At 70.9% G+C, this 56,215-nt stretch carries 52 protein-coding genes and 1 pseudogene; 16 read left to right on the top strand and 37 right to left on the bottom strand.

The annotated features are described in order from the left end of the window. Positions 1-51: 51 nt before the first annotated feature. The gene (locus tag ACFVDI_RS08835) at positions 52-1,344 is read right to left on the bottom strand and encodes an ABC transporter substrate-binding protein (protein ID WP_378903060.1); all 1,293 of its coding nucleotides are present in this window, start codon (positions 1,342-1,344) and stop codon (positions 52-54) included. 256 nt (positions 1,345-1,600) lie between these two features. After that, complete coding sequence (locus ACFVDI_RS08830; protein WP_378903057.1) at positions 1,601-2,560, bottom strand: helix-turn-helix domain-containing protein; 960 nt, start codon at positions 2,558-2,560, stop codon at positions 1,601-1,603. A gap of 138 nt (positions 2,561-2,698) precedes the next feature. Here ACFVDI_RS08830 and ACFVDI_RS08825 point away from each other — a divergent pair, with 138 nt between their 5' ends. Further along, a complete protein-coding gene (locus ACFVDI_RS08825; protein WP_008355758.1) occupies positions 2,699-3,229 on the top strand; it encodes a Dps family protein in 531 nt (176 codons plus the stop codon). 162 nt (positions 3,230-3,391) lie between these two features. Here ACFVDI_RS08825 and ACFVDI_RS08820 read toward each other — a convergent pair whose 3' ends face one another. The 4 genes from ACFVDI_RS08820 to ACFVDI_RS08805 all read right to left on the bottom strand — a co-directional run bounded on the left by ACFVDI_RS08820 (position 3,392) and on the right by ACFVDI_RS08805 (position 7,314). Further along, positions 3,392-4,651: an NAD(P)/FAD-dependent oxidoreductase gene (locus ACFVDI_RS08820; protein WP_378903052.1), complete on the bottom strand. Its 1,260-nt coding sequence runs from the start codon at positions 4,649-4,651 to the stop codon at positions 3,392-3,394. Then, positions 4,648-5,010 (bottom strand): non-heme iron oxygenase ferredoxin subunit, encoded by a 363-nt coding sequence (locus ACFVDI_RS08815; protein ID WP_378903049.1) that lies wholly within the window; start codon positions 5,008-5,010, stop codon positions 4,648-4,650. Before ACFVDI_RS08815 ends, ACFVDI_RS08820 begins: the two co-directional genes overlap by 4 nt. A 78-nt stretch (positions 5,011-5,088) precedes the next feature. Continuing rightward, positions 5,089-5,952, bottom strand: a complete 864-nt coding sequence (locus ACFVDI_RS08810; protein ID WP_378903046.1) for an alpha/beta hydrolase family protein — start codon at positions 5,950-5,952, stop codon at positions 5,089-5,091. Between the two features lie 192 nt (positions 5,953-6,144). Next, positions 6,145-7,314: a glycoside hydrolase family 19 protein gene (locus tag ACFVDI_RS08805; protein ID WP_378903043.1), complete on the bottom strand. Its 1,170-nt coding sequence runs from the start codon at positions 7,312-7,314 to the stop codon at positions 6,145-6,147. 167 nt (positions 7,315-7,481) lie between these two features. On the opposite strand from ACFVDI_RS08805, the gene ACFVDI_RS08800 reads away from it, so the two are divergent. Then, positions 7,482-8,639, top strand: a complete 1,158-nt coding sequence (locus tag ACFVDI_RS08800; protein WP_378903040.1) for an ROK family protein — start codon at positions 7,482-7,484, stop codon at positions 8,637-8,639. 32 nt (positions 8,640-8,671) lie between these two features. Here the strand turns inward: ACFVDI_RS08800 and ACFVDI_RS08795 are convergent, their stop codons facing one another. Beyond that, positions 8,672-9,226 (bottom strand): hypothetical protein, encoded by a 555-nt coding sequence (locus ACFVDI_RS08795; RefSeq protein WP_378903037.1) that lies wholly within the window; start codon positions 9,224-9,226, stop codon positions 8,672-8,674. Positions 9,227-9,419: 193 nt separating this feature from the next. Between ACFVDI_RS08795 and ACFVDI_RS08790 the strand changes: the two genes are divergently transcribed. Next, on the top strand, positions 9,420-9,848 hold the full coding sequence (locus ACFVDI_RS08790) for a hypothetical protein (protein ID WP_378903034.1): 429 nt from the start codon (positions 9,420-9,422) through the stop codon (positions 9,846-9,848). Then, complete coding sequence (locus ACFVDI_RS08785) at positions 9,845-11,446, top strand: multicopper oxidase family protein (protein WP_378903032.1); 1,602 nt, start codon at positions 9,845-9,847, stop codon at positions 11,444-11,446. The genes ACFVDI_RS08790 and ACFVDI_RS08785 overlap by 4 nt, the downstream gene beginning before the upstream one ends. A gap of 31 nt (positions 11,447-11,477) precedes the next feature. On the opposite strand, the gene ACFVDI_RS08780 is transcribed toward ACFVDI_RS08785, so the two are convergent. The 7 genes from ACFVDI_RS08780 to ACFVDI_RS08750 form a co-directional block, all read right to left on the bottom strand. Next, positions 11,478-11,864: a DoxX family protein gene (locus tag ACFVDI_RS08780; protein WP_378903029.1), complete on the bottom strand. Its 387-nt coding sequence runs from the start codon at positions 11,862-11,864 to the stop codon at positions 11,478-11,480. A gap of 89 nt (positions 11,865-11,953) precedes the next feature. Continuing rightward, entirely contained in the window at positions 11,954-12,424 is a 471-nt protein-coding gene (locus tag ACFVDI_RS08775; RefSeq protein ID WP_378903026.1) for a carboxymuconolactone decarboxylase family protein, read from the bottom strand. 85 nt (positions 12,425-12,509) lie between these two features. Further along, positions 12,510-13,391, bottom strand: coding sequence for a sigma-70 family RNA polymerase sigma factor (locus ACFVDI_RS08770; protein WP_378903023.1), 882 nt, complete (start codon positions 13,389-13,391; stop codon positions 12,510-12,512). 102 nt (positions 13,392-13,493) lie between these two features. Next, positions 13,494-15,200 (bottom strand): cation:proton antiporter, encoded by a 1,707-nt coding sequence (locus ACFVDI_RS08765; protein WP_378903020.1) that lies wholly within the window; start codon positions 15,198-15,200, stop codon positions 13,494-13,496. Between the two features lie 51 nt (positions 15,201-15,251). Beyond that, complete coding sequence (locus ACFVDI_RS08760) at positions 15,252-17,534, bottom strand: heavy metal translocating P-type ATPase (RefSeq protein ID WP_378903017.1); 2,283 nt, start codon at positions 17,532-17,534, stop codon at positions 15,252-15,254. 76 nt (positions 17,535-17,610) lie between these two features. After that, positions 17,611-17,817: a heavy-metal-associated domain-containing protein gene (locus ACFVDI_RS08755; protein ID WP_378903014.1), complete on the bottom strand. Its 207-nt coding sequence runs from the start codon at positions 17,815-17,817 to the stop codon at positions 17,611-17,613. Between the two features lie 43 nt (positions 17,818-17,860). Beyond that, complete coding sequence (locus ACFVDI_RS08750; RefSeq protein ID WP_378903011.1) at positions 17,861-18,766, bottom strand: hypothetical protein; 906 nt, start codon at positions 18,764-18,766, stop codon at positions 17,861-17,863. Between the two features lie 147 nt (positions 18,767-18,913). On the opposite strand from ACFVDI_RS08750, the gene ACFVDI_RS08745 reads away from it, so the two are divergent. The 3 genes from ACFVDI_RS08745 to ACFVDI_RS08735 all read left to right on the top strand — a co-directional run bounded on the left by ACFVDI_RS08745 (position 18,914) and on the right by ACFVDI_RS08735 (position 23,816). Next, on the top strand, positions 18,914-22,027 hold the full coding sequence (locus ACFVDI_RS08745; protein WP_378903008.1) for a BTAD domain-containing putative transcriptional regulator: 3,114 nt from the start codon (positions 18,914-18,916) through the stop codon (positions 22,025-22,027). Positions 22,028-22,085: 58 nt separating this feature from the next. Further along, positions 22,086-23,528, top strand: coding sequence for an MFS transporter (locus tag ACFVDI_RS08740; protein ID WP_378903005.1), 1,443 nt, complete (start codon positions 22,086-22,088; stop codon positions 23,526-23,528). A 75-nt stretch (positions 23,529-23,603) separates the two neighbouring features. Then, the gene (locus tag ACFVDI_RS08735) at positions 23,604-23,816 is read left to right on the top strand and encodes a heavy-metal-associated domain-containing protein (protein WP_378903002.1); all 213 of its coding nucleotides are present in this window, start codon (positions 23,604-23,606) and stop codon (positions 23,814-23,816) included. Between the two features lie 151 nt (positions 23,817-23,967). Here the strand turns inward: ACFVDI_RS08735 and ACFVDI_RS08730 are convergent, their stop codons facing one another. The 5 genes from ACFVDI_RS08730 to ACFVDI_RS08710 are packed head-to-tail and all read right to left on the bottom strand — an operon-like array spanning position 23,968 to position 28,327. After that, positions 23,968-24,090 (bottom strand): hypothetical protein, encoded by a 123-nt coding sequence (locus ACFVDI_RS08730; RefSeq protein ID WP_378902999.1) that lies wholly within the window; start codon positions 24,088-24,090, stop codon positions 23,968-23,970. A 23-nt stretch (positions 24,091-24,113) separates the two neighbouring features. Further along, positions 24,114-24,392 carry a hypothetical protein gene (locus ACFVDI_RS08725; protein ID WP_378902996.1) on the bottom strand — a complete coding sequence of 93 codons (279 nt, stop codon included), beginning with the start codon at positions 24,390-24,392 and terminating at the stop codon, positions 24,114-24,116. Between the two features lies 1 nt (position 24,393). Next, the gene (acs, locus tag ACFVDI_RS08720; RefSeq protein ID WP_378902993.1) at positions 24,394-26,364 is read right to left on the bottom strand and encodes an acetate--CoA ligase; all 1,971 of its coding nucleotides are present in this window, start codon (positions 26,362-26,364) and stop codon (positions 24,394-24,396) included. A gap of 47 nt (positions 26,365-26,411) precedes the next feature. Next, positions 26,412-26,804 carry a DUF779 domain-containing protein gene (locus ACFVDI_RS08715; protein ID WP_378902990.1) on the bottom strand — a complete coding sequence of 131 codons (393 nt, stop codon included), beginning with the start codon at positions 26,802-26,804 and terminating at the stop codon, positions 26,412-26,414. After that, entirely contained in the window at positions 26,804-28,327 is a 1,524-nt protein-coding gene (locus tag ACFVDI_RS08710; RefSeq protein ID WP_378902987.1) for an aldehyde dehydrogenase family protein, read from the bottom strand. Before ACFVDI_RS08710 ends, ACFVDI_RS08715 begins: the two co-directional genes overlap by 1 nt. Before the next feature lie 146 nt (positions 28,328-28,473). Between ACFVDI_RS08710 and ACFVDI_RS08705 the strand changes: the two genes are divergently transcribed. From ACFVDI_RS08705 to ACFVDI_RS08680, 6 genes and pseudogenes are all read left to right on the top strand, one after another. Next, the gene (locus ACFVDI_RS08705; RefSeq protein ID WP_378902984.1) at positions 28,474-29,685 is read left to right on the top strand and encodes a GAF domain-containing protein; all 1,212 of its coding nucleotides are present in this window, start codon (positions 28,474-28,476) and stop codon (positions 29,683-29,685) included. 1 nt (position 29,686) lies between these two features. Further along, positions 29,687-30,931 carry an iron-containing alcohol dehydrogenase gene (locus ACFVDI_RS08700; RefSeq protein ID WP_378902981.1) on the top strand — a complete coding sequence of 415 codons (1,245 nt, stop codon included), beginning with the start codon at positions 29,687-29,689 and terminating at the stop codon, positions 30,929-30,931. Between the two features lie 10 nt (positions 30,932-30,941). Then, the gene (locus tag ACFVDI_RS08695) at positions 30,942-32,309 is read left to right on the top strand and encodes a sensor histidine kinase (protein WP_378902978.1); all 1,368 of its coding nucleotides are present in this window, start codon (positions 30,942-30,944) and stop codon (positions 32,307-32,309) included. Between the two features lie 18 nt (positions 32,310-32,327). Next, positions 32,328-33,011, top strand: a complete 684-nt coding sequence (locus ACFVDI_RS08690; RefSeq protein ID WP_378902975.1) for a response regulator — start codon at positions 32,328-32,330, stop codon at positions 33,009-33,011. Between the two features lie 687 nt (positions 33,012-33,698). After that, positions 33,699-34,292, top strand: a pseudogene (locus tag ACFVDI_RS08685) (DUF222 domain-containing protein); the annotation flags it as partial. 37 nt (positions 34,293-34,329) lie between these two features. Then, a complete protein-coding gene (locus ACFVDI_RS08680) occupies positions 34,330-34,587 on the top strand; it encodes an HNH endonuclease signature motif containing protein (protein ID WP_378902972.1) in 258 nt (85 codons plus the stop codon). A gap of 483 nt (positions 34,588-35,070) precedes the next feature. Here ACFVDI_RS08680 and ACFVDI_RS08675 read toward each other — a convergent pair whose 3' ends face one another. From ACFVDI_RS08675 to ACFVDI_RS08615, 13 genes are all read right to left on the bottom strand, one after another. Then, on the bottom strand, positions 35,071-35,676 hold the full coding sequence (locus ACFVDI_RS08675) for an acetate uptake transporter (RefSeq protein WP_378902969.1): 606 nt from the start codon (positions 35,674-35,676) through the stop codon (positions 35,071-35,073). A 243-nt stretch (positions 35,677-35,919) separates the two neighbouring features. Next, complete coding sequence (gene mftM, locus ACFVDI_RS08670; protein ID WP_378902966.1) at positions 35,920-36,840, bottom strand: mycofactocin oligosaccharide methyltransferase MftM; 921 nt, start codon at positions 36,838-36,840, stop codon at positions 35,920-35,922. Then, the gene (locus ACFVDI_RS08665) at positions 36,837-38,357 is read right to left on the bottom strand and encodes a VWA domain-containing protein (RefSeq protein ID WP_378902963.1); all 1,521 of its coding nucleotides are present in this window, start codon (positions 38,355-38,357) and stop codon (positions 36,837-36,839) included. The genes mftM and ACFVDI_RS08665 overlap by 4 nt, the downstream gene beginning before the upstream one ends. A gap of 19 nt (positions 38,358-38,376) precedes the next feature. Continuing rightward, positions 38,377-39,564: an AAA family ATPase gene (locus tag ACFVDI_RS08660; RefSeq protein WP_378902961.1), complete on the bottom strand. Its 1,188-nt coding sequence runs from the start codon at positions 39,562-39,564 to the stop codon at positions 38,377-38,379. 71 nt (positions 39,565-39,635) lie between these two features. After that, positions 39,636-40,928, bottom strand: a complete 1,293-nt coding sequence (gene mdo, locus ACFVDI_RS08655; protein ID WP_378902958.1) for an NDMA-dependent methanol dehydrogenase — start codon at positions 40,926-40,928, stop codon at positions 39,636-39,638. Positions 40,929-41,029: 101 nt separating this feature from the next. Then, entirely contained in the window at positions 41,030-42,436 is a 1,407-nt protein-coding gene (gene mftF, locus ACFVDI_RS08650) for a mycofactocin biosynthesis glycosyltransferase MftF (protein ID WP_378902955.1), read from the bottom strand. Beyond that, positions 42,433-43,221, bottom strand: a complete 789-nt coding sequence (locus ACFVDI_RS08645) for a mycofactocin-coupled SDR family oxidoreductase (RefSeq protein ID WP_378902952.1) — start codon at positions 43,219-43,221, stop codon at positions 42,433-42,435. Before ACFVDI_RS08645 ends, mftF begins: the two co-directional genes overlap by 4 nt. Next, positions 43,218-43,913, bottom strand: coding sequence for a mycofactocin biosynthesis peptidyl-dipeptidase MftE (gene mftE / locus ACFVDI_RS08640; RefSeq protein WP_378902949.1), 696 nt, complete (start codon positions 43,911-43,913; stop codon positions 43,218-43,220). The genes ACFVDI_RS08645 and mftE overlap by 4 nt, the downstream gene beginning before the upstream one ends. After that, complete coding sequence (mftD, locus tag ACFVDI_RS08635; RefSeq protein WP_378902946.1) at positions 43,897-45,093, bottom strand: pre-mycofactocin synthase MftD; 1,197 nt, start codon at positions 45,091-45,093, stop codon at positions 43,897-43,899. Before mftD ends, mftE begins: the two co-directional genes overlap by 17 nt. Continuing rightward, complete coding sequence (gene mftC, locus ACFVDI_RS08630) at positions 45,090-46,322, bottom strand: mycofactocin radical SAM maturase (protein WP_378902943.1); 1,233 nt, start codon at positions 46,320-46,322, stop codon at positions 45,090-45,092. The genes mftD and mftC overlap by 4 nt, the downstream gene beginning before the upstream one ends. After that, entirely contained in the window at positions 46,319-46,603 is a 285-nt protein-coding gene (gene mftB, locus ACFVDI_RS08625; protein ID WP_378902940.1) for a mycofactocin biosynthesis chaperone MftB, read from the bottom strand. Before mftB ends, mftC begins: the two co-directional genes overlap by 4 nt. Beyond that, the gene (mftA, locus tag ACFVDI_RS08620; protein ID WP_141802062.1) at positions 46,603-46,695 is read right to left on the bottom strand and encodes a mycofactocin precursor MftA; all 93 of its coding nucleotides are present in this window, start codon (positions 46,693-46,695) and stop codon (positions 46,603-46,605) included. The genes mftB and mftA overlap by 1 nt, the downstream gene beginning before the upstream one ends. Before the next feature lie 113 nt (positions 46,696-46,808). Then, positions 46,809-47,612, bottom strand: a complete 804-nt coding sequence (locus tag ACFVDI_RS08615) for an alpha/beta hydrolase (protein ID WP_378902936.1) — start codon at positions 47,610-47,612, stop codon at positions 46,809-46,811. Positions 47,613-47,643: 31 nt separating this feature from the next. Between ACFVDI_RS08615 and ACFVDI_RS08610 the strand changes: the two genes are divergently transcribed. Further along, on the top strand, positions 47,644-48,207 hold the full coding sequence (locus tag ACFVDI_RS08610; protein ID WP_378902933.1) for a PadR family transcriptional regulator: 564 nt from the start codon (positions 47,644-47,646) through the stop codon (positions 48,205-48,207). On the opposite strand, the gene ACFVDI_RS08605 is transcribed toward ACFVDI_RS08610, so the two are convergent. Together ACFVDI_RS08605 and ACFVDI_RS08600 are read right to left on the bottom strand one after the other, a co-directional pair. Continuing rightward, a complete protein-coding gene (locus ACFVDI_RS08605) occupies positions 48,208-48,750 on the bottom strand; it encodes a TetR/AcrR family transcriptional regulator (protein WP_378902930.1) in 543 nt (180 codons plus the stop codon). It lies immediately after the preceding gene. Then, complete coding sequence (locus ACFVDI_RS08600) at positions 48,747-49,910, bottom strand: cytochrome P450 (protein WP_378902927.1); 1,164 nt, start codon at positions 49,908-49,910, stop codon at positions 48,747-48,749. The genes ACFVDI_RS08605 and ACFVDI_RS08600 overlap by 4 nt, the downstream gene beginning before the upstream one ends. A 215-nt stretch (positions 49,911-50,125) precedes the next feature. Here ACFVDI_RS08600 and ACFVDI_RS08595 point away from each other — a divergent pair, with 215 nt between their 5' ends. Both ACFVDI_RS08595 and ACFVDI_RS08590 read left to right on the top strand, forming a co-directional pair. Continuing rightward, positions 50,126-51,679, top strand: a complete 1,554-nt coding sequence (locus ACFVDI_RS08595; RefSeq protein WP_378902924.1) for a sodium-dependent transporter — start codon at positions 50,126-50,128, stop codon at positions 51,677-51,679. Further along, positions 51,676-51,807 (top strand): methionine/alanine import family NSS transporter small subunit, encoded by a 132-nt coding sequence (locus tag ACFVDI_RS08590; RefSeq protein WP_328528062.1) that lies wholly within the window; start codon positions 51,676-51,678, stop codon positions 51,805-51,807. The genes ACFVDI_RS08595 and ACFVDI_RS08590 overlap by 4 nt, the downstream gene beginning before the upstream one ends. Positions 51,808-51,894: 87 nt before the next feature. On the opposite strand, the gene ACFVDI_RS08585 is transcribed toward ACFVDI_RS08590, so the two are convergent. The 3 genes from ACFVDI_RS08585 to ACFVDI_RS08575 all read right to left on the bottom strand — a co-directional run bounded on the left by ACFVDI_RS08585 (position 51,895) and on the right by ACFVDI_RS08575 (position 56,185). Then, entirely contained in the window at positions 51,895-52,341 is a 447-nt protein-coding gene (locus tag ACFVDI_RS08585) for a cupin domain-containing protein (protein WP_378902921.1), read from the bottom strand. Positions 52,342-52,406: 65 nt separating this feature from the next. Further along, positions 52,407-54,959, bottom strand: coding sequence for a LuxR C-terminal-related transcriptional regulator (locus ACFVDI_RS08580; RefSeq protein ID WP_378902918.1), 2,553 nt, complete (start codon positions 54,957-54,959; stop codon positions 52,407-52,409). Positions 54,960-55,081: 122 nt separating this feature from the next. Next, positions 55,082-56,185 (bottom strand): oxygenase MpaB family protein, encoded by a 1,104-nt coding sequence (locus ACFVDI_RS08575; protein ID WP_378902916.1) that lies wholly within the window; start codon positions 56,183-56,185, stop codon positions 55,082-55,084. Between the last annotated feature and the right edge of the window lie 30 nt (positions 56,186-56,215).

Raw genomic sequence — 56,215 nt, 5'->3', positions numbered from 1 at the left:
GCGCGCCGCCGGGCGCGCTGCTGGAGGCCTCGACCGACAGTGGGGCAGAGGTCACTTGAGGGCCTCGGGCTCGCCCCCGAGAGGTACGTCGGGAGCCAGCGAGTTCTGCACGACGACCAGCTCGAACGGGTGCTCCCCGCCCTCGACCTGGCGCCACTGACCACCCGCGAGCGAGGTCTTGGCGACGTACGGCGGGACGTTCGCGTCCGTGCCCCAGGCGACGTCACCGACGACCGTGGAGACCTCGAGACCGGACAGCGCCTTGGTGATCGCGTCGGCGTCGGTCGAGCCGGCCTCGGTCACCGCCGCGGTCGCGACCTCGAAGAGCGCGTGCGCGAAGCCCAGCGGCTGGGTCCACTGCTTGCCGGTCTTCTTCTCGTACGCGTCCGCCAGCTCCTGCGCGGACTGACCGGTCAGCGAGGACTTGTAGGGCGCGGTCGGGGTCCACCAGACCTCGGTGGAGAGGTTGTGGGCGATCGGGCCCAGCGCCTCGACGCTGCTCGGGAAGAGGAGCGCCTTGCCGATGGTGGCGACCTTCGGGTTGTAGCCCTGCTGCTTCGCCTGCTGCCAGAACGTGGTGAAGTCCGGCGGGATCGGGACGCCGACGAGCACGTCGTGGCCCTTGTAGGCGCTGATCTGGGCGGAGAAGTCCTTGGTGCCGTTGGGGTAGTTGCCCGGGTTGTCGATCTTCACGCCGGACGCCTCGGTGAGCGCCGGGAAGTTGGCGCCCCAGGCCTCGCCGTCGGGGTCCTTCGGGAACAGGCCACCGGCCTTCTTGTTGTTGGGGACCTTGCCCCAGATGTCGGCGTAGACCGTCGCGACGTCCTCGAGACCCCAGAAGAAGTGGTAGCTGTACTTCAGCTCGGCCGGCTTGTCGCCGCTGCGGATCGCGAACGGCTGCCACGGGGCGACCGTCGTGACGCACGGGATCGAGTTGGCCTCGCACTGCTCCGAGACCGGGTTGACGATGTCGGGCGTCGAGGAGGCGACGATGATGTCGGCGCCGTCCTTGTTGATCAGGTCGCCGGCCACCGCCCCGGCCTTCGTGGTGTCGCTCTGCGCGTCGCGCACCACGATCTCGACGTCGAGCTCCCTGTCGCCGACCTTGACCGGGTGGTCCTTGAAGTAGGCCTCCATCTCGTCGACGACGAAGCTGTTCGCCTCACCGAACGGCGCCGAGGAGCCCGTCTCGGTCGAGACGAACCCGATGGTGAGCGTGTCCTCTCCGCCACCGCCTTCGTCGTCGATGCCGCCCGACCCGCAGGCCGTCAAGGTCAGCGCCATCGCTGCGACACCGGCGGCGGCCAAGCTCAGGCCGCGTCCGGTGGTGAGTCCGTTGCGCACGTACGTCTCCTTAGAGAGTGTGGGGTGAACGAGAGTGTCGTCCGCCAGCGCCCCTACGGGTGGGAAGCAGGGTTCGGTTGGCGGAAAATCGCATGGAAGACCTATCGGATCTTTGGTGGACTTGTCACCCTTTCGCGCCGAGAAGTGACGTACGTCGGCCGAGAAGTCACTCACGTCGGCCGAGCTGGCACTCGGCTGACCACTCGGCCGACGCGCCTGACGCCTCGGCCGACGGGGGTGACGCCTCGGCTGGAGGTCAGGCGCGGGCGGCGCGGCGTACGTCTCCGGCGGCGACGCCGAAACGCTTGCGGAAGGCCTGGGAGAAGTGGGAGGCGGAGGTGAAGCCGCACTTCTCGGCGACGTCGACGGTGCGGATCGCCGGGTCCGAGCCGGTGGCGAGCATGGCGTAGGCGAGCTCGAGGCGGCGGGCGAGGATGTGGCGCGGGACGCTGGTGCCGGCGTCTGCGAAGAGCCGGGAGAGGTGACGCTCGGAGATGCCGGCGCCTGCGGCGACCGCGCCGGCGGAGAGGCCGGGGTCGGCGAGGTGGTCCTCGATGAACGCCTTCGCCGCAGCCCGGTGGGCGGTGGCCAGGGACACCTTTCCGCCGGTGGCGATCACCGAGATCAGGTCGAGTACGGCGCCCTCGTCGGCAGGCACCGGGTCGTTGGGCCGGAGCGCGCGGCCGACCATCTGCACCAGCGCGCGCCCGTGTGGGTCCTGGCCGCGCCCGGCGTCGAGGACTAGCGGCGAGGGCATCGACGCGATCCCGGTGCGGGCCGCGAAGGCTTCCACCGGCACCTTGACCGCGAGCTCCTCGAGACCGTGGCCGAAGCCGCGCAGGAAGGGCGCGTCGACGTCGCAGACGATCAGCTGTCCGGGCCGGATGACCTGGCGACGGCCGGCGTACTCGAGGATCGCCTCACCGCGGAGACTGGCATAGACGGCGATCGATCGGGCGGGGATCTCCTTGACGAGACTGGCCGGTCGCTCGACGACGTGGCGGGTGGCCCGCACCCGCGCCAGATGGACCTCGTCGAGCTGCAGGTTGACCTCCTGCGCGTCGAACCCCTGGCCGTCGATGGGCCGGCAGGAGAGCGCGACCAGCGCACAGGCGTTGTGGCGTTCCCATGCCTCGACCTGCGCATCCGCGCTCAGCCGGCTGGTCTCGAAGACCTCTGGGCGACGTACCTGTGCAACGAGGGGAGATTGCGGCACGCCACGACTCTACGGCGTGCCATGACCCCGAGGCGATGACTTAGGGAAGACTTACCTTTCTGGAATCGTTCAGGAAAAGGTGGCACAGTGGGTGCCACCACGAAAGACCGACTCTTCAATCTGGGGGACCCACCGAACATGGCCACGAAGACCGACACGAGCAGCGCCACGCACACCTCGCACCCCGCGTTCATCCCGAGCCCGGCGTTCGCGACCCAGATGCAGCGCCTGCTCGTCGATCTGACCGAGCTCAGCCTGCAGGGCAAGCAGCTGCACTGGAACGTCGTGGGCAAGAACTTCCGCGACATGCACCTCGTCCTCGACGAGGTCGTCGACGCCGCCCGTGACTTCACCGACGAGGTCGCCGAGCGCATGCGCGCGCTCTACATCCTCCCCGACGGCCGCACCGGCACCGTCGCCGAGGACACCACCCTCGCGCCGCTCCCGGCGACCGAGGTCGACACCGCGACCGCCGCCGACCTCGCCGCTGCCGCGCTCTACGCCACCTCGAAGACCGCTCGCGAGATCCACGACGACATCGACGCCGAGGACCCGACCACCGCCGACCTGCTCCACGCGATCATCACCCGCGTCGAGCAGCTCGCCTGGTTCATCGACTCCGAGAACCGCGTCGCCAACCAGTCCAAGCCTGCCCAGCTGACCGTCTGATCTTTCCCCTAGGACGGCGTCCCGCGACTTCCGCGGGGCGCCGTCCTTCGCTGTTCCGGTGCCTGTCGGGGCGGCACTTTCCCGCCATGGCGGGGAAATGCGCGGGTGTTGGCGCGGATCGCCCGGCAAATTCCCGCCATGGCGGGAATTTGCGGCCGAGAGCTACCTGGCCCCGCGCAACAGCTTGCGCAGGTCGGTCCCGGGATCGGCGAGATCAGAGGCCCGTACGTCGACCCCTCGGTCGATCATCCGGCGCGCTGCGCGCACGGCGTTCGGGTCGTCCACCGCGACTGCGCCGATGACGTGCTCACCGCGGATGGTGAACACGGAGAAGGGCGGCTCGCCGACCGTGCCGCGTACGACTGTCTGGTGAGCTCCGTCGGGCGAGCGCATCTCCCCGACGGCCTCGACATGCAGGTCGTAGCGGTCGGTCCAGAACCACGGCGCGGTTCGTGCGGGGGCGTCGATGCCGAGGATCGTCGCGGCCGCCCGCTGGCCGTCGTGCACCGCGGCCTCCCAGTGCTCCGCGCGCCGATGGCCTCGTCGACGGGCGCAGTCACCGACGGCGAGAAGCGTCGGGAGCGACGTGACCTGATCGTCGTCGACCACGACACCGTTGTCGACGTCCAGCCCGGCGGCCTTCGCCAAGGCGGTGTCAGGCACCATACCCACGGCGAGCAGGACGGCATCGAACGTACGTGGCTCCGGCTCGCCTGCGATGTGTGCGACCACTCCGGCGCTCGTCGACTCGAGCGTCTCGACCGTCGCGGTCACGGTCTCCACGCCATGGGCCGCATGCAGGGAGTGCAGCCACGCAGCCACCTGGGCACCGACCGCCGCTGCGATCGGCGGGTCGACAGGATCCACGAGCACGACCTCGCACCCGAGCTTCCGGGCGGTCGAGGCGACCTCGGCCCCGATCAGCCCGGCCCCGACGACCAGCAGCCGCGTGTCAGGGAGCAGCACCTGTCGCAGCGCATCGGCGTCCTCGGCACTTCGCAGCGTGTGGATCCCGGTGGTCGAGACCGAGGTTCCACTGCCGGCTGATGGACGGTCTCGGACGACGCGCTCGATGTCCGGCCACAACGGCCGACCGCCCGTCGCCAGGACGATCCTGTCGGCCGAGAGCTGTCGACCGTCCGCCAGCGTCACCGTGCCGGCGTCCGGGTCCAGCGCCTCCACCAACGCACCCTCGATCAACGAGATCTGCTGCTCGGCGTACCACTCCGGAGCCTGCAGCGCGATGGAGTCGAGATCGCGGCCGCCGGCGAGGTACTCCTTGGACAGCGGCGGGCGGTCGTAGGGGAACGGGTCGACGCTGATGAGCGTCAGCTCACCGGCGTACCCGTTCTTCCGCAGCTCCGCGACGGTCGAGACACCGGCGATGCCGCCACCGACGACGACAACCGAGGAGACCGTCACGGCCTCTCGCCGGGGAAGAGGTAGATCTCCCCGTCACGCACCTCGACCCGATGCGGCACGGTGTCGCGGGTGGCGGGGAGGCCGTCGACCTTGCCGGTCTTGAGGTTGAACCGCGAGGAGTGCAGCGGGCACTCGACGTCGCCGTCCTCGACCCAGCCCTCGGCCAGGGATGCGGTCTCGTGGGTGCAAGTGTCGTTGAGAGCCCAGCAGGTGCCGTCGTCGTCGCGCAGGATGGCGATGTCGTCCTCGGTGCCGGTGATCTTCGAGGAGATCGCGATGCCCTCGCCCTCCGGGATGTCGTCGACGGAGGCGACGCGGATGCCTGAGCTGGTTCCGCCATTTCCAGTATTTCCGGTCATGCACCCATCTTCCAACGTGGACCACGAAGAACCGGCCACCTCCCCCGGGGTGGCCGGTTCTGGGGTCAGGACCGAGGCTCAGTCCGGGCAGGTGTTGCGGTAGTCGGACAGGTAGATCGAGGACGGTGCCGGGCAGAGGAACTGCGAGTAGCGGGTGTCGTCGTCGACGTACCTCTTCAGCCAGGTGACGAACAGGCGCCCTTGCCAGTCGTCGTCGGTGTTGGCGATGAAGTGGTCGCCGTTGTTGATCTCGCCGTACGCCTTCTCCCGCGCCCCGGTCATCGAGGTGTAGAACGGGATGGAGTGCGTGCTGACCGGCGCCACGCTGTCGTTCTCCGCGCCGATGATCATGGTCGGGATCTGGATGCCGGGCCAGGTCTTGTCGGTGTGCCAGGGCTGCAGCGCGACCGCGGCCTTGATCGAGGAGTCCTGGTTGGCCGCCGCGAGCGTGCCGCCGCCGCCCATGGAGTGACCGGAGACCGCGATCCGGGTCTCGTCCAGGCGCGAGGCGACCGTCGAGGAGGCGCTGTTCTTCAGGTAGGAGACGGCCGCCAGGATCTGCGAGCCGCGACTGTCGGGCTGGTCGTAGCGGGTGTTCGTGTCGATCGCGAAGACCACGAACCCGTGCGAGGCCACCCGGCGCGCGACCGAGGAGTAGGACGACGAGGAGGCCGTGTAGCCGGGGGCGAGGACGACACCGCCGAACGTCCCGGCAGTGGTGGAGGTGGGGTAGTAGATCGTCCCGCCGCCGAAGCCGGTGACCAGCGAGGACACCGACGTCGAGGAGAGCGAGAAGGTGCCGTTGTCGAGGACGCTGGCGGACGTCGGGTCCGGCCCGCGCTCGTAGGGGCTCTCCGCTTCGGCCGGCGCGACCAGGCCTAAGAGGGGGAGCGTGACGGCCGCGGTGACCGCGGCGATTCGGAGAGAAAGTGATCTGAGCACCGAGCATGCTCCTTCGTCCATCCGGCCCCGGGCTGTCCGGGGTTCCGGTTGCTACTCGAAGGTAGGGGCGTCGGCGGGCACCCGGCACCGGCACAGAGGCAGAACCTTTTTGGGCGGCTGTCACAAAACAGAGACAAGCGGCGTACGCAGGTGGGGCTGCGTACGCCGCCGGTTTCTGTGCAGGGTGTGGCGTCAGCAGTACAGATTTCCGCCCGGGTCCACCCCGAGCAGGGAGGTGACCTCGCGGTAGTTGTCGACGCGGCTCTGCACCTGGGCCGGGTTGCCGCCGTTGCACTCGATGGATCCATTGATGGACCGGATGGTCTCGCCGAAGCCGGCGCCGTTGACCATGGCCGCGTGGGCGGTCATGGTGCCGGGGCCGTTCTGAGTGTTCCAGTACCAGAGCCCGGTCTTCCAGGCGACCGCCGGATCGGTGGCGACCAGGTTGGGGTTGTTCAGCAGGTCGATGCCGAGCGCGTCCCCGGCGGCCTTGTAATTGAAGTTCCAGCTCAGCTGGACCGGCCCGCGGCCGTAGTACTGGTCGTTGCCGGCCGGGCAACCGTAGGGCTGGGACGTGTCGCAGTAGTGCGGGTAGTTGGCCTGGTTCTGCTCCACGACGTACTGCAGGTCACCGGTCTCGTGGGCGACGTTGGCGATGAACGCGGCGGCCTCGCGCTTCTGGGTGGCCTCGTCCCCAGCATTGGTGAACTCCGGATAGGCGCCGAGCGCCTCGACGAGCCCTGCGTACGTGTAGAAGGGGTTGCGGTTGGGGAAGAGCTGGTTGAACTGCGCCTCGCTGACCGGGAACTCCCCGGCCACCGGCGCCGGCGACTCCGGGTCGGTGGCGGTGCCGCCGATGTTCACGTCGATGCAGGCGTAGAAGGCGTTCGCGGTGTCGGCGACGTTCCAGACCGCGAGCACCTTCTGCCGGCCGGTGAAGGACCCGAAGTCGACCTGGTGCTCGACGGTGGCCGGCGGCTGCGCGCCGCCGTCGTCGAACTCGGCGATCTTGGTGCCGCCGATGAAGTACTGCCAGGTGCTGGTGCTGTGTCGGGCGCTGAGCGACCAGCTGAAGGTCTGGGTCTTGCCCACGGGCGTGACCTGCCAGTTCTTCGAGTCGTCGTCGAGCTCGGCGAATCGGGCGTTGCCGCCGGAGCAGCTGGTCAGGCCCTTCGGGCCCTCGACGCTCTGCGGTTCGTACTTGATGTCCCCGCACTCCACGGTGCCGGCGGCACACTGTGCCTGCCGGCTCGGGGGGTTCGAGATGTAGCCGTGCGCACTTGCGGGGCTCGTCGGCACCATGGCCAGGACGGGCGCCAGCAAGATCCCGCCGAGAACGGCGATCTTCGTGGTAGTACGCATTCCAAACTCCTTGAGGGGGTTGAGATGGATGGCGATCGAAACACCTACTGTAAGGTTCCTTTACAGTTAACGTCTAGACCCCGGCCTGGACAGACACCGGCGGGAGCGCTGGAATTGTTAGGTTGGTTTTCCGTACGCCACCCTCGCCCACGAAAGGAGCACCGCCGATGTCGAGAGCACCCAAGACACACCTGATCCGCGACACGAACGACCGCGCGGCGCTCGACCTGATGCTCTCGAACGGGCCGGTGACGAAGACCCGGCTCGGCGAGCTCGTCGGCCTCTCGAAGGTGACCGCCGGGCAGCTGCTGACAAGGCTCGGGGAGCGCGGCCTGGTCGAGGTCGTCGGGGCGCAGCAGGGCGGCCGCGGCCCCAACGCCGCGCTCTACGGCGTGGTCCCGTCGGCGGGCTACGTCGCCGCCCTCCACATCGGGCCCGAACAGATCACCGCGTCGGTCGCCGACATCACCGGCACCGAGCTGGCCACCGGAGAGCTCGACCCCCATGAGGCCTCCGACCCGGTCGAGGCCGTACGGGCCACCGTCGCCAACGCCACCCGGCGCGCCGGCATCACGATGACGCAGCTCCGCTGCCTCTCGATCGGCACCCCCGGCATGATCGACCCGCGCACCGGCGACATCCGGTTCGCCAACGACCTGCCCGACTGGCGCGCGGGCGTCCTGGAGGACCTCCGCCGCAGCTTCCAGCGGCCGATACTGATCGAGAACGACGTCAACCTGGCCGGGCTCGCCGAGCAGTCCGCCGGGGCCTCCCACGGCGTCAAGGACTCGGTGCTCGCCTGGATCGACCGCGGCCTCGGGCTCGCTGTGATCGTCGACGGCCGCCTCCACCGTGGCGCCGGCGGCGGCGCCGGCGAGATCGGCTACCTGGCGGTCCCCGGCGCCTCCACGCCGCACGGCACCGACAGCCCACAGCACGCCGCCTTCCAGTCACTGGTCAGCGTCGAGGCCATGGACACCCTCGCCCGCGCGTTCGGGCTGAGCGGCGACGGTGTCGACTGCGTACGCTCCGCGGTCGAGGGTGACCTCGATGCCGAGCCGTTCCTCGACGAGCTGGCCAGAAGACTCGCCCTCGGGCTGGCGGGGATCTGCGTGGTGCTCGACCCCGAGCTGTGCGTGCTCGCGGGCGAGGTCGGGCGCGCCGGCGGGCCGGTCCTGGCCGAGCGCGTGCAGAAGGCCATCGCCTCGCTCGGCCCCAACGTCCCCGCGGTCGTCCCCACCGAGATCTCCGGCAACCCGGTCCTCCGCGGCGCCCTGCAGATGGGCCTGGACACCGCCCGCGACGAGGTCTTCTCGAACCACTGACCCAGACGCGTGCAGCCCGTGCCTGGAGCTGGTCAGACGGCAGACCTCGGCGCGGGGCCGTCGGCGACGACCGCGTCCAGGTACGCCACCGAAGCATCCTCGACCTCGACGCCGAGCCGGATCGGGTCTGACAGCTGCCCCCTCAAGGTCCGATAGGCCTCGATGCATCGAGCGATCGCAGCAGCACACGCGTCCCAGTCGCGAGAGGCCACGGTGCCGGCGAAGAGCGGCACCATGTCCGGCATGTGCTGCTCGAACCGCCGGACGCCCCGGGGAGCGAGCCCACGCACATGGTGGGCCAGAGGCGCGAGCACCTCGCCTCGCAGGAAGCTCAGGAACTCCAAGACCTCGAAGAGCTCACCCCGTCCGAGCTTGGTCGCCGCGTAGTGCACCCAGATCCAGAACCTGTCCTCGATCCATTGGGGGTCCACGGTCGACGGACTGGGATCGGTCTCGGCGATGCTGCGCGAGACCGCCTCGTCGCGCTCCCAGATGATCAAGGGGTTCTCGAACCGCCCATCCCGGGCGACGGACGTCCTGACCAGGTCGAGAACCCGGGCGTGGCCCGACGGCATCGTGGTCAACATCTCGGTCAACATCTCGGTCGACGCACTCCCCTTCGTACGGCAGCAAAGTCGACCAGTATCCGAAGCCCGGCGCCCCGATCGCAACTGGTTATCGGCACGCGGTCCGAACGGTCCGCGACCCTGAGCACACCTCTCGGGCGATCTCAGGGGAACACCCGATGGCATATGTACCGTATCTACCTATGGTCGAGACGTGACCACAACGAACCCAACCGCGCCACCCGTACGCGAGCGTCGACCACGCATCAGCCTCTTCTGCTTCCGAGCCGTCGCATTGCTGATCGCGCTCTTCGCGATCGGGCAACCGATCTTCATCGGCTCCTACTTCTCGGGCACCTTCGAGGCACTGGGGCTCCACTCCGCCGGCGCGGCGGCGCTGCAGGCGTTCGGTCTGCTGCTGCCGATCGCCGCGGGCGCCGTCGTGGCGATGCGCGGCCGCTGGTGGTTCCTCATCTGGTCGGTCGTGCTCTTCCTCCTCATCCACGTCCAGGCGGTCCTCGGCTACACCCGGGTCCTCCAGCTGCACGTCCCGGTCGGCGTCCTCACCGTCGGGATCGCGGTGGCCCTCGCCATCGCCTCGCTGCGTCGCGGCGCCGGCAGCCCGCGGGAGGTCCGGCGATGAGACTCGGGCGACGCACCCTCCTCGGCGCCGGACTCGCCGCTCCGCTCGCCGCATCGCTGGCCTCCTGCGGCGATGCCCCCGGACAGACCGGACGGATCCTGCGCAGCGCGGCACGGCTGCCGAAGGCGTACGCGACGCCGTTGCCGTTGCCGCCCGTCAAGCGCCCCTCGGGCGGCCTCATCTCGATCGCACAGCGTGCCGCCTCGGTGGAGATCCTGCCCGGGCTGCGGACCGCGATGATGACGTACGACGGGGTCTTCCCCGGGCCGACGCTGGAGACCCGGCGCGGCCAGGCCGTGACCGTACGCCACACCAACTCCCTCGCGCTGCCGACGGCGACGCATCTCCATGGCGGGCACACGCCCGCCGAGAGCGACGGCTGGCCGACGGATCTGCTGGTGCCGCCGGGGTTCGAGGCTCCTGCTCATCCTGCCGGGCACGAGAGCGGACACGGGAGCGGCCACGGGAGCGACCACGGTGGCGGGCACGAGGCGATGGCCGACCCGAAGGCGCATGTCAGCACCGGGAAGCGGGACTACCGCTATCCGCTCGAACAGCCGGCCACGACGCTCTGGTACCACGATCACCGGATGGACTTCACCGCCCCGCAGGTGTGGCGCGGCCTGGCCGGGTTCCACATCATCCGCGACGACGAGGAGGACGCCCTCTCCCTGCCGCGCGGCGAGCGGGAGCTGCCGCTGATGATCGCCGACCGGGCCTTCGACGAGGACGGCGCGCTGCGCTACCCCGCGCTCGACCCGGAGCTTCTGGGCGAGCCCGGCGTCGAGGACCGCTACATGGCCGGCGTGCTCGGCGACGTCATCCTCGTCAACGGCGCGCCGTGGCCGGAGGCGGAGGTCGAGGCGACTCAGTATCGACTGCGGCTGCTCAACGCCTCCAACGCGCGCCGCTACGCGCTCAGCCTGCGTACCGCCGACGGCAAGCCGGTGAGGTTCACCCAGATCGGCTCCGACGGCGGACTGCTCGCCGCCCCCGTCGAGCACGACCAGATCACGATGGCCTCGGGCGAGCGGTTCGACGTCGTCGTCGACTTCCGCTCGCTGCCACCGGGCACGACGGTCGAGATGCGCAACGGTCTCGGCACCGGCCGGACCGCTCAGGTGATGCGGTTCCGGATCACCCGCCGCGCGACCGACGACGTCCGACTGGCCGATCGACTGGCCGAGAGGCTCGCCGACGTACCCGAGCCCGAGAAGCCCGACGGTGCGGTCGTCCGCAGATGGCACTTCCGCCAGGCGAGCGTGCACGGCCGGCGCGGCTGGGGGATCAACGGCAAGCCGTTCGACCCGGCCGTCCCCCAGGCGCAGGTGCCGCTGGGATCCACCGAGATCTGGGAGTTCTTCACCGACGCGCACCACCCGGTCCACGTCCACCTCTCGCCCTTCCAGGTCCTACGCCGCGGCAACCACGGCCCGGGCCCGATGGATCACGGCTGGAAGGACACCGTCGACGTACGTCCCTATGAGGCCGTCCGGGTCCGGGTCAGGTTCGAGAGGTACGCCGGCCGGTTCCTCATCCACTGCCACAACCTCGAGCACGAGGACATGGCGATGATGGCCGGATTCGAGACGGTCTGACCCTGCGGGATCCGCCCGGGAGTCGGGCCGCTCAGCCGACGAAGGGTTCGAAGGCGAAGCGGCCGATCGCCACGAAGGCGGTCAGGGCGAGGTAGGTCGCGTCCCCCAGTGCGGCCTTGCTGTCGCCGCGGCGGATCCGCATGATCGTGGCACCGGCCATGATCAACGCCAGGCCGCTGGCCGCCAGCGGCACCAGTACCGGCGCGATGTCGAGCACGGCAGGCAGGACCAGGCCCACGGCACCGACGATCTCGAGTGCTCCGATGGCCTTGAGGGTGCCGGGTCTGAAGTCGAGGACCCAACGCGCGGCGTTGCCCATCTCGGCCATCTTCTCTCGCGGGACGAACAGCTTCCCGAAGCCGGAGAGCAGGAAGACGCCGGCCATCAGGGCGGCGATGGTCCACAGTGCGATGTTCATGGGTTCTTTCTCCTGAGAACGATGTCTGTCTGGGGGCAGCCGCGGCGGACCCGAGAGTGGTCCGCCGCGCGCCTGGGGGAATCGCCGGGTCAGGCGTACTGACCGGGCTGGTAGTCACCACCGGGCGTACGCGTGATCACGTTCAGCCGGTTGAAGGCGTTGATCACGCAGATCAGGGCGACCAGGGCCATCAGCTGGTCCTCGTCGAAGTGCTTCGCCGCGTTTGCCCAGGCCTCGTCGGTGACCCCGCTGGAGTCGGCGAGGCGAGTGCCCTGATCGGTGAGCTCCAACGCCGCGCGTTCGGCTTCGCTGTAGACCGTCGTCTCCCGCCACGCCCCGACGAGACTGATCCGCACGGCGCTCTCACCGGCGGCCGCGGCGTCCTTGGTGTGCATGTCGAGGCAGCCGCCGCAGCCGTTGATCTGGCTGGCACGGATCTTCACCAGCTCCTGCAGCGCCGTCGGCAGCGTCGAGTCCGCGATGACCCTGTTCGACGAGATGATGTGCTTCGCGAACCTCGCACCGATCTCGTTGGCCATGGGGTTGATCCGGGTCTCCATCGTGAATCTCCTTCGTCTTCGGATGCTTGCACCACTACGACGAAGCCGGTCTTCACGAGGTAACAGCCCAGGCCACAGCCCTGCCCTACGCGGGTCGAGGAGGCAGACCCATGGCGTCGAGACGCCTGCGGTCGCTCACCGTCAACAGTTCGACGATCCGGTCCTCGACCACGGTGCACGCCGCCACGCCGAGCACCTTGCCGCTGGCGCCCCAGGCCACGAACCCGGGCAGTCCGTTGAGCCGGACCGGGAGCACGGAAGTCATCGATCGCGCTCCGCGCAGGACCGGTTCGGCCACCGCGGCCGCCCCGACCGTGGTGATCACACCCTGGGGGTGGATCGTGCGCCAGGTCACCTGCGGGTCGAGCAGGGCGACGAGCCCTTCGAAGTCCCCGTCTCTTGCCGCCGCGAGAAACGCGTCGACCACCGCGCGCTGGCGCCGCGGCTCCTCATGCGGCTGCGGTGTGCCCCGCACCTTCCGGCGCGCCCGGCTGGCGAGCATCTTGGAGGCGTCGGGGGACCGACCGATGATCTCGCCGATCTCGGCGAAAGGCACCATGAACATGTCATGCAGGACGAACGCCACCCGCTCGGTCGGACTGAGGGAGTCGAGCACCACCAGCATCGCCATCCCGACCGACTCGGCGAGCATGGCGTCCTCCTCGGGCGCCGCCCCCTCGTCTACGGCCACCACGAGGTCGGGCAGACGGTCCTCGTACGACAGTGCCGGCCGGGACCTGCGCGAGCGGAGCACATCGATGCAGACATGCCCCACCACCGTGGTCAGCCAGCCGGCCAGGTTGTCGATCGTGGCCTCGTCCTGCCGCGCCAGCCGGAGCCACGCCTCCTGCACCGCGTCCTCGGCGTCAGCCCTCGATCCGAGCATCCGGTGGGCGATCGCCACCAGGTGCTCGCGCTGCTGCTCGAAGGACTCCGCCAGTGCGTCGTGCGGACCTGATCCGGTCATGTCGTTACCTTCCTTGCGGGAACTCCGTCATGGTGATGACGGGCCCGCAGACGTCAAGGTAACCGTCGCGACGGTGAGGTTCCGTGGACGGCTCGCAACGGCTCAGCTGATGTCGAGCCGCTTCTCCATGTCGTCGAGGATGGACTCGACCCTCGCGTACGTGTGGGAGCTGTAGGCCCCGATGCTGCGCTCGACGGCGAGCGCCTCGCGCATCGCGTCGAGGTAGCGCGTCTGCAGGATCAGAGTCTGCTCCTTCACGGCGGGCCGCACCCGCGGTGCCTCCTGCACGCCCGCGAGCACGCGCGGGAGGATGCGGTCCTTGAGCTTCGTCACCAGCTTGGGGTCGATCGGCTCACCGTCGATGGTCTGCGACTCCAGCGGTCCGAGGGTGTCGACGGCCGTCTCGCCGACCTGGCGCAACAGGGCGCGGAACGCATCGTGCCTGTCCTTGGCGCTCTCCGGGGAGAAGCGCAACCGGCGGATCAGAGCCGGCAGGGTGAGGCCGAAGAGCACCAGGGTGATGAGCGCGACCAGGAAGGCGGCGAGCACGACGGTCGCCCGGTGGGAGGTGCCGGCCGGGATCGTCTGGGCGGCGGCGACCGTGACGACGCCGCGCATGCCGGCCCAGCCGATCGTGAGGAACCCGCGCCTGGTGATCGGCTCGCGCTCCTCGAAGTCGATGTCGGCCCGGCCCCGGGCCAACCGTCGCCGGGCCGCGGTGATCCGGGCGTCCTCCCGATCGTCGGCGGGGGTCAGCGAGTCGAGCTTCTCCTCGAACTGGTCCAGGCGGGTGCGTACCTCTTCCTTGCTCTCCTCCCGGTCCCGGAGCGCGGGCGCGGCCAGGCCGGCGAACCGGAGCACGACCAGCAGGCCGACGATGGTCAGGACGAGCCCGGCCATCTCGCCGGGCGTGGTCTCGCCCTGCGCGGCGTCGACGAAGTCGGGCAGCTGGTAGCCCATCGCCAAGAAGACGCCGCTCTCCAGGATGAAGTTGAACGTGGTCCAGGTCGTCGCCTGGGTCTGCCGGTCGCGGGCGCTGAACCGGCGGCTGCCGAGCCCGCCCGTCACCAGCCCGGCGACGACGACGGCGAGCACGCCGGACGCGTCCAGCTCCTCGGCCGGGAAGTAGGCGATGAACGGCACCGCGAACGAGATCGTCGTGTTGAGCACCGGGTCGTCGAGCCGCTGCCGGAGCAGCACGGTGAGCCAGCCGACGAGGCCGCCGATCACGAGCGCGCCGAGCACCGCCCACCCGAACTCCAGGACCGTACGTCCCAGGGAGAACGAGCTCGCCGCCGCGATCCCCGCGACGGCCGTCCGGAGCACGACGAGGGCGGACGCGTCGTTGACCAGGCTCTCCCCCTCCAGCACCGTCATCACCCGCGGCGGCAGCCCGACCCGGCGCCCGATCGCCGTCGCCGCCACCGCGTCGGTGGGGCTGACGACCGCCCCGAGCGCGACCGCGAGCGGGAACGAGATGTCCGGGAACAGCCAGTGCACCACCGCCCCGATCACCAGCGCCGAGACGATCACCATCACGACCGAGAGCCAGCTGATCAACCGGAAGTTCCGCCGGAAGTCGATCACCGGCAGGTTGACCGCGGAGGAGTAGAGCAGCGGCGGCAGTACGCCGGCCAGGATCAGCTCCGGATCGAGCTCGATCTCCGGCGCACCGGGCAGATAGCTCGCCCCGATCCCGAGCCCCACGAGCAGCAGCGGCGCCGCCACCCCCGTACGCCGCGCGAACACCGACGCCGCGATCATGATCGCCAGCGCCGCCCCGACGATCAGCAACACCCGATGGTCCATGGTCAGGAGCCTAAGAGTGCGGTCGGGGCGGAGCTGGGATCTGGGCCGGGATCAGCGGAAACGTCGCAGCCGGAGGCTGTTGCTCACCACGAAGACCGACGAGAAGGCCATCGCGGCACCCGCGAGCATCGGGTTGAGCAGCCCGGCGACCGCGAGCGGGATCGCCGCGACGTTGTAGGCGAAGGCCCAGAACAGGTTGCCCTTGATCGTGGCCAGCGTCTTCCGCGAGAGCCGGATGGCGTCGGCCGCGACCCGCAGGTCGCCGCGGACCAGGGTCAGGTCGCTGGCCTGGATGGCGACGTCGGTGCCGGTGCCCATCGAGAGGCCGAGGTCGGCCTGGGCCAGCGCCGGCGCGTCGTTGACGCCGTCGCCGACCATCGCGACCACGCGACCCTCCTCCTGCAACCGGCGGACGACGGCGACCTTGTCCTCGGGGAGCACCTCGGCGATGACGGTGTCCGCGGAGACCGGGATCCCGACCTCGGCGGCAACGCTCCGGGCCACGGTCTCGTTGTCGCCCGTGAGCAGGACGGGGGTCAGCCCCAGCCGCTGGAACTCAGCGATCGCCTCGGCCGAGGTCGGCTTGATCACGTCGTTGACGACCAGGACGCCGCGCGCCTGTCCGTCCCAGCCGACGGCGACGGCCGTACGGCCCTCGCTCTCGGCCTCGGCCATCGCCAGGGCGAGGTCGCCGGGCAGGTACTGGCTCCACTCCTCCAGCAGGCGGACCCGCCCGACGAGGACGGCGTGGCCCTCGACGATGCCCTGCACACCCAGGCCCGGGACGTTGGCGAAGTCCTCTGCCACGGGCAGCGTGCCGACGCGGTCCTCGGCCCCGGCCGCGATCGCGCGGGCGATCGGGTGCTCGGAGGCGTGCTCCAGGGCGCCGGCCAGCCGGGCGATCTCGTCGGCGTCCTCGCCGGGAGCGGCGACCACGTCGGTGAGGGTCATGGTGCCGCTGGTGACGGTGCCGGTCTTGTCGAGCACGATGGTGTCGATCTTCCGAGTGCTCTCGAGCACCTCCGGGCCCTTGATCAGGATGCCGAGCTGGGCGCCGCGTCCGGTGCCGACCATCAGGGCCGTGGGCGTGGCCAGGCCGAGGGCGCACGGGCAGGCGATGATCAGCACCGCGACCGCCGCGGTGAACGCGGTGGCGGCACCCGCGCCCGCGCCGAGCCAGAACCCGAGGGTGATGGCCGAGAGGGCGAGCACGATGGGTACGAAGATGCCCGAGATCCGGTCGGCGAGCCGCTGCGCCGCGGCCTTGCCGGTCTGCGCCTCCTCGACCAGGCGCGCCATCTGGGCGAGCTGGGTGTCGGCGCCGACCCGGGTCGCCCGGACGACGATGCGCCCGCCGGCGTTCACGGTGGCCCCGGTGACGCCGTCGCCGGGGGCGACCTCGACCGGCACGGACTCGCCGGTCAGCATCGCCGCGTCGATGGCGGAGGACCCGTCCTCGACGATGCCGTCGGTGGCGACCTTCTCCCCGGGACGTACGACGAACAGGTCGCCGACGGCCAGCTCGTCGACCGGGATCCGGGTCTCGGTCCCGTCGCGCAGGACGGCAACCTCCTTGGCGCCGAGCTCGAGGAGTGCGGTGAGCGCGGCACCGGCGCGGCGCTTCGAGCGGGCCTCGAAGTAGCGGCCGGCGAGGATGAACGTGGTGACGCCGGCGGCCGCCTCCAGGTAGATGTTGCCGAGCCCGTCGGTGCGCTCGATCGCGAAGCTGAACGGGTGGGTCATGCCGGGCTCGCCCGCGGTGCCGAGGAACAGGGCGTACAGGGACCAGCCCAGGGCGGCCAGGGTGCCGATGGAGACCAGCGTGTCCATGGTGGCCGCGCCGTGGCGCGCGTTGGTCCACGCGGCCCGGTGAAACGGCGCGGCGCCCCAGACGACGACCGGGGCGGCGAGCGTGAGCGAGAGCCACTGCCAGCTCTCGAACTGCAGGGCCGGCACCATCGCCATGAGCACCACCGGGACGGTGAGCAGCGCCGAGATCAGCAGCCGCCGCCGGAGGAGGGTGACCGGGTCCGTGGGGTCTCCGTCAGCGGCGGAGCCGCTCGACGGAGTCGTCTCGCGGCGAGGCTCCTTCGCGCCGTACCCGGCGCTCTCGACGGTCGCGATCAGCACGCTCGCGTCGATGTCGGTGTTGTCCGCGGCGACGGAGATCTTCGCCTTCTCGGTCGCGTAGTTGACGGTGGCGGCCACACCGTCGAGCTTGTTGAGCTTGCGCTCGATGCGGTTGGCGCAGGACGCGCAGGTCATGCCGTTGATCTCGAGCTCGAAGTCGGTCGTGGGTGCAGAGGAAGGTGTAGAGGTTCCGGAGACGGTCATCACTGGTGTCCTTCAGGTGGGTGGATCGGCGTACGCGCCGGCTCCCCTTTCCCAGGAAGGGGAGCCGGCGCGGGTCTCAGCCGGCCAGCTGGTAGCCGGCCTCCTCGACCGCGCGCTGAACCTGCGCGGGGTCGAGCTCGTTCTCGGAGGTGACGGTCACCTGGCCGGTGGCCAGATCGATGTCGACGGAGGAGACGCCCGCGATCTGGGTGACCTCCTCCTTGACGGAGCTGACGCAGTGACCGCAGGTCATCCCGGAAACGGTGTAGGTGGTGCTGCACATGGTGCTTTCCTCTCTCTGTGGTGGACCCTGCTCAGGCAGGGGGTCAGTGGGTCTCTGCGACCGCGGTGAAGGCCGCGGTACGCACCTCGCCGGCGTGCTGGAAGTCGAGGAACAGGCGGTACGTCCCGGCCGAGGGCACCTCGGCGGAGAACGTGATCTCCGGGCCGGGCTCGGTGCGCCCGTCGCCGGGGGCTCCTTCGGGGTGGACGTGGAGGTAGGCCAGGTCGCCGTCGCGGAGCGCGACCAGGTGGCCGTACGCCTCGAGGTAGGGCTCCAGGTCGGTGACGGGCTCGCCGTCCTTGGCCACGGTCAGGGTGAGACGCGAGGTCTTCCCGGCGACCAGGTGACCGTCCAGGTCCACCTGGTAGGGGCTGACCGTGCTGGTGGTGGCGGCCGCTGCCAACGCCTGCGGCTCGTAGGGGCCGGCGACGAACAGGTCCTGCCCCAGGGTGAGCCCCTCGTCCTCGGTCGCCGGCTGGAAGTCGGCGAAGACGCGGTAGGTCCCGGCCTCGGCCAGGTCGGCCTCGACCGACCAGGTGCCGTCGGCGGCCATCACCGGATGCACGTGCTGGAAGGTGGCCAGGTCGCGGCGTACGACGATCAGGTGGAGCTTCTTCCCGTGGGCGGTCTCGAACCGGGTGACCGGCTCGTCGTCGGCGCCGAGGATCCGGAACCGCAGCGTGGCGGCGGCCGTGCGCTGGTAGCGGTCCTCGACGAGGTCGAGCGTGTAGCCGGCCTGGCTGACGTTGAGCCCGGTGGCCTCGGGCGCCTTCGTCGCACCGCTCCCACCGTGCCCGCCGTGGCCGCCGTGGCTGCTCTTCTCGGCCGCGTGCTCCTGATGACGCTCGGGCTCGCCGAGCGGACCGACGGAGGCGCCCACGGCGGAACCCAGGCCCCCGAGGGCAACGACGGCTCCGGCGAACACGCCGACCTTGACGATGGCGTTCATGTGATCTCTCCTGGCTCGAATCTCGATGACTCTCGTTGACGTGCCAGAGGTTGCTCGGGCGATCTGTCTGCCTACTGTCCCGGCGTTGTCGGGACCCGGACAGATATCCGCTCGGACGTCCGAGCCGGGTCTGACTACGCTGTGGCTGTGCTGCCGACCCCGACCTCGCGTGACATCCGGTTCGGGCTGCTCGGCCCGTTCGAGGCGACGGTCGACGGTGAGACCGTCAGGGTCCCCGGCTCGGCGGAGCGGGCGCTGCTCGCGGTGCTGCTCCTGGCACGGGGGCGGATCGTGCCGGCGTCCGCACTGATCGACCGGCTGTGGGCCGACGCGGCGCTGCCGGCCGACCCGCTGAACGCGCTCCAGCTCCGCGTCTCCAAGCTGCGCCGGGTGTTCAAGTCCGTCGGGCTCGACCTGGTGCAGCGCGACGGTGGTGGCTATCGGGCGGCGGTCGACCCCGGCAGCCTCGATGCCGAGGCCTTCGAACGACGGGTCCGCGAGGTCCGCGCGTCAGTCGCCGGGTCCGGGAGCCCGGCCGAGGCGGATCTGGCCGCCTACGACGCGGCGCTCGGGCTCTGGCGCGGCGACGCGCTCGCCGACTTCGCCACCGAGCCGTGGGCGGTGCCGGAGTCGGTGCGCCTGGAGGACCTCCGCAGGACGGCGTACGCCGAGCGGGCCCAGATCGCACTGTCACTGGGCCGCCACGCTGAGGTCGTCACCGACCTCGAGCCGCTGCTGCGTACCGACCCCACCCATGAGGCCATGGCCGGTCTGCTGATGGTCGCGCTCTACCGCGCCGGCCGGCAGGCCGACGCCCTCGAGGTCTTCACCCGCACCCGGAAGACGCTGGACGCCGACCTCGGCCTCGAGCCGTCGACCTCGTTGCGGTCGCTCCACGAGCGGGTGCTCCGGCAGGACCCGTCGCTCGGCTCCTCCGGAGAGGTCACCCTGTCCACCCCGGCGACCGCTCCCCACCGCGCCAGGTCAGGAGCCCAGCTCTCCAACCTCCCGGCCGACCTGGCCCCGCTCGTCGGGCGCGAGGAGCTGCTGGAGGCCCTGAGCGAGCAGGCCCGCACCTCCCGACTGACCACCCTCGTCGGCCCCGGCGGCTCCGGGAAGACCTCGCTCGGCCTGCACGCCGCCCACGCGCTCGCCGACCGGTTCCCGGACGGCACCTTCCTCGTCCGCCTCGCCTCGATCCGCAGCCGCGAGCACATCGTGCCGTCCGTCGCCACGGCGGTGGCGATGCCGCAGGACGGCTCGGCCATCGACCTCCAGACGCGGCTGGTCGACTTCCTCGCCGACAAGCACCTGCTCCTGGTCATCGACAACTGCGAGCACCTCATCGACCCCGTCGCGACCCTGGTCGAGCAGCTGCTGGCCCGCTGCCCGCAGCTCACCGTCATCGCCACCAGCCGCGAGCCCCTCGCCCTGCCGAGCGAGGTGCAGACCCTCGTCGGGCCGCTCTCCACCCCGCTCGAGGACGACGACGCCGAGACGATCGCGTCGACGGCCTCGGTGCAGCTCCTGGTCCGCCGGATCGCGACGGTCGTGCCCGGGGTCGAGACCGACCCGGAGGCGTACGTCGCGCTCGGCCGCATCGCCCGCGCGCTCGACGGCATGCCGCTGGCGCTGGAGCTCGCCGCGGCCCGAGCGTCCGCGCTGTCCCCGAGCGACCTCGCCGACCGGCTCGACCAGCGGTTCACCCTGCTCACCTCGGGACCTCGCACCGCGGAGGAGCGTCAGCGCACGCTCCGTGCGACCGTCGACTGGAGCTACGACCTGCTCGACGACCTGGAGAAGCGCGTCTTCGAGGGCCTCGCGGTGTTCCACGGCGGCTGGACCCTGACCGCCGCCGAGCAGGTCCTCGCCGACGACGAGACCGACCCGAGCCAGGTCATCCACGCCGTCGGCCGGCTGGTCGAGCAGTCCCTGATCGTCGCCGAACGCGGCCCGGTCACCCGCTACCGGATGCTCGAGACCCTGCGCGAGTACGCCGCGGACCGGCTGGCGAGCACCGGCCGCAGCGACGCGCTGGCCACCCGGCACGCGCACCACTTCGCCGAGGTCGCGGAGCGGTCGGCGCGCGCGCTGCGCGGCCAGGGCGACCCGCGCGCCAGGAACCTCCTGATCGACGAGCAGGCCAACGTACGCTCGGCCATCGCCTGGCTGGAGGGCCCGGCCGGTGACCCTTCGACAAGCTCAGGACATCGCATCGACGCCGCGCTGCGACTGGCTGGCCACCTGGGCCTCTTCTGGCACCAGGGCCGTCATCTGGAGGGCCGCCGGATCCTGCGGCGCCTCCTCGAGCAGGACCGTGGGACACCCGCCGCGCGGGCCGCCGCCCTGCAGGCGGTGTCGCTCGTCGAGCGCCCCCGGGCGTGCGTCGTCCACCCCCATCCACGCTGCGCCGAGGCGGCCCGCGAGAGCCTGGCGATCTTCCGCGAGGCCGGCGACGCCGACGGGGCTGCGGTCTCCCAGGTGCTGCTCGCCGTCGAAGGCGTCAACGGACACGACCAAGAGGCGCCGGCTCTCCTGGATGCCGCCGAGGGTTGGTTCCGCGACCGCGGCGACCGCTGGGGGCTCGCGGTCGTCGGGTTCGTCCGGCTCGAGACCGCCCTCAAGGCCAGGGACGAGGCGACGGCGACACGCCTGGGGCGGGCCACCGCCGCCGAGTTCCGTCACCTCGACGACCCCTGGGGCCACAGCGCCGTCCTGTATCACCTCGGCTACGGCCTGCGGCACTTCGGACGTCTGCGGGAGTCGGCCCGCACCCTCGAGCAGGCGATCGACGTGGCTGCCTCCGCCGGCATCCACAACACCGTGCAGTGGGCTCTCGCGGACCTCGGGATCACCCACCTCGGCCTGGGGGACCACGAGTCGGCCGAGGACGCGTTCCGCCGCGCGGAGCTGGCATCGCGCCACGTCGGCGACCGGGCCGGGTCGGTCCTGGCTGCGTACGGACGGGGTCGGCTCGCCGAGCGTCAGGAGGACTGGTCGACGGCCATCGACCTGCTGACGACGGCGATCCAGGGCTTCGAGACGCTGGAGACGCCCGCGATGACGGCGAAGGCGACGCTCGCGCTGGCCCGGTGCCACGAGCAGCTGTCCGAGACGGAAGCGGCGGTCGAGCGCTATGACGAGTCCCGCACCGTCGCCCTCGCCGCCGGCGAGGTCGCCCTCGCGGACCAGGCGGACGAGGCACTGGCCCGGCTGAACGGCTCCCGGACGGACGGCGGCCGGACAGACCAGGGACAGTGACACCGGACAGGTTCTCTCTCACGCGGCCGGACGGCCGCCCTGACGAAAAGAGAGAACCATGTCTTCCACAGCATCCCCGGCGGCGGGTGCCAACAACCGCCGCTGGATAGCCCTCGGCCTCATCGCCGCCGCCCAGTTCATGGTCATCATGGACACCTCGATCATCGGCGTCGCGCTCCCCGAGATCCAGCGTGATCTCGGCTTCGCCCCGCAGGACCTCAGCTGGGTGTTCAACGCCTACGTGGTCGCCTTCGGCGGCCTCCTCCTGCTGGGCGGCCGGCTCTCCGACCTGCTCGGCGCCCGCCGGATCTTCGCCATCGGCTGGCTGGTCCTCGGCGTCGGGTCGCTCGTCGCCGGGCTGGCCGACACCGTCGCCGTCGAGATCGCCGGGCGCGCCGTCCAGGGCGCCGGATCGGCGCTCATCGCACCCTCGGCGCTGACGCTCCTGTTCATGAACTTCGGGGCGAACCCGAAGGAGCTCACCAAGGCGCTCGCGCTCTACGGCGCGGCCGCCCCGGCCGGCGGCACGGCCGGCGTGTTCCTCGGCGGCGTGCTCACCGAGTACCTGTCCTGGCCGTGGGTCTTCTTCATCAACATCCCGATCGCCCTCGTCGTCCTCGCCCTGACCCCGGGCACGATGCCGGCCGGCACCGCGCAGCGCGGTCGCATCGACCTGCTCGGTGCGCTGACCGTCACCCTGGGTCTCGCCGCGGTGGTCTTCGCGGTCGTACGTGTCCCCGAGGTGGGCTGGGGATCGCCGAGCACGCTCATCGCCGGTGCCGTCGGCATCGCCCTGCTCGTCGCGTTCGTGGCCCTGCAGGCCGGCTCCTCGGCACCGCTCATGCGTCTGGGCATCTTCAAGGCACCGAACCTGGCCGCCGCGAACGTCGCCCAGCTGCTGCTCGGCGCCGCCTGGATCCCGATGTTCTTCTTCATCAACCTCTACCTCCAGCAGGTGCTCGGCCTCGGCGCGTTCGAGTCCGGCGCGGCCCTGCTGCCGATGACGGTGACGATCATGCTCGGCATGGTCGCCGTCGCCCCGCGGCTGACCGCGGCGTTCGGACCGAAGGCGATGACCGTCGGCGGCCTGATCGTCCTCGGGCTCGGCCTGGTCTGGCTCTCCCGGATCGACGCCGACGGCAGCTTCGCCGTCGACGTGCTCCCGGCGACGCTGGTCACCGCGGCGGGCATGGCGCTCGCCTTCATCCCGTCGCTGAGCACGGCGCTCGGTGCGGCCGCCCCCGAGGAGGGTGGCCTCGCCGCCGGGATCGTCAACACCAGCTACCAGGTCGGCTCGGCGCTCGGGCTGGCAGCGATGACCGTCGTCGCGGCTGCGTACGGCTCCGACCAGATCGGTGACCTGGCCGCCATGACCGACGGCTTCTCGGCCGGGTTCCTCGGCGCGGCCGGCATCGCCCTCGCCGGTGCCGTCGTCACCGGGATCGGCTGGAAGTCGGCCCGCAGCGAGACCCCGGCCGAGTCGGTCCCCGCCAGCAGGTAGCAGCCCAACCCCTCTTCGTGGCCCCGGATCCGTCCGGGGCCACGAAGGCACTGCGAGACCACCAAGGAGACCGCCATGCAGACCATTCAGCTGTACGTCGAGGGCATGCGCTGCCCTCGATGCGTCCGTGAGGCCACCGCCCGACTCCGGGACCTCCCCGGCGTCGCCACCCTCACCGCCGACCGCGGCACCGGCGAGATCACCGTCACCGGGGACGTCTCCGCCGCCGACCTGCTCGACGCGCTCGCTGGCAGCAGCTTCACCGCGCAGGTGCGTCCGCGGCCGTGAACTTCTCCCGGTGGATCAACCGGGGCGCCATCCGGCGCCGCTTGAACGCCTTGACCCCGGCCTCTACGCAAGATCTGCGGTCGTTTCGATTCTCCGCACAATGGCGGAAGTCCGCGAGGGCCCGGTGAGGCGCGGCCATGACCCGTCGCCTTCAGCGCAGAAGTGCTGCCAGCACCTGCAGCCAGCGCGGGCCGGGCAGCACGCCCTCGCGCGTGTGCAGCCCGAGCTCGTGGAACGCCCCGGGGCACGTACAGGTGTGGGTCATGGTCTTCATCGATCGTCCACCTCCTCGTGGGGTCACTTGGTGCTCAGGAGTCCCGACACCGTACGGGTCGGGCGGGCTGCCGCGGAGCAGTCGGCGCACCACCGGCGGATGTCCTCGGACCGCAGCTGCCAGAAGGCGTGCCACCCCTGGGTGGGCGCACCGCAGATGGTCGTGGACGTGCCGATCCGCTTGAGGTGCGCCTCGCCCCACGGGGCAGGAGCCGCTGTCCGCGCAGGCTGGCGGTGGCGGGCGACGATGACCCAGCTCTGCCCGATCGTCCTGGGATCGACGCCGGTGGCCGGCACGGCCATCTCACGCCTCCGCCGCTGCGGTGTCTACGGTGTCGCCGTTCGCGATCATGGCCATCACGCCGGGATCGCTGAGCGTGGTGATGTCGCCGACGTCCCGGCCCTCGGCGACATCGCGCAGCAGGCGGCGCATGATCTTCCCGGACCGCGTCTTGGGCAGCTCCGGGACGATCGTGATCTGCCGCGGCTTGGCGATGGCCCCGATCTCCTTGGCCACATGGTTGCGCAGCTCCTGGATCAGCGCCTCGCCGGTGTTGCCGTCCCCCGAGCGCAGGATGACGTACGCGACGACGGCCTGACCGGTGGTCTCGTCGGCGGCGCCGACGACGGCTGCCTCGGCTACCCGCGGGTGGGAGACCAGGGCGGACTCGATCTCGCTCGTGGAGAGGCGGTGCCCGGATACGTTCATCACGTCGTCGACGCGACCCAGGATCCAGATGTCGCCGTCCTCGTCCTTCTTGGCGCCGTCGCCGGCGAAGTAGTAGCCGAGGTCCGCGAAGCGGGTCCAGTACGTCTCGACGAAGCGGTCGTCGTCCTGCCACAGCGTGCGCAGCATGGCCGGCCACGGCTTGGTGAGGACCAGGTAGCCGCTCGACCCGTTCGGCACCGAGTGACCCTCCTCGTCGACCACGTCGGCGCCGATGCCGGGCAGCGGCCGCATCGCCGAACCGGGCTTGCCGGCGGTCACCCCGGGCAGCGGGCTGATCATCATCTGACCGGTCTCGGTCTGCCACCAGGTGTCGACGACGGGGCAGCGGTCGCCGCCGATGACGTCGCGATACCAGACGTACGCCTCGGGGTTGATGGGCTCGCCGACCGATCCGAGGAGCCGCAGCGAGCTGAGGTCGTAGATGTCCGGGATCTCTCGGCCCCACTTCATGAACGTCCGGATCGCCGTCGGGGCGGTGTAGAAGAGGGTCACGCCGTACTGCTCGATGATCTCCCACCAGCGACCCCGGTGCGGGCTGTCCGGAGTGCCCTCGTAGAGCACCTGGGTGACACCGTTGGCGAGCGGGCCGTAGACGATGTAGCTGTGTCCGGTGACCCAGCCGATGTCGGCGGTGCACCAGTAGACGTCGGTGTCCGGCTTGAGGTCGAAGACCGCGTGGTGGGTGTAGGCCGCGCCGGTCAGATAGCCGCCGGTGGTGTGCAGGATGCCCTTGGGCTTCCCGGTCGTGCCCGAGGAGTACATGACGTACAGCGGGTGCTCGGCGTCGAACGCCTCGGGTGTGTGCTCGGGGGAGGCGCTGTCGACGACGTCGTGCCACCACAGGTCGGTGGCGTCGTCGAAGGGGACGTACTCCCCCGTGCGGCGCACCACGAGGACGTGGTCGACCGGGCTCTGGCTGCCCAGCCGCGCCAGAGCGGCGTCGACGGCCGGCTTCAGCGCCGACGGAGCCCCGCGGCGGTAGCCGCCGTCGGAGGTGATGACCAGCTTGGCCCGGCAGTCCTCGATCCGCGAGGCGAGGGCCTCGGCCGAGAACCCGCCGAAGACCACCGTGTGGGTGGCCCCGATGCGGGCGCAGGCCAGCATCGCGACGATGGCCTCGGGGATCATCGGCAGGTAGATCGCGACCAGGTCGCCGCTGCCCACACCGAGGCTGGTCAGCGCGTTGGCGGCTCGGGACACCTCGTTCTTGAGCTCGGCGTAGGTGAGGTCTCGGGTGTCACCGGGTTCACCGACGAAGTGGAAGGCCACCTGGTCGCCGCGACCGGCCTCGACATGACGGTCGACGCAGTTGTACGCCGCGTTGAGCTTCCCGTCTGCGAACCACCGCGCCCGCGGTGCGTCTGACCAGTCCAGCACCTGGGTGAACGGCTCGGCCCAGGTCAGCCGCTCGGCCTGCTCGGCCCAGAAGCCCTCCAGGTCGGAGTCGGCACGGGCGTACGCCTCGGCGGTGACGTTGGCGGCAGCGGCGAGCTCGGCCGGCGGCTCGAAGCGGGTCGGTTTGCTGGGGATCGTCAGGTCGGTCATGGCGTCGTGCTTCCTTCGGGGGCGGGAGGGGATTGCGGAGAGACCGGCTAGCCGAGCAGGGCGGTCTCGTCGTCGGTGAACAGTCGCGACCGGATCAGGAACCGCACGCCCTCGGGCGCCTCCAGGGAGAAGCCGGCGCCGCGTCCGGGGACGACGTCGATGGTGATGTGGGTGTGCGACCAGTACTCGAACTGCGAGCGCGACATCCAGACGGGCACCTGGTCGTCCAGCCCGATGTCCAGGTCGCCCAGGTGGATGTCGGCGTCGCCGAGCATGAAGTCGCCGCTCGGGTAGCACATCGGGGCGGAACCGTCGCAGCACCCACCGGACTGGTGGAACATGACCGGCCCGTGGATACCGACGAGACGGCGGAGCAGGTCCGCCGCCTCGTCGGTCACGGCGACCCGCGCCGGAAGGGAGGAGGCGTGGGTCGCGCTCATCAGAAGAACCCGAGTGCGTCGGGGCTGTAGCTGACGAGCAGGTTCTTGGTCTGCTGGTAGTGGTCCAGCATCATCTTGTGGGTCTCACGACCGATGCCGGACTGCTTGTAGCCACCGAAGGCCGCGTGGGCCGGGTAGGCGTGGTAGCAGTTCGTCCAGACCCGGCCGGCCTTGATCTCCTTGCCGGCCCGGAAGGCCTGCGACCCGTCGCGCGACCAGACGCCGGCACCGAGGCCGTACAGGGTGTCGTTGGCGACCTTGAGGGCGTCGGCCTCGTCGTCGAAGCCGGTCAGCGAGACGACCGGCCCGAAGATCTCCTCCTGGAAGATCCGCATCGAGTTGTCGCCCTCGAAGACGGTCGGCTGCACGTAGTAGCCCTCGGCGAGGTCGCCCTCGAGGATGCTCCGCTCGCCACCGGTGAGGACCTTGGCGCCCTCGTCCTTGCCGATCTCGATGTAGGACAGGATCTTCTCGAGCTGGTCGTTGCTGGCCTGGGCGCCGATCATCGTGGTGTCGTCGAGCGGGTTGCCCTGCTTGATCTTCTCGACACGGGCGATCGCGTCGCCGACGAAGTCGGAGTAGATCGAGCGCTGGACGAGCGCACGCGACGGGCAGGTGCAGACCTCGCCCTGGTTGAGGGCGAACATCGTGAAGCCCTCGAGCGCCTTGTCGTAGAAGGCGTCCTTCTCGGCGGCGACGGAGTCGAAGAAGATGTTCGGGCTCTTGCCGCCGAGCTCCAGGGTCACCGGGATGATGTTCTGGCTGGCGTACTGCATGATCAGGCGGCCGGTCGTGGTCTCGCCGGTGAAGGCGACCTTGGCGACGCGGGGCGAGGAGGCGAGCGGCTTGCCGGCCTCGACGCCGAAGCCGTTGACGACGTTGAGCACACCGGCGGGCAGCAGGTCGCCGATCAGCTCCATCAGCTTGAGGATCGACCACGGGGTCTGCTCGGCGGGCTTGAGCACGACCGCGTTTCCGGCGGCCAGGGCCGGGGCGAGCTTCCAGACGGCCATCAGGATCGGGAAGTTCCACGGGATGATCTGACCGACGACGCCCAGCGGCTCGTGGAAGTGGTACGCCACGGTGTTCTCGTCGATCTCGCCGATGGTGCCCTCCTGGGCACGGAGCACGCCGGCGAAGTAGCGGAAGTGGTCGATCGCGAGCGGGATGTCGGCGGCCAGGGTCTCGCGGACCGGCTTGCCGTTCTCCCAGGTCTCCGCGACGGCGATGGCGGTGAGGTTCTCCTCCATCACGTCGGCGATCTTGAGCAGGATGTTGGCCCGCTCCGTCGTCGAGGTCTTCCCCCACGACGGAGCGGCAGCATGTGCGGCGTCCAGGGCGGCCTCGATGTCCTCGGCCGTACCCCGGGCGATCTCGGTGAACGGCTTGCCGTTCACCGGCGAGATGTTCTCGAAGTAGGCGCCCTTGACCGGGTCGACCCAGGCGCCGCCGATGTAGTGGCCGTAGCGACCTTGGACGGTGACCAGCGAGTCGGGCTGGCCGGGAGCTGCGTATACGGTCATCGGGAATTCTCCTCAGGCAAAGTCAGGCATTGGGGCGTGATCGTGGTCACAGACGCTAGAAACGCCGAGGTTGCAGCCACGTTGCGCGACCGATGCAACGTGAATGCAACCTTCAAATGTGACCCTCGTCACCAGAGGAGGTCCGGATGAGCGATACGAAGCAGAGCGCCTCGATGCGCGCAGCCGTGGCGGACTCGTGGCACCGGTCGGCTGCCGCCGGGGTGACCGCGGACGACACGTTCGCGCCGATCACCCTCCCCGAGGACCAGCTGCGGGACGTACGTGCTGCCCATCCGCTGGCGCGCGTGTTCCCGCTCCTCGACGACGTGCTCGGCCAGGCGGCGCGCGACTGCGACGCGATCATGGCCGTCTCCGACGAGGCCGGCCAGCTGCTCTGGGTGTGCGGCGCTCCGGCCGCGCTCCGGCGTGCCGAGCAGATCGGTTTCGTCGAGGGAAGCAACTGGGACGAGCGGCTCGCCGGGACGAACGCTCCCGGCCTCGCGCTCCGGCTCGGCCGGCCGACCAGCGTCATCGCCGCCGAGCACTTCCGGCGCTCGGTGCAGCCGTGGAGCTGCGCCGCCACCCCGATCCACGACCCGGGCGACTCGCGACTGCTCGGCGTCCTCGACATCACCGGCGGTGACTCCATCGTCGTGCCTCAGACGATGGCGATGGTGCGCGCCGCGGCCAGGCTCGCGGAGTCCGAGCTCGCCCGCGAGCAGCTGCTGCCGAGGCAGCCGGAGACCCGGCCGGGCTGGGCACGCATCGCCGTGGAGACGCTGGGCCGCCAGGACCTGCTGCTCTCGATCGACGACGGTCGCGGCCATCGCGCGCAGCTGCGGCTGTCACCTCGCCACAGCGAGATCTTCCTGCTCCTCGCCAGCACCCCGCGCGGACTCTCCGGCGACGAGCTCGCGGTCCTGCTCTACGAGGACGACGGCGGCTCCTCGACGCTCCGCGCCGAGCTGAACCGGCTGCGCAACCTCCTCGGCGAGGAGTTCCTCGCCTCCCGGCCCTACCGGCTCACCACCGAGGTCACCGGCGACTGGCTCGGCGTGGAGGCCAGGCTCGCGGTGGGCGACGTGGCCGGGGCGCTCCGCTGCTACCGCGGCCCGATCCTGCCGCGATCGGTGGCGCCCGGCGTCGTACGCCTGCGGGAGACGTTGGCACAGCAGCTGCGTGCCGCGGTGCTCCAGTCGGGCCAGCCCGACCTGGTCTCGACCTGGACCCGGTCCGCGTGGGGTGCCGACGACTACGAGATGTGGCTCCGCCTCCAGGACCTGCTCCCGCCCGGCTCTCCGCTGATGGCGCTCGCGGACGGTCAGATCGCCCGGCTGGACCGCGAGGTGGGTCTCTGAGATGAGCGCCGGAGCCGGAACCACGACAGCAGTCATCGCCCGCACCAGGGAGGCCGCTCCCCGACAGGAGCCCGTTCCGCCGACCACCGCCCCGCTCGACCAGGTGGTGAAGTTCCAAGCACCCGAGGTGGTCTTCGGACCCGACTCGCTCGCGGAGGCGGGCTACGCCGCCGCCCGGCTCGGCGCCCGTCGGCCGTTCGTCGTCACCGACCCCGGCATCGTCGAGGCCGGCTGGGTCGACGAGCTGCTCCGGCTGCTGCGGGCCGAGGGGCTCGCCCCGGTGCTGTGGACCGACGTCACGCCGAACCCCAAGGACCACGAGGTGCGCCGCGCCTACGAGAGGTACGTCGAGACCGAGGCCGACGTCATCGTGGCCATCGGTGGCGGTTCCTGCATGGACGCCGCGAAGGGCGTCGCGGTGCTCTCGGGCAACGGCGGCGACATCCTCGACTACGCCGGGATCGACCAGATCGCCCGGCCGATCCCGCCGATGCTGATGATCCCGAGCACCTCGGGGACCGGAGCCGACGTCTCCCAGTTCTGCATCGTCACCGACACCGAACGTCGGGTGAAGCTCACGATCATGGGCCGGGCGCTGGTGCCGGACGTCTCCATCACCGACCCGCGGCTGCTGACCACGATGCCGGAGGCACTCAACGCCGCGACCGGCCTGGACGCGCTCACCCACGGCATCGAGTCGTACGTGTCGCTGGCGCACAACCCGCTGGCCGACGGGCACGCGATGAGCTCGGTCGCCCTCGTCTGCCGTCACCTGCGCTCGACGATCACCGAGCCGCGCGCGCTGGAGCACCGCGCGATGATGGCGCAGGCGAGCCTGCAGGCGGGCCTGGCCTTCACCAACGCGATCCTCGGCGCGACCCATGCGATGAGCCACCAGGTCGGCGGGCTCCTCGACGCCCCGCACGGCGTGGTCAACGGCGTCCTGCTCCCGCACGTGATCCGCTACAACGCACGCTCGGTCCCCGAGCGGTTCGTCGGTCTCGCCCGGGCCGCCGGCCTGCCGGTCGACGGTGTCCCCGGCTACGTCGCGGCCGAGATGCTCGCCGACCACGTCCGGCGCCTGGCCGACGACGTCGGCGTGCCCCGAGGCCTGCGGGACCTCGGGGTGACCGACACCGATCTCGACACCCTGTCGGTGACGACCCTCGACGATGCCTGCCTGACGACGAACCCGCGACCGGCGAGCCGCGCCGAGATCCACGCGCTCTTCCGAGAAGCCCTGTGAGGGTGGTCCAGTGAGCGCCCCCGATCTGGCAGCACTGACCGGCGTACGTTCGGGCAAGCGGTCCTACTACCGCGCGTTCCTGCGCTCCGACGAGCGGATGCAGCAGGCCGTACGCGCCATGGACTCGATCTCGCGAGCGCTGGTGCGCACGGTCGAGGGCCCGCGGGCGCTCCTGGAGGAGGTGGCCCGTGCGGCAGCGGTGCACCTCGCCGCGGAGTGGACGATCCTGGCGCTGGCGGACGGCCATCTGACGGGGGCGCGGCCGAGGTTCATCGTCGTCGATCACGACGGCCGGGTGGTCGGCGACGAGGAGGAGCTCCCCGGCGTCGTACGCCGCGAGCTCGGCGCGATCCGGGCCGGCCATGCCACCGGGGCGCCGGGGCCGGCCCGCTGGGTGCGGGTGCCGATGACGCTGGAGAGCGTCATGATCGGCAGCCTGGTCGGCCTCCACGGGCTCGCGGACGACCCCGAGCCCGGAGACCTGTCGGTGCTGCGGATCCTCGCCAACGAGGCCGCGGTGGCGCTGCACACCTCGGAGCAGTACCAGGCCGGGCTCGCCCAGCACCGGCGTGCCCAGCGGCTCTACGACGAGGTCGGCGCCCGGGAGCGCGACCTCGAGCAGCGGACCCGCGAGCTGCGGGAGGCCGAGGAGCGGCTGCTGGTGGCCCGGCAGCGCGAGCTCGTCGACCACGAGCGCCACCGCATCGCGCGCGAGCTCCACGACAGCGTGACCCAGTTCGTGCTCTCGGCCGGGATGTCGGTCGAGGTCGCGCGCGGTGAGACGGAGGAGCTGGGACCTGCCGGCGAGCGGATCACCGAGCTCCTCAACACCGCCAAGCAGCTCACCCAGGACGCCGTGGAGCAGCTGCGCCGGGCGATCTACGCCCTGCACCAGCCGCATCGCGACACGGTCTCCTCGCTGCCCGAGCTGCTGCACGAGGTGGCCGAGCACCATCGTCCGCACCTGGACGTGTCCGTGCGGGTCGAGGGCGAGGTGTGCCCGATGCCCGCGGAGGCCAAGCACGACATCGCCCGCGCGGTCGGCGAGGCGCTCTTCAACGTGGCGATCCACGCCGAGGCGACCCAGGCGGTGCTCCGGCTCCGCTACCGCAAGCACGAGCTCTACGTCGGGGTCGCCGACGACGGCCGCGGCGACCCGGGCCTGCTGGCCCGGAAGCTGCGGCTCGAGCGTGGCACCTCGATCGACGGCCGCCACCGCGGCCTGGCGAACATCGAGACCCGGATCAGCGAGCTCGGTGGCACGGTCGCGTTCCGGCGCTCGCACCTCGGCGGGGTCCGGGTGGAGCTCCGGGTGCCGCTGCCGGTCGTGGACCGCGGCCGGGGAACGATCTGCGGGCTCATCGAGGACCCGCAGTAGCCGCTTCGAGGAGGAACCATGAACACGCTCAGCCCACCCCGGGTGGTCCCGGACCAGGAGACGGCCGGCATCGACGTACTGCTGGTCGACGATCATGCGATCGTGCGGCAGGGTCTGCGGTCGATCCTGGAACGCGAGCCCGGCCTCCGAGTCGTCGCGGAGGCGGCGACCGCGGCCGAGGCGCTCGCCCGGGTCAACAGCGCTCGTCCCGACATCGTGCTGCTCGACCTGAAGCTCTCCTCGTCCTCGGACGCCGAGGGGCTCGAGCTCTGCGCCGCGCTCACCCAGCGCCACCCGGAGGCGCTGATCCTGGTGCTGACGACGTTCCTCGACGAGCAGCTGGTGATGCAGGCGATCCGGGCCGGCGCCCGCGGCTATGTCGTCAAGGACGTCGACACCACCGGGCTGGTCCGGGCGATCCGGGACGTCGCGAGCGGCGGCAGCGCCTTCGACGCGCGCTCCGCGGCGGCGATGATCCGCGGCGTGAACATGCCGGTGACCAGCGACGAATCCGAGCTCACCACCCGCGAGCTCGAGGTGCTGGAGCTGCTCGCCCACGGACTGTCGAACCGCGCCATCGGCCACCGGCTCTACATCTCCGACACCACCGCGAAGTTCCACGTGGGCAACATCCTGCGGAAGCTGGGCGTCAGCCGCCGGGCCGAGGCGGTGTACGAGGCGTCCAAGATGGGGCTCCTCTGATCCGGCTGGCGTCCTTGGCCGAGGCGTCGCCCACGTCGGGCGAAGCGTCACCGGCGTCGGGCGAGGCGTCACCGGCGTCGGTCGAAGCGTCACCGGCGTCGGGCGAAGCGTCAGCGACTTGCTGCCGAAACATCGCTGGGGCTGCCTTGCGCGCGGGGAGTACACGTCGCGCGACGATTGCCGTCAACCGCGTGCTGGGGAGGTCGCGGGTCGCTCGGGGGCGCCTCGGCTCCAGCTCGCTGGCCGCGATCGCGCGGGCCTGCGGATGTGTGTCCGTTGGTCTCAGGCCTGGGTTCCAGCGCGGGTGGGGCCGATACCGGGTTTGGGTTGGGAGATTTTACAAGCCAGGGCGTCCGGGTTGGGTGCCATTTGCCTGACTTGTCTGGGTTCCAGCAGCGTTCTGGCTTTGGTTTGGGATACCTGTCCCTGATCGGGTTCGCTTCATTTTGCTTCGCGTGGTAGGCTCGGCGCAGGCGTAAACGTGATGGCCGACCACCTCGAAAGAGGCGTACCCCACCCTCCTGGGTGTGGGTAATCCAGGGGAACCAGGGGCGTGAACGCTGAACTGCGAGGGTAAGTAATAGCCCGTACTGCCGGGCCTCCGAGACCAGCGAACCAGAACACACCTGCGTGGGCGGGTGTGAAGAGTCGGGTCGCGGAGGCCAACCCGTCGTTCATGGGTGCTCGATGCCGTGGTTGCCGTCACCGGTGCGTTGGAGCGGAGCCGCCCGGGACATGGCGGCGTGGCTGCATCACCACACCCATCAACGTCCTGAGGTGCTGCGGGCCGACCTGCGGTTGGCTACCGCACTGGACCGGTCCTACGGGCTGGTCGCCGAAGCGATGCGGGCAGGGGCCTGCAACCCCGCCCAGGCTCAGGTGATCACCCAGGCACTCGACGATCTCCCCGCCGACCTCGATGTCGAGATCAAGACCAAAGCCGAGGAGACCCTGGTCGCCTACGCCACCCAGTTCGACCCGACCCAGCTGCGCCGCCTCGGCCGCCGGACCCTCGACGTGATCGCCCCCGAGATCGCCGAAGCCGAAGAAGCGAAACGCCTCGCCGCCGAAGAGGCCCACGCCCGGAAGAAGACCCGGCTGAGCATGCGCCGCCTCGGGGATGGCACCACCCGCATCACCGCGGTCATCCCGGACGCGGCCGCGGACCGGCTGGCGACGAATCTCGAGGCGTTCGCCTCACCCCGCCGTGAGGACGGCACCCGCACCGACACCGGCGACTACCTCCCCTACGACCGCCGCCTCGGCCAGGCACTCTGCCAACTGCTCGAGACCCTCGACCCGGCCAGACTGCCCATCCATGGCGGGGACGCCACCGCTCACCGCCGCCCAACGCCGAGCCCTCCTCCTTCGCTCAGCGACCTGCGAAGCCGAAGGCTGCGACATCTTCGGCACCTGGGCCGAAGCCCACCACTGGATCGCCTGGGCTCAAGGAGGTGCGACCGACCTGTCCAACGCCGCGCTGCTCTGCAGCCGTCACCACCACCGCGCCCACGACCCCACCTACCTCCACGAACGCCTCCCCAACGGCGACATCCGCTTCACCAGACGCACCTAGGCCGACCGTTCAGAGCCAGCCCACCAACACACTCGCCGACCCGGCACGTCTGCCCCACCAGAACCGGTCGAGTCGGCGCGTCTGTCCCACCAGAACCGGCCGAGTCGGCGCGTCTGTCCCACCAGAACCGGCCGAGTCGGCGCATCTGTCCCACCAGAACCGGCCGAGTCGGCGCATCTGCCCCACCTACAGCCGTCGGATCGGCGCGCCTGTCCCGCTTCTGGCCAACGGTCTGGTGGGCATGTGCGCCGACTCGACAACGGTCACGTGGAACAACGGTGTCGCGACCGGCCTCCAATGCCTTCCCACCCTGCTCCCATCACACGACCGCGCCCAGGTCCTACGACCCACGCCCCTGCGTACGTCCGTGAAGGGCTACGCAACGGCGACAGCAGGACTCTGGCGCGGATCGTGCTGGTCCATGCCCAGGTCGCTCGTGATGCTGGGCACCCGACGACGGTGAGTGCTGGCGGCCTGAGCGCGTCACGGCACGGGCAGAACGGTGCGGTCCCAGGTCGTGTTCACGATGATCGCCGCCGAGGCGTAGAGCGCCACCAGGGCGTCCAGGATGAGCACGTAGCCGGCGGTCCGGCCGAGAGCGGCACTGCCGAGGAACGACCCGAAGGCCGCGAGGTAGAAGACCGCGGCCAGGAGCACGAAGATCACGATCGTGGTGGTGTTGGTGCGCAGCGCCGCCAGCAGCATGTAGGTGGTGAACAGCGCCCAGGCCAGCAGGAACATCCCGGTGATCGCAGCCCCGTCCGCGGTCACCATCGGACCGTAGAACTGCACCAGCAGCGCATAGGAGAGCCAGAACCCGGCGTACGCGGTGAACACCAGGGCCGGGAACGTCTCACCGCGGCGGTAGTGGACCAGACCGGCCAGGAGCTCGGTGGCGAAGCCCAGCGCCAGCGCGAGGGGCAGCACCGCCGGCAGGGCGGCCGCGTCCACGAGTCCCGACATCACGCTGGACAGCACGAGCGCCGAGATCCCGAAGCTGGCCAGGCCGAGCGGGAACGGGTCGCCCCAGGCCGTCGGGGTGGTGCCTTGCACAGCGGGCACCTCTGCATCGATGGATGTGTTCGTCATCAGTTCCTCCAGGGAGTCAGCCGTGGTCCGGGCTGGGCTACGGTTCCCTCAAGGTAGTGACGTACGACACACCGGCAGACCCGCCGAGTGGGCGGTCGCGCACCTGCCCTCGGGTAGGCCTCCTGCCCGGTTGCGTGCGGCCGACGGACAGGTCGGACAGGCCTGTGACCAGGCCTGACGCGGAGCTGACGGGGCCGATGAGCGCCCGCGTCGTCGACGGACAGGTCGACCGGCGAGGAGCGATCAGCGGTCGGTGTCGATGACGAGCCAGCCGCCGTGGTGCTCGACGACGCGGTGCGGGTGTCCCGAGGCCTCGCCCCAGGCGGCGAGGTCGTCCAGCGACACGGTCCGGACGTGGCCCCAGGTCTCGTCGGGCTCGTCCTCGAGGGGTACAGCGATCACGACCCGGCGGCGCGCGACCCGGATCGCCTCGGCGACCGCCCGGTCGCCGAGGCTCGGCTCGATGTGCTCGAGCAGGTGGATCAGCAGCACGTTGTCGGCCGCGTCGGCGGCCCACGGCAGCCGGGTGGCGTCGGCGGCTCGCGTGGCCAGCGGCACCTTCAGCCGGGACGCCGCGGCACGGAGCAGCGTGACGGTGCCGGCGGAGAGGTCGGAGGCCGTCACGTCCCGTCCCGCGGCGGCCAGCCGAAGCGAGAGGAACCCGAAGCAGCAGCCGACCTCGAGGACGGAGCCACGCGCCAGCTGCTGCTCGACGTAGCGGTAGACCGGGGCGTACTCGGCGACGGTCCCGTGGCCGGCCGGGGTGGGACCGGGGCGCTCCAGCGCCGCCTCCACGTGGCGCAGGGTGTTGCGGTAGAACGCGGCCCACGCCTGCCCCGGGTCAGGGGCGCTGCTGACCACGACCCCGGTGAAGAGCCGCTCGAACAGGTCCGGACCGCGCAGCCACCCCGGCTGGAACAGCTCCTCGGCGAGTAGCCCGGAGAGGTCGTCGTCGATCTGGTCGGTCCGCAGGCAGTGGACCAGATGGACCTGGTGGCCCTCGCGGCGCACGTCGAAGTGGCGGGTGCGGATCGTCCCGAGGTGGCGTCGCGGGCGAGGGCCCTGCCAGGCCCGGACACTGACCACCTCGTCGCGGTAGACCCCCGCCTCTGGGCCGGGGCGGAGCGCGTCGATCACGGCCAGGTCGCCCGGCGGGGTGCTCATCGTCCGGCCGGCATCGTCTGGGTGACGTTGTCCAGCCCGCGCAGGTTGCGGACGACCTGGACCTTGTCGCACCACTCCGCGTACTCCGGCAGGTCGCAGCCGCCGAGCGCCCACGAGTAGCGCGGCTCGGGGGTGAGCCAGATCGTCGAGCGGGCCCGCCGGGTGAGCTCCTCGAACGCGGCGAAGCCCGGGTCCTTGCCGTTGCCGCGGCCGTCGCCGAGGATCACCAGCGTGGTCCTCCGGTTCACCGCGGAGCCGAACTGCTCCAGGAACTGCTCGAACGAGGAGCCGTAGTCGGAGTCGGCGTCCACGTCGAGCACGCCCCCGGCCGGCAGCCCGGAGAGCACCAGGGACAGGGCCTCCTCGATCCGGTGCTCGGCGAACAGGTCGGTGATCTCGACCAGGTCCTTCACGAACGCGAACGACCTGACGGAGGTGGCCACCGACTGCAGGCTGTGCAGCAGGTGCAGCGTGAAGCGGGCGGTGGAGCGTACGGACAGGGAGACGTCGCAGAGCACGAGCAGCCGGGGCCGGTCGTGCGCCTTCGCGACGGTGACCGGGCGGAACGGCACGCCGTCGTACTTCATGTTGGTACGCATCGTTCGGCGGCCGTCGACGATGCCGCGCGCGGCGACGGTACGCCGCGGGCGCGGGGCGCCGTGGAGCTTCCTGAGCAGCCGCCGCAGCGACTCCTCCAGCGCGGCGCGGTCGTGCTCGGCGACGGTCTCGGCCTGCGCCGCCTGGATCTCGCGCGACTCGATCTCGCGCTCCATGCTCATCAGCCGCTCGAGGTGGTCACGGATCCGCTCGGGCAGCGTGGCCAACCACGGCGAGAGGGCCTTGCGGAGCTCCGCGAGGGCATCGTCGTCGTCGATGCTGCTGTCCGGCTCGCGCTCCTCGAGCCAGCTCAGCAGCGCGATCTCCTCCTGCACGGACAGCTCGGTGTCGAGCTGCATCCCGGCGTCGCGGATCAGGTCGCCCGGGTTGCCGGGGTTGTGCATCCGGCTCGTGGAGAGCTGGACCCGCGCGGCCTCACCGGGGCTCGACTTCGGGTCGTTGGAGAGGACGATCTCGTCGGTGAGCGCGGCGATGTCGATCTTGTTCGCCTCCTGGTGGAGGTTGTAGCGCTGCGCCATGTCCTCGGGCTTGAAGTACTCCTTGATGTCGTCCGGCTTGCCGTGGCTGTGCCCGTCCTCCGGCACCTCGCCCGGCTCCTCGGAGAGCGTGAAGTCGGTCAGCTGCCCGTCGTCGGAGAGGTCGTCGTGGCTGTGCCCGTGCTCGTCCTCCTCCTCGACCACCGGCCGCAGCCCGAAGAATCGGTCGAAGACCAGGTCGAAGGTGTCCAGGTCGCGGCGGTCCTTGACCAGGCTCGCGGTCAGCGCGGCGTGGAGCAGGTGGCGCTGCTCGAGCACCCCGGGCTGGGCGACCGCGTGCATCGCGTCGATCACCTCGGCGGTGCTCACGCGTACGCCGTAGAGCCGGAGCAGCCGGATGAAGCGGTGCAGTGCGGTCTCCATGTCGGGCCTCGCTCCCGCCTCAGACCGGACGCTTGCGGGTCGACGGGAACGCCCGGGTGCCCTGGCTCGTGGACACCGCCGGGGCCGTACGCGGCCCGGTGCCGCCGGCACCGCCGTAGTAGCCCGCGTTGTGCCGGCCGGGCTGGTCCTTCGCCTTCCGCTCGGCGCGGCCGTCGACGTCACCCTCGACACGGTCCTCCGCGGCCGGGGCGTGCGAGTGACCATGACCGTGCCCGTGACCATGGCCGTGCAGGTGGTCGGGCACCTCGGCGTTCGGGTCGACCAGCCGCGGCAGCGCGTCCATGACCCGCTTCAGGTCGCGCTCGTATTTCACCACCACGTTGAGCGTCGTGGAGAGCACGTCGGCGGTGAGCTCCTCGACGCCGAGCACCGCCAGCGTACGAGCCCAGTCGACGGTCTCGGAGATGCTGGGCGCCTTGCGCAGCTCGAGCTCGCGGATGCCGCGGACGATGTCGACGAGGCGGGCCGCGAGCGAGTCGGCGAGGCCGGTCTCCTTGGACCGGATGATCTCCAGCTCACGGACGGCGTCGGGATAGTCGAGGAAGAGGTGCAGGCAGCGGCGCTTGAGCGCGGCGGAGAGATCGCGGGTGTTGTTCGAGGTGAGGACGACGTACGGCATCGTCTTGGCGGTCACCGTGCCGACCTCGGGGATCGAGATCTGGAACTCCGCGAGCAGCTCGAGCAGCACCGCCTCCAAGGCCTCGTCGGCGCGGTCGACCTCGTCGATGAGGAGCACGACCGGGGTGTCGGAGTCGATCGCCTCGAGCAGCGGCCGGGCGGCCAGGAAGCGCTGCGAGAAGAAGACCGAGTCCTGCTTGGCGATCCGCTCGACGGCCTCGTTGAGGTCGGCGGCGTCCTCGACGACCTGGCCGATCTTCTCGCGCAGGATCTGGGTGTAGAGCAGCTGCTTGCCGTAGTCCCACTCGTAGAGCGCCTTGGTCTCGTCCTGGCCCTCGTAGCACTGCAGCCGGATCAGGCGCCGCCCGGTCGCGGTCGCGAGGCTCTCGGCCAGCTGGGTCTTGCCGACGCCCGCCGGGCCCTCGAGCAGGACCGGCTTCTCCAGCCGGGTCTGCAGGAACACCGTGGTGGCGAGCCGGTCGTCGGCGAGGTAGCCGCACGCCGCCAGCTGGGCGCGGGTGTCCGCGACGTCGGTGAAGCCCTGGATCGGTTCGGTGGTGGTCGACACGTGCACTCCTCGAGGTGGTGGGTGGGCCGGAGTGGCGGACCCGGCTGACCGGGCCCGCCACACTGGGTGAATCAGCCGAGCAGGTCGTCCAGGTCGCCGTTCAGGCAGTGGTCGACCACCGGACGTACGGTCTCGAACGTGCACTCCTTGGCGTTGCCCGGCGTGCAGGCGTCACCGAGGACGTGGTTGGTGATCCGGTCGACGTCAGCGGCGTCGCCGACGATCTTCGGCGCGTTCTCGTAGTAGGCGGTCGGGCCCTGGCCGAGCCGGTTCTTCGAGTACGTGTCCTTCGTGACGTCCACGAACCGCTCGGTGATGCCGACGTCGCGCAGCAGCCGGATGGCCGCGGCGAGGGCCGCGTCGGCGGCCTGCACGTCGGTCATGCCGTGGGTGTCGACGCCCATCGCCCGGGCGATGTCGGCGAACCGCTTGTAGTGCGTGGGCATGTTGAACGCCCACACCCGCGGCAGCGCGATCGCGTTGTTGAGGCCGTGGTGGGTGTCGTAGAAGGCGCTCACCGCGTGGCTGATCGAGTGGATGATGCCGAGCCCGCCGGAGTTGAACGCCTGAGCGGCGATGTACTGGGCGTACATCATGCCCTCGCGGCCGCCGAGGTCCGTGCCGTTCCAGACCGCCTGGCGCAGGTGCTCCGAGGTCAGCTTGATCGCGTGCAGCGCGTTGCCCAGCGACGGCTGGAAGTTGATCCGGGAGACGTACGGCTCGCTGGCGTGCGCCAGGACGTCGAAGCCGCACTGCGCGGTGTAGTCGACCGGGCAGTCGTAGTAGAGCACCGGGTCGTCGATCGCCAGGCTGGCGACCGAGGCGTCGTCGAAGGCGACGTACTTGTGCGGGTTGTCGGGGTCCGTGGTCGTGTCGGTGATGACGTACGCCCAGGACGTCTCCGAACCGGTGCCGGCCGTGGTCGAGACCGCGATGTGCGGCGGGTTCTTCGGGTTCTCGGACATGTTGAAGCCCTCGAACTCGTTGACGTTGCGGCCGTCGTGGGCGACCGAGATGCGCGCGCCCTTGCAGGCGTCGTGCGACGAGCCGCCGCCGATGGAGACGAACGAGTCGCACTCGTTCTCCTGGTAGAGCTTGACCGAGTCCATGACGTTGTAGTCCTTGGGGTTGGACTCGACCTTGTCGTACACGACGACCTCGAGGCCGTGGTACTTCATCGACTCGACGATCTTGTTGACGATGTCCGTGCCGCGCAGGCCGGACGTCATCACCAGGGTCTTGCGGAAGCCCATCTTGAGAGCCTCGGGCCCGATCATCTCGTGAGCGCCGGGGCCCATGAGGGCGCGTGGGAAGGGGTGGAACTCCTTGATCGGGAAGGGCTTGAGTAGTTCGTCGACCTGCATGGCAAACCTCCGTTGGTGTGTGACGCTCAGCACATTAGGTACGGCGAAAGGGCCGCGAACAGGCGAGGAACGGGAAACAGCCCGGCCCGGGAGGGGCCTACCTACCCGTTGGGAGAGGTGCCTCCCTGGCCGGTCTTCTGGCCAGGTCGGCGCGGCAGCAGACAGGTCACCGAACGTGCTCTGATCGCGCCGGCCCAGAGCCCCGCTCCGTACGCCAGGTCGTCCAGCCGCCGGGCCAGCGGCCGGTAGCGCGTGCCGAGGTTGTCGACCTGGGCGACGACCACGTCGACGACCAGGGAGGCCGCCAGCGCGCGCCTGAGCAGAGCGCTGTGCGGGGCGAGGAGCACGGTCAGCGGCCACCAGTGCCGCAGCAGCAGCGCAGCCTCCTGGCGGACCGTCCAGCCGAGCCCCTGGGCACACAGCTGGACCGCGAGCCGGTCTCGCCCGGGGGTCTCGGGCAGCCGTCGGCGCAGCGAGAGGAGTCCGTAGGCGATCCCGGCGGCGGCGACCGGGAGCGACCACCGGCGATGCACCATCAGCGCCGCCGCGGTGGCCGCCATGCTCGCCGTCATCACCGCCGGGGCGCCCTTGCGGCCGTGCCTGACGGCGAGGTCCGCGCCGCCGGTGCCGTAGAGGTACTTGCGGCCCAGCCAGCCACGGACGGTCGTGCGGGTGTCGTGCCAGGCCACCTGCTCGGGGTCGTAGCGGACCACCTCGCCGGCCTCGACCAGGCGCCAGACCAGATCGACGTCCTCGCCCACCCGCATCGTCTCCTCGAACCCCGCCCCGAGCCGTTCCGTACGTCCCACCAGGCAGGCGCTGGGCAGCCAGCCCACCGCGGCCCCGGGGCGTACGACACAGGCCCGGGTGCCGAGGGCGAGGGAGGAGTCGTCCTCGTCGAAGCGCTCGAACCACCGAGGGGCCCGGCTGCGGGCGCGGCTGCGCACCAGCGGCGCGACCAGCGCGACGCGGCTGTCGGCGAAGTGGCGGGAGAGGTTCAGGAGCGTGCTCGCCCGGACGGTGACGTCGGAGTCGACGAACGCGACGAACCGGGTGCGCACCGCTCGCAGGCCGGCGTTGCGCGCGCCGGCGGGGCCGAGGTTCTCCGGCAGCTGCACGAGATGTGCGCCGTGGCGGTGGGCGACCCTCGCGACGGCGTCGGGATCGAGCGAGGCGTCGTCGACGACGATGCGATGGAGGCCCTTCAGCGGCTCGAGCGCACGGTCGAGCTGGTCGGGCCGGTCCCGGACCGGGATCACGACGGTGAGCTCCGTCGGCTCCAGGCCGGGTCCGTCGAGCACCGGGTCGGCCAGGTTCCCGTCGACGAGCCTGGCGGCGAGCGCGTCGGTCGTCGCGTCGACCACGGTGACCTCGCCGTCGGCCAGCAACGCCAGCGCCGCCTTGGTGAGCCGGACGGCACGCAGCGGCGAACCGCCGACCAGCAGACGGCCGTCGATGCGGCGTACGTCATCACGGATGCGGGCCCGGAAGCCGATCGGGAATCTCATCGGCCGAAGCCTCCGTCCGCGTGCACGACGCTGCCGTTGAGGGCGGCGCCCTCGGGCGAGCAGCAGAGGGCGATGGCCGCGGCGACCTCGTCGGGATCGAGCGGCCGGCGCAGCAGCTGATGGGCGGCCAGGTCGGCCGCGGTGGTGCCGGGATAGAGCGCGGCGGTCTGGTCCAGCATGTCCGTCGCGGTCGCCCCCGGCGAGACCGCGACGGCGGTGACGCCGGTGCCGACGAGGTCGGCGGCGAGGCCCTTCACCGCGCCGACGACGGCGTGCTTGACCATCGTGTAGCCGGCCAGCCGGAACAGCCCGTGGCTGCCGGCCGCCGAGGCGACGGCGACGAAGCGGCAGCGCGTCGGATCCGGGCCGCGGAGCATGGCGGGCACGGCAGCAGCGGCGAGGTTCCACACGCCGCGTGCGTCGGTGTCCCACAGCAGCGCGAGCTCGTCGTCGGTGGTCTCCCACAGCGGTCGGCCGCCGGCGACCACGGCCGCCGCTGCCACGGCGACGTCCACCTGCCCCCAGCGCTCCTCGGCGCTCGTCACGGCGGCGAGGAGCGCCTCCCGGTCGCGGACGTCGGCGACGTACGTCCCGACCTCCGGCCACCCGGCGACGACGGCCTCCAGATCCTCCGTCGTGGGCAGGGGATACGGCACCGCGTCCGGTCCGGCACAGGCGTCGACCGCGAGCACGGCGTAGCCGGCGACGGCCAGCCGGCGGACCGTAGCCGCCCCGATGCCCCGGGCGGCTCCGGTGACCACGGCCACCGGCGGGGAGGTGCTCATCCCACTGCCACGCCGCCGGGCGCCAGCACGTCCATGGTGGTCTGCTCGATCATCATGGCGAGCGACTCGGCTCCCGCCGCCGCCGTGGCGCCCGCCGGGTCGCCGAGGACGCCGTTGGCCGAGACCGCCGCGACGCCGCCCGCCCGCATCGCCGGCAGGATCTCGGCGAGCGGCCGGGTGTCACCGGGCTCGGCGAGATCCAGACGCACCGACTCGGGGCGCAGATGCAGCATCAGGGACGTCTCGGTGCGGCCGGCGTGCAGGTCGAAGTCCTCGGTGCGGCACGGCAGCCAGCAGGCCGGCTGCCGCTCGAAGGCGAGCTGGTTGACGGCGCTCGTCAGCGCGGCGGCGTTGCCGCCGTGGCCGTTGACGAGCACGACCCGCTCTGCCCAGGTGCGGGCGGAACGGACCAGCTCGACCACGACCAGGTGGAGCGCATCGCTCCCGATCGACACGGTGCCGGCGAAGGACTGGTGCTCGCCGCTGGAGCCGATCGCGATCGGCGGCGCCACCCAGCTCTCGACACCCTGCTCCGCGAGCCGGTCGGCCACCCCCTGCGTGACCGCCGACGCGATGGTGGTGTCGGTGTCGAAGGGCAGGTGCGGTCCGTGCTGCTCCAGTGATCCGACGGGCACCAGCAGGACCGTGCCCCGGCGCACCTGCGGCCAGGTGGCGTCACCCAGTGCGTACATGGAAGCCGTCCGGGACGATCAGGTGCTCCGGCTGCAGCTCGGCGACCGACCCGACCGCCAGCCCCCGCAGGGCCGAGTCGATGCCACCGCTCAGCACGTCGAGGACGTTCTCGACCCCGGCCTGGCCGTTGGCCGCCAGCCCCCACAGGTAGGCCCGGCCGATCAGCACCGCCTTCGCGCCGAGCGCGAGCGCCTTGACGACGTCGGAGCCGCGGCGTACGCCTCCATCCATCACCACGTCGATCTGGTCGCCGACGCGGTCCGCGATCGGCTTGACCATCCTGATCGCGGCCGGGGTGCCGTCGAGGTTGTTGCCGCCGTGGTTGGAGACCGAGATGCCCGCCACCCCGGCGTCCACGGCGCGAAGCGCGTCGTCGACCCGGCACACGCCCTTCAGCACGAACGGCGTGCCGCTGATCTGGTGCCACTGCTCGCGCATCCAGACGACGTCGTCCCAGGTCGGCGGCGGGGTAGTCATCCACTCGTAGTAGGCACCGAAGAACGTCGGCGCGCTGCCGCCCGGCGGGGCGAGGTTGGGCGCGGTGAGATCGGGGAAGGAGCCCGTACGCCCGAACTGCCACGCCCACCGAGGCCGGGCCGCGACCTGCGGGGCCAGTCTCAGCATGGTGCGCAGGTCGACCTTCTCGGGGATCTCCGGGCTGCCCCAGTCGCGGCCGATCGAGAAGGACCAGTCGAGAGTGGCGATCAGGCCCTGGGCGCCGGCGGCGTGCGCCCGCTGCATGCGCTGGATCATGGTGTCGCGGTCGCCGGTCCAGTACATCTGGAAGAACGTCGTCGCACCGGTCGCCGCGACCTCCTCCACCGACCTGGAGGCGAAGTTGGACAGCCCCATGATCGTGCCGCGGGCAGCGGCGGCCCGGGCGACCGCGACCTCACCGTCGGGGTGCACCGCCTGGACCCCGGTGGGGCTGATCAGGACCGGCAACGGGATCGCATGGCCGAAGACGGTCGTGCCGAGGTCGCGCTTGGCGTGCTGCCCGACGACGTGAGGTGCCCAGCCGAGGTCGGCGAAAGCGTCCTGGTTGGCGGTCATGCTCTGGCCGCGCTCGGACCCGGCGACCAGCGCGCCGTAGACCGGCTTCGGCAGCCGGCGGCGAGCCCGCTCCTGGGCCACCGCGACCGACTCGAACCACGGGTTCTTCTTCCACGGGTTCTTCACGACAGATCACCTCCGGCGAGCGGGTCCTCGTTGCAGGCGGAGACGGGCCGCCGCCTGGTGGCACCGAGATTGAGCAGCACCGGCGCGTTGCGGCTGGCCTGGCTGCGGGAGTGGTCCTTGCTCGCCGGCGGGACCTGGCGGTCGCCGGCCAGTGCCGTCTCGCCGTAACCCTGGACACACTCGGGGTCCGGGCCGTCCAGCGGCAGTCCGGTGAAGAACTTGGCCGCCATGCAGCCGCCACGGCAGGCGTCGAAGAACTGGCACTTCGTGCAGGCACCGCCGGTCTGCGGCGAGCGCAGCTCGGTGAACAGCGGCGAGGACTGCCATACCTCCTTGAACCCACCCTCGCCGAGCAGGTTGCCGGCCAGGAACTGGTCGTGGATCGCGAACGGGCAGGCGTAGACGTCGCCGACGGGGTCGATCAGGCACACCACCCGTCCGGCGCCGCACAGGTTGAGCCCGGGCAGCGACTCGCCGTAGGCGGCGAGGTGGAAGAAGGAGTCGCCGGTGAGGACGTTGTCGCCGTGCGCCATCAGCCAGTCGTAGAGCTCGCGCTGCTGCTCGGGCAGTGGGTGGAGCTCGTCCCAGACGTCTGCTCCGCGACCCGAGGGGCGCAGCCGGGTGAGGCGCAGGGTCGCGCCGTACTCGTCGGCGATGGCCTTGAAGTCGTCGAGCTGGCCGATGTTCTCCCGGGTGCAGACCACGGAGATCTTGGCGTCGGAGAAGCCGGCGTCGCGAAGGTTCGCCAGCGCCTTGAGTGCGGTGTCGTACGACCCCGCTCCGCGGACGCGGTCGTTGACCTCCGCCGTCGCGCCGTCGAGCGAGATCTGTACGTCGACATAGTCCGTCGAGGCCAGGAACGCGGCGCGCTCGGGAGTGATCCGGAAGCCGTTGGTGGAGAACTTCACGCCGACCTGGTGGTCGACGGCGTACTCCACCAGCTCCCAGAAGTCGGGGCGGATCGTCGGCTCGCCGCCGCCGATGTTGACGTAGAAGATCTGCATGCGCTGCAGCTCGTCGATGACGGCCTTGCACTGCTCCGTGCTGAGCTCGCGCGGGTCGCGCCGGCCCGAGCTCGACAGGCAATGGGCGCACTCCAGGTTGCAGGCGTACGTCAGCTCCCAGGTCAGGCAGATCGGGGCGTCGAGGCCGAACTCGAACTGCTCGACGAGGCTGCCGCCTGCGGGGCGGCCCTGGGGAGTGGTGGGGCGTTCAGGTGCGAGGGTCACGCTGCCTCCTGGTTTCGGGGGCGGATCATGTCGGTCTCGGCGAGGGCGCGGAGCGCCGCTGCGTACGCGTCGTGCTGCTCCGGTGGGATGCCGGCGGCGTCGAGCGCGCTGCCGAGACGGGGGTGATGCTCGAGGAGCCGCACCACCTCGACCAGCTCCGGCCGCTTGAGGAAGGTCAGCTTCCGGTTGCCGAAGTGGTAGGCGAGAGCGCCGAACGGTTCAGGACGCAGCGCCACCGAGGGCGAGAGTGTCCACGGCTCCTCGAGCATGCGGTCGGACATCAGTAGACGCCGCACATTCCGTCGATCGAGACCTCCTCGATGAGGTCCTCGGTGGCGACGTCGGTCGGGTTCGACTCGTTCTGGGGTTCCATCTGCTGCTCCTCTCACGTGGTGACCGTTCGCACGTTAATGACGGCGTGAGCGCAGCAACCTCCCCGATCGGAGAGTCTTGCGGGCAGGATCAGAGAGGTGTGACGGCCTCCGATCACCTCGCGGCGTACGTGACGATCTGCTGACCGATCGTCGAGAGCCTGCCCTCCTCGACCACCAGCTCCCAGCCGTGCCCGGCGTCCGCGGGGACGAACTCCGAGGACGTGGCCTCCGCCAGCGCTCGAGCGGCATCGGCCTCCTCGGCACCGTCGGCGTCCTCGGAGATGGCGATCAACCCCGGCGTCCTGATCTTGTCGGCGATCGAGGCAAGGTCGACGCCGGCCCAGGTCGACGGTCCCGACAGATCGACCCAGCCGTCGATGTCGACTCCGGCGGCGACCGCCCGCACGGTCTGGCTGCCACCCATCGAGGCGCCGACCAGCACCACCGGCACGCCCGGCCATTGCTTCTCGACCTCGCTCAGCGCGGCGCGCACCTGCGGCACCGGGTCCTCAGGATCCTTGATCCGGCAGTCGGCCGCGCCGTAGCCGCACTGGTCGAACGAGAGCCCGGCGACGCCCTGGAGAGCCGCCAGGATCGCGAAGTCACCCCAGCCGCAGCGGTTCCCGTCGGTCTGATGGAGCATCACCAGCACCGCCTCCGGGGCTCGCCCTTCCGGCGGCGAGAAGCGGATGGCCGGCAGCGTGATCTCGGGGCCGGCGACCTGCGCCGGATCCACCCCGGCGTCGGTCTCCGGCAGGAAACAGCTGCCGAGCTCACCCTCGATGTAGGGACCGTCCGTCGGCAGCACGGGGCCCGACTCCTTCGTCGCGTCGGGCTCGTCGCTCTCCGCACCACATCCAGCCAGCAGCATGCCGGCGATCGCCACGCAGGCAGCTGCGCCCTTCCAACCCGTCATATGTCAATATTGACATATGACGGGCGCCAGCGTGACCACTTCCAACCTCGGGTTCGCGATCCTCGGCCTGCTGGCGCGACGCGCGTGCACCGGCTACGAGGTCGCGCAGCGGATGCGCCAGCCCATCGGCTACTTCTGGACCGCACGCCACTCGCAGATCTATCCGGAGCTGAATCGTCTCGATGCCGCCGGACTGGTCGAGCACGAGGTCATCGAGGGCGCCGGTCCGCGACCGACCAAGCGCTACCGGATCACCGGCACGGGTCGGGACGCGCTGGCGGCCTGGGTCGTCGGCGACCTCGAGCCGCAGCCCATCCGCGACCTGGAGGTCCTCCGGCTGTGGTCGATCTGGACCGTGGAGCCCGCCGCGGCCGACGAGCTGGTCGACCGGCTCGAGGCAACCCACCGGAGCGTCCTCGACCGCTACCTCGCCGAGCTGGCCGAGATCGCCGACGACCCGGGAGCCCTCGATCCCGGAAACCCGCTGTTCGCCAGTCGGATCACGCTCGAAGGCGGCATCCGGTCGCGGCGTACGGCGCTGGAGTGGTGTGCCTGGATGCGCGCGGAGCTCGCTGCGGCCGAGCGGCGCGGGTAGCTAGCTCGAGGGCGACAGCGGCACGAGAAAGCGCTCCAGCAGACGCCGCTCGGTGGCCGCGTCCTCGCCGGGCTCGGTGAGGAACGACAGGATGGTGCGCAGGACCCAGTCGGCGAGGTCGGGATCCTCTTCGCCGGAGGCCAGGTAGCTCTCGGCGGCGCCGCGGATGAGCGGGGAGTCACGGAGGACCTCGCGGAGAAGGGTGCTGTCGCCGGTGTACCAGGCGGCGAGGTGGGGACGCTCGCGCACGGCGGCGAGACAGGCGAGGACGGCCTCGACCATCCGCCGGCGCGGATCCGAGACGTCGGCCGTCGACCGCCCGACCTGCGTGGTGATCAGCCGCGCCTCGCGGTGGGCGAAGGCATGGATCAGGGCCTGCCGGTTCTCGAAGTAGCGATACAGGGTCGCCCGCGAGCAGCCGGCCGCGCGGGCGACCTCGTCCATGCCCGGCTTGTCGACCCCGCGCTCCATGAACAGCGCCCCCGCGGCGTCGAGGATCCGCTCGGCGGCGAGCTCGGTCCGCTCGGTCTCCAGCCAGCTCATGCGGTCACCTCGACGTGGAGACTCAAAGGCCTGCGTACGTAGCTCCCCGGCGCCCACTCCAGGGAGTCGTGGTCGACGGTGAAGGACGGCATCCGGGTGAGTATCTCGGCCAGGGTCACCCGACCCATCATCCGGGCGGCAGCAGCCCCCAGGCAGTGATGCGCGCCGTGGGCGAAGGTCAGGATCTGCCGGGGTTTGCGGGTGACGTCGAGCTCCTCGGCATCGGCGCCGAAGACGCGCGGGTCGCGGTTGGCGGCGGCATAGCAGAGCAGGACCTTCTTCCCCGCTGGGATCGTGACGTCGTGGAGCGTGACGTCGCGGGTGGTGGTCCGGGCGAGTCCCTGGACCGGCGAGGTGAGCCGCAGCAGCTCCTCGACGGCAGCCGGGACGTCCTGCACGGCGAGCTCGCGCTGGTCGGGTCGCGCGGCCAGCAGCGGCAGTCCGCCGCCGAGCAGCCCGGTCGTGGTGTCGTTGCCGCCGGCGACCATCGTGAACGCGAACGCGAGCACCCGAAGCAGACCGGCGTCATCGTCGGCCTGCCCGGCGGCGACGAGGTGGGAGACGGTGTCGTCGCCCGGCTCGCGGCGGCGGCGCTCGATGAGCTCGGCGAAGTAGCCCATGAGCTCGGCGGCGGCACCGGCCCCGACGCTCGCGTCCTGCGCCGCGTTGGCGGTGACGATCGCGTCGGTCCAGACGTCGAACCGGCCCCAGTCCTCCTCGGGAACGCCGAGGTAGTGGGCCACGACCATGCTCGGCAGCGGCTTGAACAGCTCCGCGACGATGTCGCCGCCGCCAGCCGCCCTGATCGCGTCGATGCGCTCGATGACGAAGCGGGTGACCCGAGGCGTCACGTCCTCGACCTGCTTGGGCGTGAAGCCTCGGTTCACCAGCCTCCGGAACGCGGTGTGGGCAGGGGGATCGGTCATCACCATCGGCGGGTTCTCGGTCAGCCCGATCCGCTCGAGCTCGTCATGCGCCGTCGTCAGACCTCCGGTCGAGCTGAACGTCTCGTGGTCGCGCACCGCTGCGTAGACATCGTCGTGCCTGGTCAGGACCCAGAAGTCGCCTCGGACGACATGGTGGACCGGGTCGTGCTCGCGCAGCGCGGCGTACATCGGCCACGGGTCGGCCCACGTCACGCCGGACAGCGGAACATACACCGCACGACCGTGAGACAGATCTGAGTTCATGTCTCACACAATCAACACCTGAACCGATCTTGTCAATGGGTCGGCGACGCCGGCGCCCGTCGATCAACCCCGAGGTCAACTCCCGACGGTCTGGCGACTATGGTGCTGTGATCGGCGTCACAAGCGTCGTCAGCGATAGTTTGGCGCCACAAGCGTCACACGCATCACCGAACAAGGAGGCGGATATGAGCACGACACCAGAGAGCGTGCACGACGATGCGGCAGCGAAACGAGGGGCATTCTCCTCGCGACAAGTCTTCATCTTCGCGGCGATCGGCTCAGCGGTCGGCCTGGGCAACATCTGGCGTTTCCCCTACGTCGCCTACGAGAACGGCGGTGGCGCCTTCGTCATCCCCTACATCGTGGCGCTGCTGACGGCGGGAATCCCGTTCCTGTTCCTCGACTACGCACTGGGCCACCGATTCCGCGGCTCGGCACCCCTCTCCTTCGCGCGGCTCCGCCGCGGCACCGAGGGTCTGGGCTGGTGGCAGGTCGGCATCTGCTTCATGATCGCCGTCTACTACGCAGCAGTGATGGCGTGGGCGGTGCGCTACACGATCTTCAGCGTCAACAAGGCCTGGGGAGACGACCCCGAAGGGTTCTTCTTCGGCAAGTTCCTCCAGGCCGGTGATCCGGGCGTCGACGCCACCCCGGTGTGGGGCGTGCTGATCCCGCTGCTCCTGGTGTGGGCCGCGATCCTGGTCGTGATGCTCCTCGGCGTCCAGAAGGGCATCGGCGCGACCTCGGTCATCTTCATCCCGGTCCTCGTCGTGGCCTTCGGGATCCTGGTCGTGCGCTCGCTGTTCCTCCCGGGGGCAGCAGAAGGGCTGGACGCTCTCTTCACCCCGAACTGGGGAGCGCTGACCGACGCGACGGTCTGGGCGGCGGCGTACGGACAGATCTTCTTCTCGCTGTCCATCGGCTTCGGCATCATGATCACCTACTCCTCCTACGTCCACAAGCACACGGACATGCCGGGCTCGGGGCTCGTGGTCGGCTTCGCCAACTCCAGCTTCGAGCTGCTCGCCGGCATCGGCGTCTTCGCCGCGCTCGGCTTCATGGCGCAGGCCAACGGCGTCGCTGTCGGCGAGGTCGCCACCTCGGGCGTCGGCCTGGCGTTCGTGGCGTTCCCGGCGATCATCAGCGAGGCGCCGGCGGGCGCCCTGATCGGCGTGCTCTTCTTCGGCTCGCTCGTCGTCGCCGGTTTCACGTCGCTGGTGTCCGTGATCGAGGTCGTGATCTCCGGAGTGCGTGACAAGTTCGAGATGACCCGCAAGGGCGCCACCATCGCCGTCACCGTGCCGATGGCCGTGATCAGCCTGGTGTTCTTCTCGACCACGAGCGGGCTCTACGTGCTCGACATCCTCGACCACTTCATCAACCAGTTCGGCATCCTGCTCGTCGCCGTGATCTCGATGCTGGTCCTGAGCTGGGGCCTGCGCGTGCTGCCGATGTTCAGCGACCACCTCTCCGACGGCAGCTCGATCGTCGTCGGCGCCTGGTGGCGGATCCTGGTCAGCATCGTGGCCCCGATCGGCCTGGTGCTCGTCCTCGGGCTCGCCTTCTGGGAGGACGTGAAGACCCCCTACGGCGGATACCCGGCCTGGATGCTGGGTGTCTTCGGCTGGGGTGCGGCCGCGGCCGTCATCGTCTTCGGCTTCCTGGCCGCACAGGCGAAGTGGCGTCACCCTGACGCCCTGTCCAAGGTTCACTTCAACGAGAAGGGAGCACGGTCATGAGTGGCACCGCCATCGTCATGATGCTCGTCGCGATGCTGATCATCTGGGGAGGCCTGGCCCTCGCCGTCGTCAACCTGCGACGCAGCCCCGACCTTCCGCACACGGACGAGATCAAGCGCGACCTCTGACGGGTCCCATCGACCCGATCCAGGGCCTGTTCCGGACCGCGGCGCCCAGCCACGGTCCGGGGCAGGCCCTTCGTCATGCCACGCGGATCATCCGCCCGCGAGCCCGACGCCGTGGCGCTCGGTGACGGAGAGGATCGCGGCCATCGAGTCCGCCGGCGGAAGGTCCGCACGGACGGAGCTGGAGAAGTCGGCGAAGAAGCGTCCGGCACGGTCGCCGGTGACGATCGCGAGGAAGCGGGCGGAGTCGCCGACCACCTCGAAGGTGACCGGAGTGCCGGTCGGGCAGACCACGAGCCCGCCCGGCTCGACGTCGTAGGGCTTGCCGTCGACGTACGCCGTGACCCGGCCCTCGAGCAGATACAGCACCCCACTCCACGGTGAGACGTGCGGGGGCGCCATCGGCGCGGCCGGGGCGGTCACCTCGAAGACCTCGAAGGCCCCGAGGTCGTCCTTGACGGCGGCCTTCGCGACGTGGTCGCCGTCGATCATCGGGTAGCGCCGACCCTCGTCGGGCCGTACATAGGTGGTGCTCATGTCTCCTCCTTCGGCTGGGTGCCTTCAGCATCCGCCGCAGCAGCGAGCACGGCGCGAGTAGTGCGCTACTCGACTCCGAGGAGATCGGACAGCGCCGCCCGCTCCGAGACGCCGAGCTTGTGCCCGGCCCGGTAGAGGTGCCCCTCGACAGTCCGTACCGACAGGGTCAACCGCGCCGCGATGTCCTTGTTCGACAGCCCCCTGGCGGCCAGGGCGGCGATCTCGCGCTCGCGGGCGGTCAGCGGCAACGGCCGGGACGCGATCACCAGCGCCGGGGTGCGGGCACCCGACCTCTCGGCCAGCTTCTCGGCGGCGGCCGCCGCGGTCAGGGCCGACCCCTGCCGGCCCGCCCGACGCTGCACGTCGGCGGCCTGCGCCGCCGCGTCACCCGCCGCGACGAGATCGCCGATCCCGGCCCACACGTGCGCGACCTGGAGCAGCGCGTCCCCGTCCTCGGCGGCCCACGCCCTGGCATGGGCCAGGGCGGCCTCGGCACGTGGGCCGAGCCCGACCAGCGAGGTCAGCCGCCGCGTTGCCGCCGCGGTCGCGCCCCCGAGCTGGACCGCGGTCTGCCAGGCCAGGACCTCATACGCCGGAGAGCCGGCCTCGCGGGCGAGGTCCGCCGCCTCGGCCGCACGTCCGATCGCCTCCGTCCTCGCCCCTTCCGCGGCGGCACCCCAGGCCAGGGCGAGGAGGTCGTCCGGCAGGTAGAGCCGGTACGCCGGATGGTGCCCGGCAGCCACGCCGGACAGCAGCGGAGCCGCCTCCGCCGGTCGACCGGCCTGCGCCAGCGCGGTGGCGAGCAACGTACGACAGCGGAAGCGGAACTCATGGCCCGACCCGTCGAACCCCGCCCATGCCTCCCGGAGCGGGACCAGCGCGTCGTCGACCCGGCCGCAGGCGAGGGCGGCGTGACCTGTGACGACGAGTCCCATCAGCCGGGCCGGACCCGGGAGGTCGGCCGATGCGGCTCGCATTCTCCGGGCCAGGTCGGCGCCCCGGTCCGGGGTGCCGGCGAGCCGGTGCCCGAGCACCTGGAAGTCGGCGAGCCCGAAGCCGGGGATGACGGTCGGCGAGCGGTCGGCGGTGAGCCCGCCCACGACGGCGGCCTCGTCGAGGAGGTCGTGCTCGCCGGTGACGGCGGCCGCCGCGGAGGCGGCGCTGGCGACCAGGATGCCGGCCAGATCGTCGGGAAGGTCGTCCCGCAGCAGCCGCGGTGCGCGATCGAGGACGGCTGCGAAGTCGCCGTCCGCCACGTCGAGGACGAGCGACATCGCGGCCGCGTGTGCCGGAGCCGCACCGGCGGCCTCGGCCGCGGCCAGGGCCCGGCGTGCCTCGTCGGGCCGGGCCATCGTGAAGAGCAGGTTGCCGGCGCGATGCAGCTGCACCAGCGCGAGCGTGCCGGGATCGGGCACGCGGTCGACGAGATCCACGTGGATGGCCTCGGCCTCCTCGCCCCGGCTGAGCCAGGAGAGCGCAGCGGCGTGCACGACCCGGGCGGCCAGGTCACCGGTGGCGGCAGCGGCTCTGGCCAGCCGCTCGGCCAGCGGCAGGTCGTACATCCGGGTCGCCGCCTCCGCGGCGCGCAAGAACAGCGCCGGTTCCGGTGCCAGGTCCGAGTCGAGAGTGAGCACCGCCCGCGGGATGGGGTCCGGCTCGGGGTCCAGGGTCTGCGCCACCCGCCCGCGGAGGCGGCGGGCGCGCAGCGTTCCCATCGCGGCGCGGCGTACCTCGCCGTAGAGGGGGTGCGCCAACCGGGCGACCAGGCCGTCGGTACGCACCAGCCCGCGGCGCTCCGCCTCCTCGACGTCCGCCGCCGAGGTCAGCTCGGACAGCGTCGCCACCTCCACCGGCTCGGCCAGGGCGACCACGTCGACGACGTCCTGAACGCCCGCAGCGAGGTCGCCGATCTCCCGCTCCAGCAGACCGGCGAGCTCCGGCGAGATCGCCGGCTCGCTGGTCCACCGCCAGATCCCGGACGCCGCCGTGAACCGCCCGGAAGCCACCTCCCCGGCCAGCAGGTGTCGCAGGAAGAGCGGACTGCCCTCGGTCATCGTCCACAGCCGGTGCGCGGAGGCCGTGTCGACCGGACCGCCGAGCACCCGCGCGATCAGCTGGGTGCTCTCCTCGGCCTCCAACGGCGCCAGATCCAGGCGCGGCAGATGGTCGTCCTTCCACAGCGACGTCACGATGTCGGGCGCGGTCTCGCCGGTACGCAGCGTGATCAGCACCGGGGCCAGCCGACGCGCCACCACCCGATGCACCACGATCGCCGAGTGCTCGTCGAGCAGATGGGCGTCGTCGACCACCAGCACCAGCGGCGGCCGGCGGGCGAGCTGGTCCAGCGCCCGCCCGATCGTCTCGGCTGCCTCCCCGGGCGGCACCTCGAGCAGCCCGGCGAACGCGCCGAGCGGAAACGGACGGGCGGCCGAGCTGCCCTGGGCGAAGACGACGGTCTCCCCGCGACGTACGCAGCCCGCCAGCGCCTCACGGGCGAGCCGGGTCTTTCCCACCCCCGCCGGACCCGCAACGATGACGCCCGCCGCACCGGGCCGGACCGCCGCCGCCACCCTGCGCAGCTCCTCGTCCCGCCCGGTCAGCGGCCACGGCCGCTCCATGGCGACAGGCTAGCGACCCGGTTCCCCGCGCGCATCACTCAAAATGCGGCATCGGCGGCACCGGGCGCTCCGCGACCCCCTGCGCAGCGGAGCGCGCCGTGCCGGCTCTTCCAGGACGCGCCTCAGACGCGGGCCGCGCGGTGCACGTCCATCGTGCCGATGTGCTGCTCGGACTCGACCAGACCCTCGTCGCTGGGGCTCTCGCCCTTGACGAAGACCCGATCGCGCTGCTTGGCCCGCAGGTCCGGGTGCGCCGCGCTGGGGACGTCGAAGCCGAAGTGAGCCTGCGCCTCGCGCACCTCCCACACCCTGTCGCTCAGCGGCGGGATGCCGAGGATGGCCGGGGCGGCGACCGGGGTTGCCTGCGGCGCGAGCAGGCCGAAGAGGGCGAGCCGGGCGTTGAACGAACGGAAGAGGAGGGCGTGGAGAAGCCTGTTCGGGATCCGTACGGCAGCGTCGAGGAGCCGCCCTTGGCGCAGGTTCGCCATCTCGCGCATGTAGCGGGGGTAGGTCGAGATGACGCCCTTGCTCATCACCCACATCGTCGGGGCGAGGAGCGCCTTCTGCCAGGCCGGCATCGCCGGTGGCAGCGCGACCTTCAGCGGGATGATGAAGTGGATCATGTCCTGGGCCGCCTCGGACGCGGCCAGGTGCGGGCGCCAGTCCTCGAAGTACTGGTGAACCTCCTCACGGCTCGCCGGCACGGTGGCAGGATCGATCGTCTGGAGCTTGGCGATCTCGCGGCACTCGGCCCAGAACTGCTTCTCCTCGTCCTCGGAGAGCCGGCCCGGACCGAACATCTCGTAGCACTTGAGGATGGAGTGCCACGCCGTCATGTGGATCCACAGCTGTGAGGACGGCTTGTTGGCGTCGTACTCACCACCCGTCACGGGATCGTGGCCGATCGCCTTCGAGTGCACCTTGACCAGCACGTCGGCCGCCCGACAGGTCTGCTCGGCGCCGCCGAAGAGCTGCAGCGCGAAGTAGCGCAGCGTGCGGCCGTAGCGCGTCGAGGGCCGGTACTTCACCCCGCCGGACTGGACGACCGCGGCGGCGAGATTGGGGTCGAAGTGCTCGATCGTCACCGAACGCGCGAAACCCAGGACGTACGACGTCGGGTGGCCCCACACCTTCCAGGCGACCGAGTCCGGCCCGAGGAACCCGTAGTCGGCCATGGGCTCGTACTGCTTCATCAGCTGCTTGCGAGTCTTGACGCCGAACACCATCGCTCATCTCCTTTGCTACAGCACTGTAGG

This window comes from Nocardioides sp. NPDC057767 (assembly GCF_042798275.1).
Lineage (GTDB): Bacteria > Actinomycetota > Actinomycetes > Propionibacteriales > Nocardioidaceae > Nocardioides.
This window is presented reverse-complemented; position numbering and strand designations above follow the sequence as displayed.

Coding starts and splice junctions, on each gene's coding strand:
- ACFVDI_RS08825 (WP_008355758.1), top strand. CDS start 2,699: ATGGCCACGAAGACCGACACGAGCAGCGCCACGCACACCTCGCACCCC.
- ACFVDI_RS08815 (WP_378903049.1), bottom strand. CDS start 5,010: ATGACCGGAAATACTGGAAATGGCGGAACCAGCTCAGGCATCCGCGTC.
- ACFVDI_RS08805 (WP_378903043.1), bottom strand. CDS start 7,314: ATGCGTACTACCACGAAGATCGCCGTTCTCGGCGGGATCTTGCTGGCG.
- ACFVDI_RS08800 (WP_378903040.1), top strand. CDS start 7,482: ATGTCGAGAGCACCCAAGACACACCTGATCCGCGACACGAACGACCGC.
- ACFVDI_RS08795 (WP_378903037.1), bottom strand. CDS start 9,226: ATGTTGACCACGATGCCGTCGGGCCACGCCCGGGTTCTCGACCTGGTC.
- ACFVDI_RS08785 (WP_378903032.1), top strand. CDS start 9,845: ATGAGACTCGGGCGACGCACCCTCCTCGGCGCCGGACTCGCCGCTCCG.
- ACFVDI_RS08780 (WP_378903029.1), bottom strand. CDS start 11,864: ATGAACATCGCACTGTGGACCATCGCCGCCCTGATGGCCGGCGTCTTC.
- ACFVDI_RS08775 (WP_378903026.1), bottom strand. CDS start 12,424: ATGGAGACCCGGATCAACCCCATGGCCAACGAGATCGGTGCGAGGTTC.
- ACFVDI_RS08770 (WP_378903023.1), bottom strand. CDS start 13,391: ATGACCGGATCAGGTCCGCACGACGCACTGGCGGAGTCCTTCGAGCAG.
- ACFVDI_RS08765 (WP_378903020.1), bottom strand. CDS start 15,200: ATGGACCATCGGGTGTTGCTGATCGTCGGGGCGGCGCTGGCGATCATG.
- ACFVDI_RS08760 (WP_378903017.1), bottom strand. CDS start 17,534: ATGACCGTCTCCGGAACCTCTACACCTTCCTCTGCACCCACGACCGAC.
- ACFVDI_RS08755 (WP_378903014.1), bottom strand. CDS start 17,817: ATGTGCAGCACCACCTACACCGTTTCCGGGATGACCTGCGGTCACTGC.
- ACFVDI_RS08750 (WP_378903011.1), bottom strand. CDS start 18,766: ATGAACGCCATCGTCAAGGTCGGCGTGTTCGCCGGAGCCGTCGTTGCC.
- ACFVDI_RS08740 (WP_378903005.1), top strand. CDS start 22,086: ATGTCTTCCACAGCATCCCCGGCGGCGGGTGCCAACAACCGCCGCTGG.
- ACFVDI_RS08735 (WP_378903002.1), top strand. CDS start 23,604: ATGCAGACCATTCAGCTGTACGTCGAGGGCATGCGCTGCCCTCGATGC.
- ACFVDI_RS08730 (WP_378902999.1), bottom strand. CDS start 24,090: ATGAAGACCATGACCCACACCTGTACGTGCCCCGGGGCGTTCCACGAG.
- ACFVDI_RS08725 (WP_378902996.1), bottom strand. CDS start 24,392: ATGGCCGTGCCGGCCACCGGCGTCGATCCCAGGACGATCGGGCAGAGC.
- acs (WP_378902993.1), bottom strand. CDS start 26,364: ATGACCGACCTGACGATCCCCAGCAAACCGACCCGCTTCGAGCCGCCG.
- ACFVDI_RS08715 (WP_378902990.1), bottom strand. CDS start 26,804: ATGAGCGCGACCCACGCCTCCTCCCTTCCGGCGCGGGTCGCCGTGACC.
- ACFVDI_RS08710 (WP_378902987.1), bottom strand. CDS start 28,327: ATGACCGTATACGCAGCTCCCGGCCAGCCCGACTCGCTGGTCACCGTC.
- ACFVDI_RS08705 (WP_378902984.1), top strand. CDS start 28,474: ATGAGCGATACGAAGCAGAGCGCCTCGATGCGCGCAGCCGTGGCGGAC.
- ACFVDI_RS08700 (WP_378902981.1), top strand. CDS start 29,687: ATGAGCGCCGGAGCCGGAACCACGACAGCAGTCATCGCCCGCACCAGG.
- ACFVDI_RS08690 (WP_378902975.1), top strand. CDS start 32,328: ATGAACACGCTCAGCCCACCCCGGGTGGTCCCGGACCAGGAGACGGCC.
- ACFVDI_RS08680 (WP_378902972.1), top strand. CDS start 34,330: ATGGCGGGGACGCCACCGCTCACCGCCGCCCAACGCCGAGCCCTCCTC.
- ACFVDI_RS08675 (WP_378902969.1), bottom strand. CDS start 35,676: ATGACGAACACATCCATCGATGCAGAGGTGCCCGCTGTGCAAGGCACC.
- mftM (WP_378902966.1), bottom strand. CDS start 36,840: ATGAGCACCCCGCCGGGCGACCTGGCCGTGATCGACGCGCTCCGCCCC.
- ACFVDI_RS08665 (WP_378902963.1), bottom strand. CDS start 38,357: ATGGAGACCGCACTGCACCGCTTCATCCGGCTGCTCCGGCTCTACGGC.
- mdo (WP_378902958.1), bottom strand. CDS start 40,928: ATGCAGGTCGACGAACTACTCAAGCCCTTCCCGATCAAGGAGTTCCAC.
- mftF (WP_378902955.1), bottom strand. CDS start 42,436: ATGAGATTCCCGATCGGCTTCCGGGCCCGCATCCGTGATGACGTACGC.
- ACFVDI_RS08645 (WP_378902952.1), bottom strand. CDS start 43,221: ATGAGCACCTCCCCGCCGGTGGCCGTGGTCACCGGAGCCGCCCGGGGC.
- mftE (WP_378902949.1), bottom strand. CDS start 43,913: ATGTACGCACTGGGTGACGCCACCTGGCCGCAGGTGCGCCGGGGCACG.
- mftB (WP_378902940.1), bottom strand. CDS start 46,603: ATGTCCGACCGCATGCTCGAGGAGCCGTGGACACTCTCGCCCTCGGTG.
- mftA (WP_141802062.1), bottom strand. CDS start 46,695: ATGGAACCCCAGAACGAGTCGAACCCGACCGACGTCGCCACCGAGGAC.
- ACFVDI_RS08615 (WP_378902936.1), bottom strand. CDS start 47,612: ATGACGGGTTGGAAGGGCGCAGCTGCCTGCGTGGCGATCGCCGGCATG.
- ACFVDI_RS08605 (WP_378902930.1), bottom strand. CDS start 48,750: ATGAGCTGGCTGGAGACCGAGCGGACCGAGCTCGCCGCCGAGCGGATC.
- ACFVDI_RS08595 (WP_378902924.1), top strand. CDS start 50,126: ATGAGCACGACACCAGAGAGCGTGCACGACGATGCGGCAGCGAAACGA.
- ACFVDI_RS08590 (WP_328528062.1), top strand. CDS start 51,676: ATGAGTGGCACCGCCATCGTCATGATGCTCGTCGCGATGCTGATCATC.
- ACFVDI_RS08585 (WP_378902921.1), bottom strand. CDS start 52,341: ATGAGCACCACCTATGTACGGCCCGACGAGGGTCGGCGCTACCCGATG.
- ACFVDI_RS08580 (WP_378902918.1), bottom strand. CDS start 54,959: ATGGAGCGGCCGTGGCCGCTGACCGGGCGGGACGAGGAGCTGCGCAGG.
- ACFVDI_RS08575 (WP_378902916.1), bottom strand. CDS start 56,185: ATGGTGTTCGGCGTCAAGACTCGCAAGCAGCTGATGAAGCAGTACGAG.